The sequence below is a fragment of the Streptomyces sp. NBC_00459 genome (assembly GCF_036013955.1).
GTDB lineage: Bacteria > Actinomycetota > Actinomycetes > Streptomycetales > Streptomycetaceae > Streptomyces.
On sequence record NZ_CP107903.1, the window covers coordinates 9,226,969 to 9,283,507 of the forward strand.

Consider the following 56,539-nt stretch of genomic DNA (forward strand, 5'->3'; position numbering starts at 1 on the left):
CGGGATCGTCGTCCACGGTCATGATTACACCTACGGTAGACCTCTCAGGTGCCATGGAACGACCGTACGTGACGGGGAGGGGCCATGGCGACGGCAACCGTGATCCGGGCAGCACGTGAGTACCTGCGGGTGGGCGACCACGAGAGCCACCAGCGCCCCTGATCCAGCTACCACGCCGAAGGCGGGCTTGACCAGGTCGAACAGGGTCGACGCGCTGAGCTGCCGCTCGGGCTTGAGGGATCGGGCGCCCAGCAGGTCCCAGCCGATGAAGAAGGCCGCGGCGGCTACGGTTTTGGCGGCGGTGAAGGTCATCGTGAGGGCAGTGCCGACCGGCCACAGACGAGAGGGCGGACCTGGCAGCTGCTGCCGTGATCGGGAGTGCTCCTGCGGCAGTCGGCCATGCCGGCGGGAGAGTTGCCTCCTCCCAGATCGTGAGCGGCTACGTCTGCCACAGGAACCACCCCGCACCGGGCAGTACGAGCAGGGCAAGAAGGCCGACAACCCCGCAACGGCCCCTGTCCTCGCCGGTGTGACGTGCTTTGTGCAAGGGTCGCGGCCTCGATAGTGAGAGTTCGTTCGAACAGCCGTTAAGCAGGGCCCTAACCATTACCAATGGCTAGGGCTGGGGAACCGGCGGCCGCACCGCGGACTGCAATCGACCCAGTCAGGAGCGTCTCAGGTCGTAGGTGGCGGCGCATGCCGTGGCCGGGAACGGCCGGGTCTTTCTGCTAGTTCTGATACACCTTGTCGTTGCCGGGGCCGCCCGAGAGCCTGTCGTTGCCCGGACCGCCGTGCAGGACGTCGTTGCCGCTGTTGCCCCACAGGACGTCGTTGCCCCGGTCGCCGTACAGGCGGTCGTTGCCCCTGCCACCGTAGAGGTTGTCGGCGCCTGAATTTCCGTGCAGGACGTCGTTGCCGTCGCCGCCGTCCACGCGGCTGCTGTCGGCGTCGCCGGTGAGCGAGTCGTTGCCGGCGTCGCCGTAGCACGCGGAGCACCCGGTCAGGACGTCGTTCCCGGCTCCGCCGCGCGCTCCGTTGCCCCGCTGCTCGCCCCCGCCGACGGTGCGGTCGTTGCCGTCCTGGCCGTAGAGCTCGGTCTGGCTGTTGCCCACCAGCACGTCGTTGCCCTTGCCGCCGTAGATCGTGCTGTACGCGTAGTTGTCGGCGGCGATCGACACGGTGTCGTTGCCGTTGCCCAGGTCGATGTAGTAGTCGTCGGTGAAGTCGGTGCCCACCGGGACGTGGACCGCGCAGCGGGCGACCGTGCGGTCGGTCGCCGACGGGTACACGCACTCGTAGTTTTCGGCCGCACTGCTGTCGATGGTGATGGGCGCGCGGTCGCGGAAGGTGAGGATGTAGTAGGCGTCGTTCCCATCGTCGCGGCTCTCGAACTTCATCGACACCGTCAGCCGATTAGTCTGACCGGCCTCGTCCTTGAACCAGAGGTCGCGCTCGCCGTGGCGCGCGACGTCGCGCAGCGTACCCGCGTCCGGAGTGGCCGCCTGGACGGCGGGAGCCGTGAGCGCGGCTGCGCCCAGGACAAGGGTGAGAGTGAGGGCGGTGGTTGTCGCGGTGGCGATCCTTCTCCGTGTACGCATGCCGAGCAGCCCCTTCGCGGGAGTGGTGCCGTGGGTTTCTGATTACCCGTTAGACAGCGCACCCGGGGCTGAGGTTGTACGCCGGAGCGAACCGGCGCCGCCCTGGTCGAGCTGGATCGCGCTGATCACCCTGCACGGCAGGGTCTTGGCGTGCCCAAGGACCCTGCCTGCGGCCTGGCCCGCCCGGGCTTCGTCACCGTCGCGGTGCGCGCCCCGCGGCCGACCGCCCGCGGATGCATGGCCAGCAGCGTCTCGCCGCTCGCGTCCGGAGCGGTGGAGTGCAGCATGACCTGTGACTTCGGCGGCCGGATCTCCACCAGCTGGCGCGGGCGGACGCGGCGGGCGGGCACCGAGTAGAGATTGCCGCCGAAGGCGACCAGGCAGTCCTTGCCGACTGGCCGCAGGTGCCGCTCGGCCACCAGATACGGAGTCGGCGGCAGCGGTTTGAGGGCCGCGTGCTCACGGACCGCCCGCTCGCCGATGACCTCCCGGTGCGTCTTGTGGATCTGCGACCGCCGCCGGGGCACTCACGCCGTGAACGCGGCGTCCATCTCCTCGACGGAGGAGGCATACGCCTGCAAAATCTCCCCGAACACCCTCTAACAACGGCTAACACAATGAATGCCACACCTCTTGACGCCTGCCCTGGATGGCGGTGGGAACGTCCGGGGTCACCTTCGGAGGTGCACGGTAACCACCCTGGCAATCGCAAGGCCGTAACCGATGGTAGGGACAAGGCTGACAAGGAAAAGTAGTCCGCCGGGGAACATCAACTTCGCCCAGCCGAGTTGGCTGGGGAATAAGGCATGCCCGGGTCGTGCCGCATCGTAGAGCACGGTGACGCGATCGCCGGTCGAAAGACCGTCCGGGGCTTGGATGACGTCGTCGATCGACGCCTGGATGCCATGGGCGCCAGTCAGGTTGACGGTGATGAAGGAGGGGTGTTGTTTGGGCTGCAGTTTGGCGTAGTCGGCTTCGACCACTACGGCTGGAATCTTTTCGGCGTCATCGAAGTGCAGTCGTGCAGCCCCGTTGTCCAAGCCGAAGAAGAAACCCAAGGTGGCGAAGAGTAATCCGAGTACCAGGCCCAGCGTGTATCCCAGGGCTCTGCGGATTCTCTCGCCGTCTTGAGGTCTGTAGACCCGTCCGCGGCCTACGCCGATGATCGTGTCGTTCTGTCGACCGCCTCGCGCCATGGCTCCCCCCGCCACCGAGTCACTTCATTGTCCTGCCTGGCAGGCCCAACGACCCCAACTGCCTGACTCGCCGGCTGTCGTCGTCCGCACTGCCGCTACGAGCGCAAAGCTGAGCGCTTCCTCGCCTTCACGAGCATCGCTCGCACGCTCATCTGTTACCGGTGGCTCGCCAGTTGATGTGGGCCCGCAGCAGATTCACCGCCAGCTAGTGTCCGTACTGGGCGGCCATGTCCAGCGGTGTACAACCGTCTGGATCCGCGAGCTCCGGGTCAGCGCCGAAGGCCAGCAGTACAGCAGTGATGTGAACCGTCAGCGGCTCACCACCCTGCAGGGAGCTGTCGCCCTCGGCATCGATGGCGTGCGTCAGCAGCGTCATGTTGCCGAAGACCTCGTCGGGATCGGCACCGTCGGCCAGTAACCGGGCCAGAGCCTCCGCATTGTCGTGCTCGACCGCATCATGGGCAGGCGTCCAGTAGTCACTCACCAAGGCATTCAACCGTCACCGCACACCGTCTGCCAGCGACTATCTCCACTGTCAATCACCAATTGAGATGACGTCTTACTCGCTGCCCGCTCCGATCGAGGACCCGGACCGGATTCCCCGTCTGGACATAAGACGGCGAGCGCGACCGGGCGGCACCCTCCACGAGTATCAACATGCCGCCTGAGCAGCGTGGAGGAGGTATTCGGCAAGCGCAGCGCTGGACCTCATCTGGCGGCGGCCGGCTGGAGGATCGTCTGCACGAGCACTTTGCTGCAAGAGCCCTGGGTCGTGAGTGGTTCGATTTCCGGGATCCTGCAGATCCCGTCCAGATGATTGCCCAAGCAGCGCATGACGGTCCGCGCTGCGTCCGCGGGCCTGTGTCATTCGTCTCCCACCCCGAGCGGTCGGAATCACCGGGTGGTGTCAGCCCGGTGCCGCGCCGCCTTCGCTCCACCGTATGTTCGATCGCCCGGCTTCGTTCCGGTCAGCTCCTCCGCGCGCCGAGCACGCAGAACTCGTTGCCCTCCGGGTCCTGGAGAGTGGTCCAGGACTGCTCTCCCTGGCCGATGTCCACGTGGCGCGCCCCGAGGGCCAGCAGGCGGTCGACCTCCGCCCGGTGGTCGTCGGGCCGGAAGTCGAGGTGCAGCCTGTTCTTGACGGACTTCGCCTCCGGGACCCGTACGAAGAGCAGCCCCGGCACCTGATCCGGCGTCGGACGGATCTCGTACTCCTCGGGGGAGTCGTCGACGACCGCCCAGCCGAGAGCCTCCGCCCACCAGCGCCCCAGTGCGGCCGGATCAGCCGCGTCCACGATCACTTGTTCCCACTGCAAGGTCATGGGTACACGGTAGTGAACACTGGGCCCGGTATGCATGATCACGACCCGGAGGGAACCGTATGACTCGCCCGATCACGGCAGGGGTGGACGGAACGTCCGAGAGCCACGCGGCGCTGGCCTGGGCGGCCCGCGAGGCGGTACGGCGTGGCCTCGCGCTGCGTGTGGTGCATGCCTGGCAGCTGGTGCCGGACCAGGCGTTCGGGGCCGGGACCCGTGAGACCCACGACCAGTGGGTGCGGGACGGTGTGGACGAGGCCGCGCGGAGCGTCGCCGAACGCCATCCGGAGCTGGACCTGACCGTCGACGTGGTCGAGGGCAACGCGGCGCACGCGCTCGCCGGGGCCGCGGCGCAGGCCGAGATGCTGGTGCTCGGCTCACGTGGGCACGGGGCCGTCGTGGGGTTCCTGCTCGGCTCGGTCGGGCAGCACGTGATCGCCGAGTCCGAGCGGCCCGTCGTCCTCGTCCGCGCGGAGGACCGCGCCTCCGACGAGGCCGCCGGGCGTGAGGTCGTCGTGGGGCAGCAGGGCGACCCGGAGGAGAGCGGGCCGGCCCTGCGGTTCGCGTTCGAGGCCGCGGCGGCTCGTGGCGCGATCGTTCGCGTCGTACGGGCCTGGAGCCTGCCGCCGGTGTTCGCGTACAGCCCGGGTTCGCTGAAGCTCCTCGACGAGGCCGGGGGCATGGAACCGTACGAGAAGAACGCGCTCGCCGCCGCCCTGGAACCGTGGCGTGAGCGCTTCCCCGAGGTGGCGGTCACCCAGCACGTGGAGATGGGCAGCGCGGGGGAGGTGCTGCTCTCCGTGGCCTCCCGGGCGCAGCTCCTGGTCGTCGGGCGGCGCGCCCACCGCTCGGCCGTGGGCGCGCGGATCGGCTCGGTCGCCCACGGCGTACTGCACCACGCGCACTGCCCGGTGGCCGTCGTCCCGCACGAGTGACTCAGACGGGCGGCGCCGCTGTCTCCTCGTCCGTCGGCAGCGGCAGCGCCTGGCGGGCCTTGGGCAGGATGTTGACGATGTAGTCCTTGACCGCCGTGTCCAGGCCGATGTCGTGCTGCGCCCGCTCGGAGAGGAACCAGCGGTGCTCCAGGAGCTGGTGGTAGATCTCGGCGGGATCCACGTTCCCGCGCAGTTCGCGGGGCACCTCCCGCACGGTCGGCCGGAACACCTCCCGCACCCAGCGGTGCGCGAGCACCTCCGGGCTGGCGCCGAGGGGATCGCCCGGCTCGTAGTCGTCCTGGGTGGCCATCCAGCTCTCCAGGTCGCCGAGGAGGCGCCGCGCCTGGTTCTCCTCGGTGTCGAGCCCGGTCAGCCGCAGCAGCTGCCGCTGATGGTGGCCGGCGTCGACGACCTTCGGTACGAAGGTCACCGTGTCGCCGTTCGAGGAGTGCTCGATCTGCATCTCGGCCACGTCGAAACCGAGCTCGTTGAGACGCCGGATGCGGCGCTCGATGTAGTGGTACTTGCCCGCCGGATAGACGGAGGTGCGGGTCAGCTCCTGCCACAGCCGCTGGTAGCGGGCGCAGATCTCCATACCGAACTCGATCGGGTCCACGGAGGGGTGCAGCGCCCCGGACGCCTCCAGGTCCAGCAGCTCCCCGCTGATGTTGACGCGGGCGAGGTCCAGGTCGTACTCGCGCTGGCCGTCGCTGAGCTGCGGATGCAGATCGCCCGTCTCGGCGTCGACCAGGTAGGCGGCGTACGCGCCCGCGTCACGCCGGAAGAGGGTGTTGGACAGGGAGCAGTCGCCCCAGGCGAACCCGGCGAGGTGGAGCCGGACCAGCAGGACGGCCAGCGCGTCCATCAGCCGGTGCATGGTGGCCGGGCGCATCGTGGTCTCGAACATCGAGCGGTACGGCATGGAGCCGCCGAGGTGCCGGGTGATCAGCACCGGCTCCAGGTGGCCGCCCTCCTCGGTGGCGCGGCCGGTGACCACGGCCAGGGGGTCGACGGCCGGGATGCCGAGCCGGTCCAGGTCCCGCAGCAGCTCGTACTCGCGCAGGGCGGGGCGTTCCGCCAGCTCCTTGACGGCGATCACCTCGTCGCCGGCGCGCGCGTAGCGCACGACGTGCCGGGAGATACCGCGCGGCAGCGGCACGAGGTAGCGGTCGGGCCACTCCTCCAGGGGGAGGTGCCACGGCAGTTCGAGCAGGAGTGCCGGGTGCTCGGGATTGGTGGCGCTGATCTGCAATGCCATGGGTCGACCGTTCTCGTTCCGCTGGTGATCGTCACCTCACTGTAGAGCGCCGCCTCAAAGCGCCCGCTCCCGCGCCTGCCGGGCCGCCTCCCGCACGCTGCCGCGGTGCACGGGCCCATGGCCGGGCAGTACGACGTCGGCCGCGAGCTTTTCGAGCAGGTCCAGGGAGGCGACCGCACGCTCGCGCTCGCGGTGGAACATGTCGGGCAGCAGCTGGGGGCCCTTGAGCCGGGAGGTCGGGTGCCCGCTTACCAGGGCGTCGCCGGAGACCACGACTCCGGCGTCCGGGAGGTGGAAGGCGCAGTGCCCGTCGGTGTGCCCGGGGGTGTGGACGGGGACGGGGCCGCCCGGCAGGTCGAGTGCCTCCGGGAACGGCTGCGGCTCGGCGACCGGCACCTGCGCGGTGCCGCCGGAGCGGATCGCGTGCACCGCCCAGGGGAGTACCCCCGGCCGCCACCCGTTCTTCAGCACCTCGCCGACGCTCACCTGATGCAGGAAGTCCCGGCGCGCGTGCGGTACTTCGGCCTCGTGGGTGAACACCGGCGTGCCGTACGTGGAACGCAGGTGCTCGGCCGAGCCGATGTGGTCGTTGTGGGCGTGCGTGACGAGTATCGCCGCGACCGCCTCCGGTGAACTGCCCACCTGCGCGAGCGAGTCGAGGACCAGCTGCCGATCGCCCGGGTATCCGGTGTCGATCAGGGTGGCGGCGCCCCCCTCGGTGAGGATCACCCAGTTGGTGTTGCTTCCGTGTACGAGGTAAATGCCATCGGCGACTTGCTGGACGTCTGCCCGCATGATCTTCCCGTTCTGCAGTTCGCTGCCGGATGACGCACAGCAAATCAGACGGCGGGGGAGTGGATCACGACGGGGCACACAGCCCGGTGCCTCACTGCACGCCGCGCGGCCGGAACTGGACACTGATCCGTGGTCCGGCGGCCCGCGCGCTCTTGGGAACCGCGTGCTCCCAGGTCCGCTGGCAGGAACCGCCCATCACGATCAGGTCCCCGTGCCCCAGCGGACGCCGCACCGTCTCACCACCGCGCACCGGCCGCAGCAGTAGGTCGCGCGGCGCGCCCACGGAGAGGATCGCGACCATGGTGTCCTCGCGCGCGCCGCGCCCGATCCGGTCCCCGTGCCAGGCGACGCTGTCCCGTCCGTCCCGGTAGTAGCAGAGCCCGGCCGTGGTGAACGGCTCCCCGAGCTCGGCCGCGTAGTGGGCGCCGAGCGCGTCCCGCGCCCGGGTCAGCACCGGATGCGGCAGCGTCTCCGCCTCGCCGTAGAAGGCCAGCAGCCGAGGTACGTCCACGACGTGGTCGTACATCTTCCGGCGCTCGGCCCGCCACGGGACCTCGGCCGCCAGCTGTTCGAACAGGGCGTCGGCCCCGTGGAGCCAGCCGGGCAGCTCGTCGATCCAGGCGCCGTGACCCAGCTGTGTGCGGCGTGTTCCGGCCAGTGCGCCGAGCCGGAGTTCGTCGGTCTGGTCGAAGAGGGAACCCTGGAGATGCGCGGTCATAGGGGCAGCGTACTCCTGTATTCGAATAGGTGTTCCTATCTGTTGGGTGGCGAGATCTCATGCCCGCGAACCCTTTGGATACATCGATGCATCGGATACATTCCTGTATCGAACGGAGGGCGACATGGCGGTCGAGGGAACGACGGGGCGCGTGACGAAGCGGCGCGTGCGAACGCGGGCGAATCTGCTGCAGGCCGCGTTCGAGGTGTTCGCCGCGAAGGGGTTCGGGCGGGTCTCCATCGAGGAGGTCTGCGAGGCCGCCGGCTACAGCAGAGGTGCCTTCTACTCGAACTTCGACAGCCTCGACGAGCTGTTCTTCGCCCTCTACGGGGAACGCGCGGGCCTGATCGCCGACCAGGTCGCGGGCGCGCTCGCCCTGGACGGCCCGGATCTCGACGTCCCCGCGGCCGTCGACCGGGTCACCGAGGTCCTGCTGCTCGACCTGGACTGGCTGCTGGTCAAGACCGACTTCCTGGTCCACGCGGCCCGGGACCCCGCAGTCGCCCAGACCCTCCTGGAACACCGCGAGCGGCTGCGACGAGCCGTCGCGGACCGGCTCGCCCGCGCCACCGGACACACCGAACTGCCCGCCGTACTCGGCGACACCGAGGGCGCCGCCCACGCGGTGATCGCCGCGTACGACGGGGTCACGACCCAACTGCTGCTGGACAAGGACGTCGAGCACGCACGCGCGTGGCTCAAGCAGCTGCTCACCGCACTGCTCACCGACGGCAGCGACAACCCGGCCGCGCGCAGCGGCGGATGAGAAAGGGAACGGTCGCCATGGATGCGGACGTCATCGTCGTCGGAGCCGGCCTCGCCGGACTGGTCGCGGCACACGAGCTGACCAGCAAGGGCCGGCGGGTCGCGCTCGTCGACCAGGAGAACGCCGCCAACCTCGGCGGACAGGCCTTCTGGTCGTTCGGCGGGCTGTTCCTCGTCGACTCACCGGAGCAGAGACGCGTAGGCATCAAGGACTCCTTCGACCTCGCCTGGAGCGACTGGCAGGGCAGCGCACAGTTCGACCGGGTCGACGACGAGGACTCCTGGGCGGTGAAATGGGCGCGCGCCTACGTCGAGTTCGCCGCGGGGGAGAAGCGGTCCTGGCTCGCCGGTCACGGCATCTCGTTCCTGCCGACGGTCGGCTGGGCGGAACGCGGTGACCTGCGCGCCCACGGTCACGGCAACTCCGTACCCCGCTTCCACGTGTCGTGGGGCACGGGCACCGGAGTCGTCGAACCCTTCGTGCTCAGCGCCAAGGAGGCGTCCCGCGCCGGACTGCTGACCTTCTACCACCGTCACCAGGTCGACGAACTCGTCGTCACGGAGGGCGCCGTGCGCGGGGTACGCGGCACGGTCCTCGCCGAGGACACCTCGCCGCGCGGAGTGGCGTCCAACCGGGACCGCATCGGCGACTTCGAACTCACCGCCCAGGCCGTGATCGTCACCACCGGTGGCATCGGCGCCAACCACGACATCGTGCGCCGGTACTGGCCCGAGCGGCTCGGCACGGCACCCGCCAACATGGTCACCGGTGTGCCCGCCTACGTCGACGGACGGATGCTCGACATCAGCGCCGAGGCCGGTGTCCGGCTGGTCAACCGCGACCGCATGTGGCACTACACCGAGGGCATCCAGAACTGGAGCCCGATCTGGCCCGGCCACGGCATCCGCATCCTGCCCGGCCCGTCCTCCATGTGGTTCGACGCGCTCGGCCGCCGTCTGCCCGACCCCTGCCTGCCCGGGTACGACACCCTCGGCACCCTCAAGTACCTGCGCACCACCGAGGACATCGCCGAGCACGACCACTCCTGGTTCATCCTCACCCAGCGGATCATCGAGAAGGAGTTCGCCCTGTCGGGCTCCGAGCAGAACCCCGACATCACCGCCAAGAACCGCAAGGCGTTCCTCAAGGAGCGCATCCTCGGCAAGGGCGCCCCCGGCCCGGTGGCCGACTTCGTGAAGCACGGCGCGGACTTCGTGGTCGCCGACACCCTCGACCAACTCATCGGGAAAATGAACGGGTTGACCGACAAACCGCTCCTCGACGTGGCTCAGGTGCGCCGCCAGATCGAGGCCCGTGACCTCCAGATCGCCAACCCGTACAGCAAGGACGCGCAGATCCAGGGCATCCGCAACTCCCGCCGCTACATCGGTGACCGGCTCGGCCGCACCGCCTCCCCGCATCGCATCCTCGACCCCGAGGCCGGTCCGCTCGTCGGCGTCAAACTCCACACCCTCACCCGCAAGACCCTCGGCGGTATCCAGACGGACCTCGACTCACGGGCGCTGGGTGCGACGGGCGAGCCCGTCGAGGGGCTGTACGCGGCCGGAGAGGTCGCCGGCTTCGGCGGCGGTGGCGTGCACGGCTACAACGCGCTGGAGGGCACGTTCCTCGGCGGCTGTCTGTTCTCGGGCCGCGCGGCGGGGAGAGCGGCGGCACGGGCGACGGCCTAGGGTTCCCCGTCGCCGGAAGTCAGTAGTCCGGCGAGCACCGAGGCGTGGCTCCGCTCGGGGGCCTTGGCGGCGGTAACAAGCGTCGCCGGGCCCCTGGCCGCCAGTTCATGGAGTGCGTGCAGGGGTTCGGCCGCCTCTGGCGCGGCCAGCTCCGCCTCGTACCGGCGCCGGAACTCCTCGTAGGCGTCGGCCGCGTCCTCCTGGGAGTGGTACCAGCGGCGCAGTTCGGTCGACGGGGTCAGCGCCTTCGGCCACTCGTGGATCTGCGCCGCGTCCTTGGACAGGCCGCGCGGCCAGAGCCGGTCGACCAGTACGCGTACGCCGTCGTCCGGCGCGGGCGGTTCGTAGACACGGCGGACGCGGACGGTCACGAGGGGCCTCCGGCGGGGTGGAATGCGGGTGCGGTGACCGAAAGAATGATGCGTTCGTCCGCCGGGGCCCGCAACTTGACCGGAAGGAGGAAGAAATCGTGCGGTGGCGCCTTTAGGGTGAAAACCCTGAAGATGATCACACCTCGTATCGTAGGAGTTCGCGTGAGACCCCCCAGGAAGTACGCAGGCACACGCACCGCGGTCCTCCGTCGTGACGCCGTCGTCGCGACCGTGCCCGTCGCTCTCGCCGCCCTGCTGGCCGCCGCCGCACCCGCGGGCGCCGCGACGACAGGCACCTCCGGTGTCGGAGACCCGTACTTCCCGTTGTCCGGAAACGGTGGGTATCACGTCGCTCACTACGACCTGAACCTCCGCTACGACCCCGTCAGCCGCCGCCTCGACGGCAAGGCCGTGCTCACCGTCCGCGCCACCCAGAAGCTGACCCGCTTCAACCTCGACCTCAGCGGTCTGAAGGTCACCGCCCTCACCGTCGACCGTGTGAAGGCGGGTTTCCGGCGCTCCGGCCAGGAACTGATCGTCAGTCCCCGCCACGCACTGAACAAGAACCAGACGTTCCAGGTCGCCGTGACCTACAGCGGTGTCCCCAAGGCGGTCATAGACCCGGACGGCTCGAAGGACGGCTGGATCGCCACCGACGACGGCGTGTTCGTCGCCGGTGAGCCACAGGGCTCCATGAGCTGGTTCCCCGGCAACAACCACCCCAAGGACAAGGCCTCGTACGACTTCACGATCACCGTCCCGCAGGGGCGCACCGCGGTCGCCAACGGCGTCCTCCTGAGCCAGAAGACAGCGGGCGGCAAGTCCACCTTCCGCTGGCACCAGTCCGAGCCGATGGCCGCCTACCTGGCCACGGCCACGGTCGGGAGGTTCAAGGTCGAGCAGTACACCACCCGCGGCGGCATCAAGGTCTACAACGCCGTCGATCCCCGCGAGGCCTCCGCCGCGGCGCCCGTGCTGAAGAAGCTGCCGTCCGTCCTGGACTGGGAGGCCAAGCTCTTCGGCCCCTACCCGTACAAGGCCGCCGGAGCCATCGTCGACCGCGCCCCGCAGGTCGGCTTCGCGCTGGAGACACAGACCCGTCCCGTGTACGACCAGGCACCCAGCCTGAGCACCCTGGTCCACGAGAGCGCCCACCAGTGGTTCGGCGACTCCGTCGCCCTCACCACCTGGAAGGACATCTGGCTCAACGAGGGCTTCGCGACCTACACGGAGTGGTTGTACGCGGAACAGCACGGCGGCCCGAGCGCCCAGAAGACCTTCGACGACCTGTACGCCACCGCCGAGGACGACGACCTGTGGTCGTTCCCGCCCGCCGACCCGGGCAGCGGCGCGAACATCTTCGGCAGGCCCGTCTACGACCGCGGCGCCATGGCCCTGCACAAGCTCCGCAAGGCGGTCGGTGACCCCGCCTTCTTCAAGATCCTGCGCACCTGGGCCACCGACCACCGGGGCGGGCACGGTACGACCGCCCAGTTCACCGCCCTCGCCGAGCGGGTCTCCGGCAAGGACCTGGACCAGCTGTTCCTGACCTGGATCGGCACGAAGGGCAAGCCGTCCGCGCCGTAGAGCCGCAGAAACCCCCGTCTCCCCGGGCTGCGGCCCGGGGAGAGCGGCTCACTGCTCGCGCATGCCCCACGGCGAGCCGTACGCGGTCAGCAGGTCGAGGAAGGGACGGGCCGGGAAGGCCTCAGGGCCCAGGACGCCCGAGCCGGACCAGGCGCCGGTGGCGACTAGTTCCAGGGCGACGACCGGATTGACGGCCGTCTGCCACACCACCGCCTGGGAGCCGTACTCGGCCATGGACCACTGGTTGTCGACCACGTGGTACAGGTACACCTCGCGCGGCGCGCCGTCCTTCGTGCCCCTGACCCACGTACCCGCGCACGTCTTGCCGTGCATGCGCTCGCCCAGCGTCGCCGGGTCGGGCAGACACGCGGCGACGACGTCCCGGGGCGACACGGAGACCGGACCGGAGGCGCTCGGGACGGTCACGGGGTCGGTGCGGTCGAGGCCCAGCAGGTGCAGCGTCTTCAGGGTCTGGATGAACTCGTCGCCCAGGCCGTACTTGAAGGTGACCCGGCGCGCGTCGATCCAGCGCGGCACGAGCAGCACCTCCTCATGCTCGACGTTCACGCACTCCACCGGGCCGATGCCCTCGGGGAAGTCGAACACCTCCGGCTCGCTGAAGGGTTCCGTGGTGAACCAGCCCCGGCCCGACTCGTAGACGACCGGCGGGTTGAGGCACTCCTCGATCGTCGTCCAGATGCTGAAGGACGGCGCGAAGTCATAACCGTCGACGGTGAGGTTCGCGCCGTCGCGGATGCCGATCTCCTCGATCTCGTCGAAGAGTTCGTCGGCCGCGTGCCGGGCGAACACATCGGACATGCCCGGCTCCACACCCATGCCGACGAGGGCCAGCGCACCCGCCTTCGCCCACTCGTCCGCCGCCTCGAACTGGGCGTCGCCGAGCTTGACCCCGCACTCCTCGTACGGCCGCTCGGCATGCGGGCGGGACAGGGACATCGCCATGTCGACATAGGTGACCCCGGCGGCCCGGGCAGCGCGGAACAGTGGCATCACGAAGCGCGGGTCGGTCGCGTTGAGCAGCACGTCGCATCCGTGCCGGGCCAGCAGCTCCGCCACCGCCGCCTCGTCGGACGCGTCGACCCGCTCCGCCACGAACCGTTCCCCGGCATCGAGTGCCGCTACCGCGGCCTCGGCCCGCGCCGGGTCGTAGTCGGCCACGACCATCAGGTCGAAGAAGGAGCGCCGGGCGGCGATCCGGGTGATCGCGGTCCCCACACCGCCGGCTCCCACGAGCAGCACACGCATGGCAGAACTCCCTTTTTGTAAAGGTTCCGACGCTGTTGTCCGTCGATCCAACGCCTCGTCGCCATCTAAGGTCAATGGCGTTGGCATAAGAGCGAGAGGAGTGGCCGTGCCCAAGCAGGTCGTGCCGGAGGAGAAGCGGCGGCGCCGCCGTCCCACCAGGAGCGGCACCGTGCTGTCCGAACAACTGATCGTCGACACCGCCCTGCGCATGCTCCGCGAACACGGCAGCACCGGCCTCACCGCCCGCCGCCTCGGCCTGGCCCTGGACGCCGACCCCAGCACCCTCTACCGCTACTTCCGCGGCATGGACGACCTGACCCTCGCCATCGGCGACGCGCTCATCGGCCAGGCGCTGCAAGGCTGGCGGCCCACGGGGGAGTGGGCGGCGGACCTGCGCGCCGTCGGGCTGCGCATCCACGCCGTGTACGTCGCCCATCCGCAGGCCGCCGTCCTGACCGCCAGCCGGGTCACGGGCCGTGCCAACGAACTGGCCGCCGACGAGGCCATCCTCGACGTCCTGCGCACGGCCGGCTTCCCGCTGCCGGAGACGGTACGGATCTACCACGCCTTCATCGACCAGACGCTGGCCTTCGCCGCGCTCGACGCCGCCTCCCTGGCCCTGCCGCGCGCCAGCCTCACCGCCGACGAGGACATGTGGCGTTCGACCTACGCCCGCCTGCCGCGCAGCACCCACCCCCGGATCGCCGAGGCGGCCCCGCTGCTCGCCTCCCGCATGGTCGCCAGCGCCTATCCGACGGCCCTGGACATGCTGCTGGACAGCGCGGCCCGGACGCTCGCCGGAAATGGCCCCGGCAGTGCCGGCGGCTCCTGTGATATTGAAAGCTGAGCCGATTGGATGTAACCAGCAACCAGGACACCCGTGGACCCCAGCAACAGCAGCACCGGCAACGACTCGGATCCGCGGCCGACCGCGCCCCCGGACGAGCCCCGCCCGCCCGGACGCCGTTGGACCATGGACACCCGGCCCCTGCGCCGCCCCGCGTACCGCCGTCTGTGGTCCTCGACCGCCGTCACCGCCGTCGGCAGCCAGCTCACCGCCGTCGCCGTGCCCAAGCAGATCTACGACATCACCGGCTCCTCCGCCTGGGTCGGCTACGCGAGTCTTGCCGGACTCCTGCCCCTCGTCGTGTTCGCCCTGTGGGGCGGCGCGATCGCCGACAGCATGGACCGCCGCAAGCTCCTGCTGATCACCAACACCGGCATCGCCGTCACCTCGCTGCTGTTCTGGATCCAGGCCCTCGTCGGCCTCGACTCCGTGGTGACCCTGATGGTCCTGCTCGCCCTCCAGCAGGCGTTCTTCGGCCTGAACTCACCGGCCCGCAGCGCGGTCGTCGCCCAGCTGGTCCCCGAGGAGGAACTCGCCGCCGCCAACGCTCTGGGAATGACGGTCCTGTACACCGGCCTGGTCGCGGGACCGCTGCTCGCCGGCACCCTCATACCCGTCATCGGCCTCGCCGAGCTGTATCTGATCGACGCGCTCGCCCTGTGCGTCACCCTGTGGTCCGTCGTACGGCTGCCCCCGCTCCCGCCCGGGCCGGCGGCCTCCCGGAAGGCGGGCGCACGCGAGATCGTGGCCGGATTCCGCTACATCACCCTGCACAAGGTGCTTCTGCTCTCCTTCCTCGCGGACATCGTCGCCATGGTCTTCGGCATGCCCCGCGCCCTGTTCCCGCAACTGGCGGCCCAGACGTACGCCTCGTACGGGGAGGGGCGTGCCCTCGGTCTGCTGTTCGCGGCGATCCCCGTGGGCGCGGTGCTCGGCGGCCTGTTCTCCGGCACGTTCTCGCGGGCGCGCCGGCACGGCTGGATGGTGATCGGCGCGGTCGTCGCGTGGGGGCTGGCGATCACGGGCTTCGGGCTGAGCACCAGCCTGTGGGTGGCGGTGGCGTTCCTGGTCGTCGCCGGCCTCGCTGACATGGTCTCCGGTGTCTTCCGGGTGGCGATCCTGATGTCGGCGGCGACCGACGAGATGCGCGGCCGGATGCAGGGCGTCTTCACGGTGGTCGTCGTGGGCGGTCCCCGCCTGGCCGACCTGCTGCACGGCACCACGGCGTCCGCCCTGGGCCCCCGCACGGCCGTCGCCGGCGGCGGACTCCTGGTCGTCGCCGTCACCCTGGCCCTGACGGCCGCGATGCCTGCGCTGCGCCGCTACCGCGTCCGATGACCGGCGCCCCTTACCCGGGCCCCCGCTTGTACAGGGAGTAGTCCTCCATCAGCCTGCCCCGGGTCAGCTCCAGCCGATGGGCGAGGATCTCGGCGATGATCCGCACCAGCTGCAGCCCGAGGGCCGGTTCCTCCTCGCAGAGCTGGAGCACCGCTGCGGCGTCGAACTCGTAGGCGCGTACCGGGCTGAAGGCCTCCGCGCCGAAGTCCCACCGGTGGGGCGGGAAGAGCCAGGACCAGCCGAGCAGGTCACCCGCGCCGAGGCTGGCCACGGTCACCCGCTGTACCGGCGTCACCTGCTGGACCAGGGAGACCGCACCGGAACGGATCACCCAGAATCGGTCGGCGGTGTCGCCCGCCTCGAAGATTCTGAAGTCCTCGGGAAAGGACACCTCCGTCGCGAGCGCCAGCAGACGCTCACGGCGGGGCGGGGGAAGGGCGGTCAGCAGCTTCGTGGCTTTGGTCATGAGCGGGGCTCCTCGCCGGCTATCCGGAGGGAAGGCGTCGGCCGTGGCAGCGCACCACCCGGCTCAGCCGGCTTCCCCTCCATCCATTTCAGCCGTTGCGGACGCGCCGGGCACCTCGGAGGGAGGCATGAATCCGTTTTTTGACAAAAGAAGGCCCTGGCTGGACGGGGGAGACCAGCCAGGGCCGTAAGTGGTGGCACGCGGAGGGCGGTCGCCTCGCGGCGAAAGGCTCCATGGGGCTTCAGCCGAACGATCTTCCCCATGGGCTATGGGTGAGGCCCGGGGACACTGTCCCCTCCGCAGCCACGTACAGAAGAACGGCCGGCCCCTCCGGGTTGTTCCGCATCGACTCCCCCGTCGGGAGTGATCCACGTCACGTCAGGTTTCGGGTGGCTCAGCTCTCGGACACCTGGGCCATGAGCGTCTGCAGATGAAGTCCCCGACGTGCGTCGAGCTCGCCGGCGACGCCGGATCGTACGGCGGTCGCGAACTCGCGGCGCAGCACCGGCCAGCTCTCCTCGTAGTCGAGTTCGGAACTGTCGAACACCAACTCCGGGCCCGAACCGAAGAGTTCGACACGGGCGACACCTTGCGCCACGTTCACCGAACCGGACAACGAGGCCTGACTGACCGCGCCGTTCTCGTGCTCACAGGTGAGCTCGATCCAGCGGCACGGATCCCCGGTCCCGCGCACCCGTGCGATGCGCCCCACGGACGCGTCGAGCAGGTCGAGGACATGCGGCCCCAGATCCAGCAGCGCACCGTGTTCGAGCCGCCAGGGAGTCGTGAACGCGCCGCCCAGGAAGGCATCGCTCAGAAAGCACGCCCGCGCGCCGAACACGTCCGCCTCGCTCGCCGCCTCCAGGAACCGGCGGGTGGCGGGGTGGTAGCGGTTGGTCAGGCTGACCTGGGAGACGACCCCGGCCTCGTCGATCGCGTCCACCAGCCGCCGGGCCGCCCCGAGATCCTCGGCGATCGGCTTCTCCAGCAGCAGCGCCTTTCCCGCCTTCGCGGCGCGCAGGGCGAGCTCGGCCTGAACGGCGGGCGGTACGGCGAACGCCACCGCCTCGCAGGAGTCGAGGAGTTCCTCGAACCGGGCGGCGACCGGGGCCCCGTACGGTGCCGCCGTCTCCTGGGCCGCCTCGGGACGGCGCGCCCAGACCCCGGCGAGCTCGGTCTCCGGTCCGGCGGCCAGCACGCGCGCGTGCACCCCTCGTGCCCAGGGTCCGGCCCCGACGAGCCCGACCTTGACGGGCGTGTGCGACCACGGTGCGGCGGTACTGGTCACGGCAGGGTCCAATCCGTACGGGAGGCCGATACGGAGATCACTCTGCGGGCCCGTCCGCCGCACCGTCAACCAGGGTCGGCGCCGCGTACACAGCGTGTGCGCGACGTGTGCTCAGCGGAACACGTTGTCCGAGTCGTCCCAGTGCGCGAGTTCCTCCACAGCCGCGTTCGGCCGGGGGGAGCGCGTCCTCGCCTGGTACATCGCGTCGATCTCGAAGGCGTAGTGCCGCACGATCGCGTCCCGGCGCAGCTTCATCGAGGGGGTCAGCAGACCGTTGCTGAGAGCGAAGGGTTCCGCGAGAACCCTGAACACCCGGATCGACTCGGATCGCGACACCGCGCTGTTGGCCGCGGCGACCGCCCGTCCGATCTCCTCCCGCAGGGCGTTCTCCTCGCGCGCCTGACGGTGCGGAGTGTCCTCCTGAAGGGCCAGTGAGGCACGCCAGTGGGCCAGGAACTCCGGGTCGAGTGTGATCAGGGCGCCCACGCACGGCCGGTTGTCGCCCACGATCACCGCCTGGTGCACCAGCGGATGCATACGCAGCCGCTGCTCCAGGGCGGCCGGAGCGACACTCTTGCCGCTGCTGGTGATGATGATGTCCTTCTTGCGCCCGGTGATCGTGAGATACCCCTCTGTGTCCAGCCGCCCGATGTCCCCGGTGGCCAGCCAGCCGCCCCGGAGCGCTTCCCGGGTTCCGGCGTCGTCGTTGACGTATCCCTGGAAGACGGAGGTGCCGTACACCAGGATCTCGCCGTCCTCGGCGACCCGGATCTCCGTGCCGGGCAGCGGCTGCCCGACCGTCCCGAACTTCTCCCGGCCCACCGGCTGTGCGGTGACGCCGCCGCTGGTCTCGGTGAGGCCGTAGCCGTCGTGGACGAGGATGCCGATACCCGAGTAGAACAGGGCGAGTTCGCGGTTGAGGGGCGAGCCGCCCGACACCGCCCCGCACACCCGGCCGCCGAGTGCGGCACGGAGTTTGCGGTACACCGTCCGTTCGTAGAGGGCGTGTTGGAGCCGCAGGTCGAAACCGGGTCCGGAGCCCGTGCCGAGCCGCTGGCGTTCGACGGCCGTCGCGAAGTCCCGCGCGGTCTCGACGGCCCGCTCGAACAGGGCACCCCGGCCCGCTTTCTGGGCGGCGCGCAGGAAGTTCTTGTAGATCTTCTCGAACACCGACGGCACCGCGTACAGATACGTCGGCCGGAAGGAGAGCAGTGCCGCCGCCAACGCCTCCCCGCCCAGGTCGGGTTCGTGGCCCATCAGCAGGCCGCCGCGCAGGCACAGGTTCTGGATCATCAGGCCGTACACGTGCGAGAAGGGCAGGAAGGCGAGGACCCTGGGCTGTACGCCGGGCGGTGCCGCCGTGTGTCTCCAGCCCGCGAGCAGGGTGTCGGACGGGCTGGCCAGGCTGCGGTGGCTCAGGGCACAGCCACGGGGATGCCCGGTCGTGCCGGACGTGTAGGCGATCACCGCGGCCGAGTCCGGCAGCACGATCCGGCGCATCGAGTTGACCGTGGTCGTCGCCACCGGCTGCCCCAGCTCGACGAGTTGGGACAGGGCTCCGTCGTCCAGCTGCCACACGTTGCGCAGCAGGGGCAGCGAGGTGCACACCGAACCGACGGTCATGAGGCCCTGTTCGTCCTCGACGACGACGGCGCTGCACTGCGAGTCCGCGAGGATCCATGCGACCTGGTCGCGCGAGGAGGTCGGGTAGATCGGTACGACCTCGGCGCCGACCGCCCAGAGCGCGTAGCAGAGCACCGTCCACTCGTAGCGGGTGCGGGCCATGATGGCCACCCGCTGGCCCGGTGAGATGCCGGACGCGATGAACCCCTTGGCCAGATCGACGACCTCGTCCCGGAGTTCGGCGGCCGTCACCTGTGTCCAGACCTGTTTGGCCGGGTCGAGGCGGCGCGCGAGCTGGGGCAGGTTCGGTTCACGGAGCGCAGTGTCGAAGACACTGTCGGCGAGTCCGCCCGTCAGCGGTGGAGTGGTGGGGGGAGCGAGGGCGAAGTCGCGCATGCGCTGCTCCTGGATCGTACTGACTGTGACCGCGCCGACGAGTGGAGTTATCGACGGTGAACGAATCTAGCTCAGGTGAGGGGCTTTGTTGCCGGGAACTGCGAAGTCGTTTTCCCCTGGGAGGTTTCGGAAGTGGTTTTCCGTGAACAGAGCCTCGGACCGGCTCGCTTCACCTCACCCGCGCACCGGCGTCAGCCATACCGTGGCGAGCGGCGGCAGCGTCAGCCGGACGCTCGCCGACCGGGGCGTCACGGCCCCGGTGTTGCGGACGTCGCTGCCGCCGAAACGGGCGGCATCGGTGTTGAGGACCTCCTGCCAGGCTGGGGCGGAGCCGGGAACGTCGAGGCGGTAGTCGTGGCGGACGACCGGCGAGAAGTTGCTGACGGACAACAGGGGTTCTCCTTCCGCGTCATAGCGCAGAAAGGCGAAGACGTTGTCCTCGGCGGCGTCCCCGGCCACCCACCGGAAACCGGCTGGGTCCGTGTCGCGTTGCCAGAGGGCGGGGGTGCGGCGGTAGACGGTGTTGAGATCGCGGACGAGATCGCGGACACCCCGGTGGTCGGGCTCGGCCGCGTACGCCGCGTCCAGCAGCCACCAGTCCGGCCCGTCGGCCTCGGACCACTCCGCGCCCTGGGCGAACTCCTGCCCCATGAAAAGGAGTTGCTTGCCGGGATGGGCCCACATGAAACCGAGGTACGCGCGGTGGTTCGCCCGTTGCTGCCACCAGTCGCCCGGCATCTTCGACACCAACGACCGCTTGCCGTGGACGACTTCGTCGTGGGAGATCGGCAGGACGTAGTTCTCGCTGTACGCGTACACCATGGAGAACGTCATCTCGTGGTGGTGGTGCTTGCGGTGGACCGGGTCGTGCTGGACGTAGCCGAGCGAGTCGTGCATCCAGCCCATGTTCCACTTCAGGCCGAAGCCGAGCCCGCCGCTGTCGGTGGGCCGGGTCACCCCGTCCCACGCGGTGGACTCCTCGGCGATCGTCACGACCCCCGGGACCCGCCGGTAGACGGTGGCGTTCATCTCCTGGAGGAAGGCGACCGCGTCCAGGTCCTCCCGCCCGCCGTGCACGTTCGGCGTCCACTGCCCGGAATCACGTGAGTAGTCGAGGTAGAGCATCGAGGCGACCGCGTCCACCCGCAGCCCGTCCAGGTGGAACTCCTCGCACCAGTACACGGCGTTGGCGACCAGGAAGTTGCGCACCTCGGTCCGCCCGAGGTCGAACTCGTACGTCCCCCAGTCCGGATGCTCGGCCCGCCGCGTGTCACCGGGCTCGTAGAGAGGCCCCCCGTCGAACCGGGCCAACGCCCACTCGTCCTTGGGGAAATGCGCCGGAACCCAGTCCAGCAGGACACCGACACCGGCCCGGTGCAGCGCGTCGACCAGGTACCGGAAGTCGTCGGGGGAACCCAGCCGGGCGGTCGGGGCGTAGTAGGAGGTGACCTGATACCCCCAGGAGCCGCCGAAGGGATGCTCGGCGACCGGCATGAGCTGGACGTGCGTGAAGCCCAGGTCCTTTACGTACGCGGGGAGTTCGTCGGCAAGCTGACGGTATGTCAATCCACGTCGCCAGGAAGGAAGATGGACCTCGTACACGGAGAACGGCTCCTCGTGCACGGCCGTGCCGGTCCGGCGGGAGAGCCACTCCTCGTCGCCCCACTCGTAGTGGGAGGCGGTGACGACGGACGCCGTCGCGGGCGGCACCTCCGTGCGCCGGGCCATCGGGTCCGCCTTCATGACCCGGCCACCGTCCCGGCCCACGACCTCGAACTTGTACCGCTCGCCCTCACCCACGCCGGGCACGAACAGCTCCCACACACCGCCGGCGCCGAGGGAGCGCATCGGATGGGCTGTGCCGTCCCAGAAGGTGAAGTCCCCGGTCACCCGGACCCCTTGCGCGTTGGGAGCCCAGACGGTGAAGCGGGTACCGGTGACGCCCTGGTGGGTCATCGGCTCGGCGCCCAGCGCCTTCCACAGCTCCTCGTGCCGTCCCTCCCGGATGAGATGCAGATCCAGATCGCCCAGCGCGGGCAGGAACCGGTACGGATCCTCGACCTCGGACTCGCCGCCCTCGTACGACACCAGCAACGTGTAGTCGGGAAGCGCGGCGGAGGAGGGGGCGAAGGGGAGTACGGCGCTGAAGAACCCGTCACCGTCGTCGTCGAGCCTGCTCGACTGCCCGTCGACGAGCACGCTCACGCCCCGCGCGTGCGGGCGCAGCGCACGGAGGACGACCCCGCCTCCGGGCACGGGATGCGCGCCGAGCAGCGCGTGCGGGTCGTGATGGGTGCCGGAGAGCAGGCGCTGCTTCTCACCGGGATCCCACAAGGCGTCGGGTCTGCCCAGGGAGGCCGTGTCGGGGAGGGAGGGGTCGTGCAGGGCCACAGCGGTCAGCCTCCTCGGACGGAGAGTCGCTCGATCGCCGCCATGGGGACGGGGAGCCAGTCGGGGCGGTGCCGGGCCTCGTAGACGACCTCGTACACGGCCCGGTCGGTCTCGTACGCGCGCAGCAGCCCGGGGTCGTGGCGCGGATCCCGCCCGGCCCGGGCCGCGTACCCCGCGCAGTAGGCCTCCCGGCAGCGCAGCGCCCACTCGGGGCGCCACGGCAGACGCGTGCGGGCGGCGTAGTCGAAGGAGCGCAGCATGCCCGCGATGTCCCGTACCGGTGACTGGGCACTGCGGCGTTCGGCGAGCGGGCGGGACGGTTCGCCCTCGAAGTCGATCACGAACCAGTCGCCGCCGGTACCGCCGGTGCGCAACACCTGTCCGAGGTGCAGATCACCGTGGACGCGCTGTGCGGCCGGGCCGGCGTCGAACCCGGCCAGGGTGTCGAAGGCGGCCCGGAGTCCCTGGGCGTACGGCCGCAGCGCCGGTACGCAGTGCACGGCCGCATCGAGACGCTCGGTCATCGCCGCCGCCGTACGCCTGCTGTGCCGCACGCCGCGGGTGTCGCAGGGGAAGGCGGTCGCGAGGGCCAGATGTACGTCGGCGGTGGCGCGCCCCAACGCGTAGGCCTCGTCGGTGAACGGGTGTCCCGCGGCGAGGGCACGCAGGGCAAGCGTCCAGCCGTCGGAAGCTCCGGGCAGGTAGGGCTGGAGCACCCCGAGAGTCGCGTCCTGCGGCAGACCGGTCCGGAACCAGGCGGCCGGGGCAGGTACCCGGGCGCAGCCCTGCCGGGCGAGGGCGGCGGGTACCTCCAGGTCGGGGTGGATACCCGGCTGGACGCGTCTGAGCACCTTCAGGATGAACGAGTCGCCGTACACGAGCGAGGAGTTGGACTGCTCGACGTCGAGGAGTCGCGGGGCGAGTCCGGCGGGCACGCTGATGCCGGGATCGGCCTCGAAGCGCAGGGGGCCGGCCGTTCCCGGACGCCGGAGCCGCTCCAGCAGGAGCCCTGCCGCCCGGGGGTCCTGCAAGGCGTCGTAGACCAGCAGTCCGGCCAGGGGTCCCTCGTGCGCGCGGCCGATGAGGGCCCGGCCGAGGCGCGGTGACGGGCGGTCCCGTACTCCGAGGAGCAGTTGGTAGCAGTCACCGGGTGGGGGAGGGCCTCCCGGAGCGGGGACGGCCGTCTGGCCGGTGCGGACGAGCAGGTGCAGACAGCCCGGAAACAGCTCGGTCATCGACAGCAGGCCCAGGTCCGTGACGGGCCGGTCCTTGCCCGCGAACCAGCGCTGCTGGGGCAGCCACTCGCGCAGCAGCCCGCCGAGCGAGGTCAGCGGCTCGGCGAGGGCCGTCCTGCTCGGGCGAAGAGATGCGGTCTTCGGCATGGTGGCGCGTCCTTTCGCGAGCACACATTCACGGTCGTCGGGCAGTGCGTGGGGCGACTCGGGACAGCCGGAACCAGTAGAAGCCGTGGCCTGCGAGGGTGAGGAGGTAGGGCAGTTCACCGATGGCGGGGAAGCGGACTCCACCGATCAGCTCGACCGGGTGTGCGCCGCTGAACGCCCGCAGGTCGAGTTCGGTGGGCTGGGCGAAGCGGGAGAAGTTGTGGACGCACAGGACGAGGTCGTCCTTGTGTTCGCGGAGGAAGGCGATGACGGCGGGGTTGGTGGAGGGGAGTTCGGTGTAGGAGCCGAGGCCGAAGGCGGGGTTCTGTTTGCGGATCTCGATCATGCGCCTCGTCCAGTGCAGGAGCGAGGAGGGGGACGACATGGAGGCTTCGACGTTGGTGACCTGGTAGCCGTAGACGGGGTCCATGATCGTGGGCAGGACGAGGCGGCCGGGGTCGCAGGAGGAGAATCCGGCGTTGCGGTCGGGGGTCCATTGCATGGGGGTGCGGACGGCGTCGCGGTCACCGAGCCAGATGTTGTCGCCCATGCCGATCTCGTCGCCGTAGTAGAGGATCGGCGAACCGGGCAGCGACAGCAGCAGGGCCGTGAACAGCTCGATCTGGTTGCGGTCGTTGTCCAGGAGGGGCGCCAGCCGCCGCCTGATGCCGATGTTGGCGCGCATACGCGGGTCCTTGGCGTATTCGGCCCACATGTAGTCGCGTTCCTCGTCGGTGACCATTTCGAGGGTCAGTTCGTCGTGGTTGCGCAGGAAGATGCCCCACTGGCAGTGGGAGGGGATGGCGGGGGTCTTGGCGAGGATCTCGGAGACGGGGTAGCGCGATTCGCGGCGGACGGCCATGAAGATGCGGGGCATGACGGGGAAGTGGAATGCCATGTGGCATTCGTCGCCGCCGCTCTGGTAGTCGCCGAAGTAGTCGACGACGTCCTCGGGCCACTGGTTCGCTTCCGCCAGGAGCACCGTGTCGGGGTAGTGGGCGTCGATCTCCTTGCGCACGTGCTTGAGGAAGTCGTGGGTGGCCGGGAGGTTCTCGCAGTTGGTGCCTTCGGCCTGGTAGAGGTAAGGGACGGCGTCGAGGCGGAAGCCGTCGATGCCGAGGTCGAGCCAGAACCGCAGCGCGGAGATGATCTCCTCCTGTACGGCCGGGTTCTCGTAGTTGAGGTCGGGCTGGTGGGAGAAGAAGCGGTGCCAGTAGTACTCCTTGCGGACCGGGTCGAAGGTCCAGTTGGAGGCTTCGGTGTCGACGAAGATGATGCGGGCGTCCTGGTACTGGTCGTCGGTCTTCGCCCACACGTAGTAGTCGCCGTAGGGGCCTTCGGGGTCGTTGCGGGATTCCTGGAACCAGGGGTGCTGGTCGCTGGTGTGGTTCATGACGAAGTCGATGATGACGCGCATGCCGCGTTGGTGGGCGGCGTCGACGAACTCGACGAAGTCGGCCAGGTCGCCGAACTCGGGGAGGACGGCGGTGTAGTCGGAGACGTCGTAGCCGCCGTCACGCAGGGGTGACTTGAAGAAGGGGGGCAGCCACAGGCAGTCGATGCCGAGCCACTGGAGGTAGTCGAGTTTGGCGGTGAGGCCTTTGAGGTCGCCGATTCCGTCGCCGTTGCTGTCCTGGAAGGAACGGACGAGGACCTCGTAGAAGACGGCGCGTTTGAACCACTCGGGGTCCCGGTCCTTGGCGGGAGTGTCCTCGAAGGTGTCCGGGACAGGCTCGTTGACGGTCACGGGGTCACTGGCCTCCAGTCGAATACCGCAGCAGGTGAAAGACGTGCGCGGGCGCCCTTCCCGGCTCCAGACGTACGTAATTGGTGCGGCCCCAGCGGTATGTCTCACCGCTCAGTTCGTCACGCACCGAGAGGGAATGCTCTTCGTCTTCCCGCCTGCCCAGGCCGAGTTGCGGCATGTCCAACGAGACCGTCGCCTCCTGGGTGTGGTGAGGGTCGAGGTTCACCACCACCACAACCGTGTCCTCGCCGGTGCGCTTGCTGTACGCGATCACCGCGTCGTTGTCGGTCCGGTGGAAGTGCAGATTCCTGAGCCGGTGCAGGGCGGGGTGGTCTCGTCTGATCCGGTTCAGGGAGGCGATGAGCGGAGCGATCGACCGTCCGTCTCGCTCGGCCGATTCCCAGTCCCTGGGCCGGAGTTGGTATTTCTCGGAGTCCAGGTATTCTTCGCTGCCCTCGCGCAGGGGGGTGTTCTCGCACAGTTCGTAGCCGCTGTAGATGCCCCAGGTGGGCGAGAGCGTCGCGGCCAGCACGGCACGCGCCTCGAACGCCGGACGGCCGCCCCGCTGAAGATACGCGTGCAGGATGTCGGGGGTGTTGACGAAGAAATTCGGCCGCATGTACGCCGCCGCCTCACCCGACAGTTCGGTCAGGTACTCGGTCAGCTCCGCCTTGCCCGTGCGCCAGGTGAAGTACGTGTACGACTGCTGGAAACCGACCTGGGCCAGCGTGTGCATCATCGCCGGCCGGGTGAACGCCTCCGCCAGGAAGATCACGTCCGGGTCGGTGCCGTTGATGTCCGCGATCACCCGCTCCCAGAAGAACACCGGCTTCGTGTGCGGATTGTCGACCCGGAAGATCCGCACCCCGTGCGCCATCCAGTGCCGCAGCACCCGGGTGGTTTCCGCGACCAGACCCGGCAGATCGGCGTCGAACGCGATGGGATAGATGTCCTGGTACTTCTTCGGCGGGTTCTCCGCGTACGCGATCGTCCCGTCCGGCCGGTGATGGAAGAACTGCGGATACTTCTGCACCCACGGATGATCCGGCGAGCACTGCAGCGCGAAGTCCAGCGCCACCTCCAGCCCGTGCCGGCCGGCCTCCGCGACGAAGAAGACGAAGTCCTCCAGCGTCCCCAAGTCGGGGTGTACGGCGTCGTGCCCGCCCGCCTCGGAACCGATCGCCCACGGCACCCCCACATCCTCCGCCGACGCCGACAGCGTGTTGTTGGGACCCTTGCGGAAGGTGTGCCCGATCGGATGGATCGGCGGCAGGTAGAGGACGTCGAAACCCATCGCGGCGATCGCCGGCAACCGCCGCGCCGCCGTCCGGAACGTCCCGTGCGGCTGCTCCGGCGTGCCCTCGGAACGCGGGAAGAACTCGTACCAGGCCCCGTACAGGGCCCGCTCCCGCTCCACCGTCAGCGCCAACACCTCACTCGACGTGACCAGCTCACGCAACGGATACCGACGCAACACCTTGCCCACCGCCGGGGTGAGAGCCGGGGCGAGACGATCCGCGACAGGGAGCGAGTCGTCGCCCAGGGCATGTGCTGCGGCCAGCACGACAGCACGGGCCGCCCGATCCGACACCCCCGCGGCTGCGCGCTCGTACAGCAGCGCGCCTTCCTCCAGCACCAGCCCGACGTCGATCCCGGCCGGGATCTTGATGCCCGCCTGATGCCGCCAGGTACTGACCGGGTCGCTCCACGCCTCGACCCGGTAGGTCCAGTGGCCCGGTGCGTCCGGGGTGACGTCCGCGCCCCAGCGGTCGCTGCCCGGGGCGAGTTCGCGCATCGGCGTCCAGGGGCCCGGACGGCCTTCCGGGTCGCACAGCACGACGTTCGCGCCGACCGCGTCATGGCCCTCGCGGAAGACCGTCGCGGTGACCTGGAAGGTCTCATCCGCGACGGCCTTGGCCGGGCGCCTGCCGCTTTCGACGGCCGGGCGCACATCCCGTACCGGGATGCGGCCGATGGCCGGGGTCGGGCTCATGGGTCTCACCTCGCCGAGTTCTGGTCGGGGTCGCGGGTGCCGCGGGCGGGGCTATCCCCCCGCTGTGGAGCGCTGGACGGCCTGGGCGGCGTGCCCGGTGAAGCGGTCCGCGTGGGCCCAACCTGCCTGTTCCCGGAGATAGGCGACCAGGCTCGTGCGGAGATAGCGTTCGGCGGCGTGTACCGCCTCCCGTGCGCAGCGTTTCCCCATCAGCACGCACAGGGTGTAGCCCGAGTCCTCGAAACTGTCCCGCGCCGAACGGTCGGACGGGGCCGCGAGCATGACGCGCTCCCACGCCCGGTACCTGTCCAGCTGTCGGGCGACCTCGGCTTTGGCGGGCAACAGCATGGCGCTGGTCCCCTTCCTCGTGACTCACTGCTTCTACGCTTCCACGGCGAGACCTTCACTCATGGTGCACGTGCGGCGACCCAGCGTCTTGTTGGACCTTCAACCACTACTGGTGGTGCTCGTGTTGCACGAATGGACCAACGCTCCCACTCTGGAGCTGACTCAGAAGCGAACAGTGCTCACGCTTCGCGTTCGGGGCTCGTCCCCGCAGGGCGTGAAGGGGCGTGGGCCCGCCGTGAGGAGCCAACGAAGATGAAGAGCGCAGAGTCCTGTTACTACCACCTCGACGTGGAGGTCTGTCCCGAGCGGGTCGGGCAGGTGGGCCGCATTCTGGCCGCCCATCTCCGGCTCTGGGACCTGGAGCATCTTGTCGGGTCCGTCTGCCAGGGCACCGAAGCGCTGTTGCGTGCCATCGACGAGCACGCCACCGACAAGCAGACGGTGATCGAGATGTGGTGGAACGGTCAGCACCTCATCACGGCCATCGCCGAGCACGACCGTGACCTGCGCCTCGACCGGGAACTCGGCAACTGCCTGGCGTGGATCGCCGCGGTGAGCGACGGCTGGGGCTGCTGCGCCACCGGCACGGGTGCCAAGGTCATCTGGTTCTCGCGTCGGGCCCGCGCCTGCGAAGGCGCCCCGCTGATCCCGGGCCCGCCCGGACCGACCCTGCGGGAGGTGCGTCAACTGCCCTGCGGGGGACCGGCCTTCGCCGGTCCGGAGAACAGGGCGTCGGGTGTTCTCGTGAACACGTAGGGGCACGGTACTTCCGGACTCTGTCCGGGCATAGTGGAGTTGGCATCCTGCTACGGGGGCGGGGTGGGTACAGGGGGAACACCGTGTTCAGGTATGTCCACTACGAAGTGATGTGCGGGATCCTCGCGGTCTGTGCGGCAGCCGTGAGTGCGGGGGTGGTTTTCGGGGTGAAGGGCGCTCCCGAGACGCCGCGAGGTGTCGCGCATGCGGTCGCCTTCGGTCTGCTGCTCCTGGCGGGCGGCGCGGGGTTCGGAATTGTGAGCGTCTCCCGGCTGAAATGGTTCGGAGAGGGCCGGGACTTCGACAAGGCGGTACCTCTGGACGAGACCGGTGCGGTCCTGCCGACGCAGGGCGAGCAGTACCGCAACTGCGTCAACGTGTACCTCTTCGTCTTCCTGGTGGCATACGCGCTGGGTGGCGGGCTGCTGTGGGAGCGCGGCCTGGCCCTCTCGCCGCTGTTCCTCGCGGCGGTGTGGCTGGCCCGCGGGTGGTGGGTGGCCCGCTGGGAGCGATGCCACGGCCTGCTGCTCTGGAACGGCCGGGCCCGCGCCCGGCTTCCGGAAGGCGACCAGGACCTGTACTCGTCGATCCGATAGCCGGCGGGCTCAGCGAGGGAGGCGCGACGTCACCGTGAACTGCGCCCCGTCCGGATCGCGCAGCACCGCCTCGTGCGGCACGGAACCGGAGTCGTACCGCAGGATGCTGCCGCCGTTGTCCTGCGCGGACTTGACGCAGGCCGCCACGTCCTCGACCGCGAAGTGGACCTGCCAGTGCGGCCGGATGGTGGGGTCGGGAGCCGCCTCCAGGGCACCCGAGACGATGCGGGCCACGACGTCGCCCCGGCTGCGCAGTACGACCTCGTCGCCCTCGTAGTGGACCTGACAGCTACCGGGCCGGCCCGAGGCCCACTCCAGGATCTCGCCGTAGAAGATGGCCGCGTCGAAGGCGTCGCGGGTGTGCAGCCGCACGAAGGTCGGCGCCGCCCGGCGCCAGGCCTCCCAGCCGGCGAGCAGCTCACCCTCCCAGATCCCGAAGATCGCCCCGTCGCGGTCGGCCAGCAGGGCCGCCCGGCCGGGCGGGAAGGAGAGCGGCCCGACCGCCGCCGTACCCCCGCGCTCGCGAACCCGCGCCACCGCATCGTCGGCGCTCGGCACGGCGAAGTACGGGGTCCAGGCGACCACCATCTGCCACACGGAGGCCACCGCGGCGATCCCCGCGACCGGCGTGCCGTCCACCAGCGCGACCCGGAAGCGGTCGCCCAGGCGGGCCGAACGCCATCTCCAGCCCAGGACGGCGCTGTAGAACGCCTCGGTGGCCCGTGTGTCGCGGCTGGTGAGGCTCACCCAGCAGGGGGCGCCGAACACCGAATGGGTCGAGGAGACGACGTCCGTCGCGCCGCCGGGATGTCTCGGGTGGTTCATGGCACTCGTGTCCTGACTTCGTCGACCGGCAGGCACCGGTCGGGCACCAGTCTCCGACCGAACCCCGTTCCGGTGCCTGTCGAGTACCCCGATCGGGTCTGCCGGCACATGGTGGGCGCAATGCCGTATCGCGGGGATGAATCCGAGCCGGGGAGGTGACGGAGGAATGCCGGCCCGAAATCGGTGCCGAGCTGAAAAACACTCCACACCGTCACGGCCCACTCGGATTCAGGTGGCGGACCGAATTCACCGCCCTTGTCGTGAGCGGGAGTGGGTTTCAACTCCGTCCTTCTGGTGAAACCGGGAGGGAGGGCATGCTGACGAGCCTTTCCCGGGAGGGTTCGGCAGTGAGCCCGTCCCCCCCCAGTCGCCCGGCCGAGAAAGACCACCCCGGGCGACTGCGGCATGGACGGGTTCGGCCGGCTCTCAGCAGGCGCCGGCGAGCTCCCCCCGCCGTGTCCGGCTCCTCCCGGAGCGGTCGGCGGACGGCTCGGTGGACGATTCCTCGTCGAGCTCCTCACGTATGCGCGCGCAGCAGGTGCTGAGCAGCCGGGAGACGTGCATCTGTGAGATGCCGAGTTGCGACGCGATCCGGCTCTGCGTCATCCCGCGGAAGAACCGCAGGTAGAGGATGGTCCGCTCACGTTCGGGCAGAGCACGCAGGCAGGGACCGACGGCCGTACGGTCGACGATCAGGTCGAAGCCGGGGTCGGTTCCGCCGACGGAGTCCGTGAGCGCGTATCCGTCGGTACGCGGCAGCTCCGCCTCCAGCGACAGCACGGAGAAGCACTCCAGGGCCTCCATGCCGGTCCGCACCTCGCTCTCGCTCAGTTGCGTGCGGGCGGCGATCTCGGCGACGGTCGGTGGACGTCCCGAGACGGTGGCGGACAGTTCCTTGGAGGCGGTGCGAACCCGGTTGCGCAGGTCCTGCACCCGGCGCGGCACATGCAGCGCCCACAGATGGTCGCGGAAGTGGCGTTTGATCTCGCCGGTGATGGTGGGCACGGCGTACGCCTCGAAGGCGGCGCCGCGCTCCGGGTCGTAGTGGTCGACAGCCTTGACGAGTCCGACGGCCGCGACCTGGTAGAGGTCCTCCAGGGCCTCCCCGCGTCCCCTGAAGCGGACCGCGATCCGCTCCGACATGGGCAACCAGGCCCGTACCAGGTCGTCCCGGAGGGCTTCGCGATCCGGTCCCTCGGGCAGTCGGGCGAGCCGTTCGAAGTCGGCGGCCGTGTCGGGGGCGTCGTCGTGCGGATGTTGCTTCGTTCTGGTGGCGACAAGCATCGCGCGCACCTTCCTCGCACTGGTGCTGGATGGACAGACACCGGGGGAGAGTGCGCTCACGGACCGGACGGAGACCGACCGAGACCCGGCGAACCGGCTCCCACGGGCGTGCCTCCAGTCCGAAGCACTACCAGTCGAATTCCCGCTCCAGATGACAGGGAAACAAATCGGCACAAAAAGTGACTCACTGTTTCCGATCGGTCGCCACGCGAATTCATGATGCGAAATTTGCTGCATACATGTTCTTGACTTCTCCATTCCTTTCTCGTGGTTCATCACCTCTGACACAGAGCTAATCTCGATATGTGGAACCAGTGACCTTCGCGGACGAACTGGCCGACGCGCTCCTCGGGGTGCAGCGGCTGATCCGGCGCCGACTGCGCGGCGGGACGAGCGCGCCCCGGCTGCGGGGCGCCGAGGTAGAGCTGCTGCGCCTGGTCGTCAGCCGCCCCGGTATCGGTATCTCCGACGCGGCCAAGGAGCTGTACCTGGCGGGCAACTCCGTGTCGACGCTCGTGAACCAGCTGGTCGTAGCCGGTTACCTGATTCGCGGCACGGACCCGGCCGACCGGCGGGCCGCCCGGCTGCTGCCCACCCCGGCGGCCGAGGCCCGCCTCAGGGAGTGGCGGGAACGGCGCACCGCTCTCGTACGCCGGCAGATGTCCCGCCTCGACGACGCCGACCGGGACGCCCTGCGGGCCGCGCTTCCGGCCCTGCGGAAACTGGCCCGGAACCTGCGCGAGGAACGCGAGGAACGCGAGGAACGCGAGGAATCGGAGGAGACGTGACGTCCGAAAAGATCACCGACAGCCTCGAAGCCGTCAGCTGTACCGGTCTCGTGTACGCCTTCGGCGGGACCAGAGCCGTCGACGGACTCGATCTCATCGTCCGGGAAGGGGAGGTGTTCGGGCTCCTCGGGCCGAACGGCGCGGGCAAGACCACGGCGATCCGCTGCGTCACCACACTTCTGCCGGTGCCCGCCGGGATGGTCCGCGTCTTCGGTCACGACGCCGCCGGGGACCGGATGGCGGTGCGCCGACTCCTCGGATACGTGCCGCAGCAACTGTCCGCCGACTCCGGGCTCACCGGACGCGAGAACGTCGTTCTGTTCGCCAGGGTCTTCGACGTCCCGCGCCGCGAGCGTGCCGAACGCGTCGGCCAGGCCCTGGCGGCGGTCGGCCTCACCGACGCGGCCGACCGGCTCGCGAAGACGTACTCCGGTGGCATGGTGCGTCGGCTCGAACTCGCTCAGGCGCTGGTCAGCGCGCCCCGGCTGCTCATCCTCGACGAACCCACCATCGGGCTGGACCCCATTGCCAGGACCGGCGTGTGGGAGCACATCGACGCCGTGCGCGCCGCCACCGGTATGACGGTCCTGGTCACCACGCACTACATGGACGAGGCCGACCAGTACTGCGACCGGATCGCCCTCATGCACCACGGCCGTATCCGCGCCCTCGGTACCCCCGACGAACTCCGGGCGGGTCTCGGCGAACGCCGCCGGGCCGAGGGCGTGTCCGCCGCCCCGCCGCCCACGCTGGAGGACGTCTTCCGGGATGTCGCCGGCAGCGGCCTCGACGACCGGTCAGGAGACTTCCGCGATGTCCGAAGCACCCGCCGCACCGCTTCCCGCGTCGGCTGACCCCGCCGCCCCGAACCTCCTGCTCGTGCCGCCCAAGCCCAGAACGGGCTGGCGGCTGCTGCCCGCCAGGGTCGGCGCGATGTGCGCCGTCGAGCTGCAGAAACTCCGCCACGACCGCACCGAGCTGTACACCAGGGCCGTCCAGCCGGCCCTCTGGCTGCTCATCTTCGGCGAGACCTTCACCCGGATCAGAGCGATACCCACCGGCGGCATCCCGTACCTCGACTATCTGGCGCCCGGGATCATCGCCCAGTCCGCGATGTTCATCGCCATCTTCTACGGCATCATGATCATCTGGGAGCGGGACGCCGGAATCCTCACCAAGCTCCTCGTCACCCCGACCCCGCGCGCGGCCCTCGTCACCGGCAAGGCCTTCGCGGCCGGTGTGAAGGCGCTGATCCAGGCCGTCGTCGTGATCGTCATCGCCGCTCTGCTCGGTGTGGCCCTGACCTGGAACCCGCTCAGGCTGCTCGGAGTCGCGGCGGCCGTCGTCCTCGGCTCCGCCTTCTTCTCCTGTCTGTCGATGACGATCGCCGGGATCGTGCTCACCCGCGACCGGCTGATGGGCATCGGTCAGGCCATCACCATGCCCCTCTTCTTCGGCTCCAACGCCCTCTACCCGGTCAGTGTGATGCCGGGCTGGCTCCAGACCGTCAGCAGGATCAACCCCCTGAGCTACCAGGTGAACGCCCTGCGCGGTCTCCTCCTCGGCACCCCCGCCAACCTCGCCGTGGACTTCGGGGTCCTGCTGCTCGCCGCCGTCCTCGGCGTCGTGGCGGCCTCCTCGCTCCTCGGCCGACTGGCCCGCTGAACGCCGGTCACGACCATGCACCTGAACGTGATGTGCGGCACGCGCCCACCTGGTGTGGGACGGCCCGTCGGTGGATTTCCGCTGCACACCGCTTGATCAGTGATCAAGGGGACGAATTCGCTGGCCACAGCGCATTCCGCTCATTTGACTGTGTGCCGGGCGCAAGGATAGGAAGCAGCCATCCGAGGTCGAGAGGTGGACTGTGCACGAGCCGAACGTGGTCGGGGACTGGCACGAGTACGACGAACATGCCGGCCTGCGTGTCCGCGCCCACCGTCTGGTCGCGGCCGAACCGCCGCGCGGACGCGACGACGCAGCCGAGGGACTGACCTATTTCAGCCTCCGGGTGACGGTCGAGAACCGCGGCAGCCGGCATTTCGGCGTCCACCTGGAGGACGGCCAGATCGACATCAGGCTCGGCGCCGACGGCGAGGGCGCCTTCATCGACTGGCGGAACTCGCAGTTCATCGAGGGCTTCGACGTCCACCCGCTGCGCCGCGCCACGGCCGTCCTCTACGCGGCCGGACCGGAAGCCTCCCTCGCGCAGGTGGACGTACAGATCCAGCTGCGCGTCGAGGAGGAGTGGACCGCCCGGCACCTCTGGGTGGGCGGGATCGGTCTGCCCGAGGACTTCACCGGCGTCGGCGTACACCACGGCACCGCCCGTGACGGGGTGGCTCACCAGGCGAGCGACTTCCTCAAGGAACAGCGGGACCTGAGGGAGCAGCGGGACCAGAAGGGCCAAACGGAACCCACCTGAGTGACGGACCGACCCGAACCGGCATGCTGCCTTCGCCGCCGCCGGACGGGCTCGGCTTCCGCACCCCGGTCCTCAGTGCGCGATGTTGTCGATCAGCTCGCGCGCGCCCTGCCGCAGCAGCGCCACCGCCACGGACGTGCCGAGCGTGGCCGGGTCGAGGCGGCCCGCCCACTCGTGGGCGTTGAGCTGCACCTTGCCGTCCGGGGTGAACACGCAGGCGCGCAACGAGAGTTCACCGCTGCGGTCCACCTTCGCGTACCCGGCGATCGGGCTGTTGCAGTGCCCCTGGAGAACGTGCAGGAACATGCGTTCGGCCGTCGCCTCCCGATGCGTGTCCGGGTCGCCGAGGCCGCTGACCGCGTCGATCAGCTCGGTGTCGCCCTCACGGCACTGGAGGGCGAGGATGCCCGCGCCGATCGGCGGCATCATCGTCTCGGGGGAGAGGATCTCGCTGACCACGTCCATCCGGCCGATGCGCTCCAGGCCGGAGACGGCGAGGAGCAGCGCGTCCGCCTCCCCGGCCGCGAGCTTCTCCAGTCGCCGGTTGGCGTTGCCGCGGAACGGCACGCACTCAAGGTGCGGGTGGGACGCGGCCAGCTGGGCGATCCGGCGCACCGAGGACGTACCGATCCGGGTGCCGTCCGGCAATTCGTCGAGGGTGCGGCCACCTGGGTGGATCAGGGCGTCGCGGATGTCGTCCCGCTTGAGGAACGCGGCGAACATCGTGCCTGCGGGGAGCGGCCGGTCGGCGGGCACGTCCTTGACGCAGTGCACCGCCAGATCGGCCTCACCGGCCAGCAGCGCGGCGTCGACCTCCTTGGTGAACGCCCCCTTGCCCTCGACCTTGGACAGATCGCCCATCCACTTGTCGCCGGTCGTCTTCACGGGGACGACCTCGGTGCGGACCTGCGGATGTACGACGGCCAGTTCGGCACGCACCCGTTCCACCTGGGCCAGTGCCATGGGCGAGTCGCGGGAGACGATACGGATCAGTTCAGGGACGGACATGCCGACACGATAGACCCTTCGGGCCACCCTCCTGCTCCGAACCGGTGGCTTCGCCCGGGGAGTTCGCACCCGCCGCGGAGACCACCGGGCGCCCTGCCGTCGACTGCCCGGCAGGTACGGCTGCCCGCCCGCCAGGGCAGGAAGGGCGCGAAGCCGAAGGCCGGACGCGTGGCCCCGGCACCGAGCAGTGTGCTCGCCGGTGCGGCGGCACCGGCGAGCCCCTCGGTCGGCGGTTCGTCGCGCATGGTGCCGATCCCCAGAGCGAGCCCTCCCCGGATGGCATGCCCCTGCGGGTCCGCCCGACAAGCATCGGCGCCAGGCCCTCGCCGAGGGCACGGGCAACCGGGTCGGCCGCCGACAGAGCCAGGCCCTGCCGACGCGATCGCCCTCGGCGTCGCCGCCCTGTGAGCTGCCTGTCCAGCGGAGACCGTGGGGCGGGGGAGCGGGGCCCGGGGCTTTGGAGTCTCCCCGGGTCCAGCCCGCCCGCCGTCGTGACTGGCTTGCCCCCCGGCTGTCAGTCCTGCCCGTTGTCCTGTTCGTCGAACGTGACGACGACCTTCTCGGCGGCTCCGGGGGTGAGGGCGAGATCGAAGGCGCTGCCGACGTCGGCGAAGGGGATGCGGTGGCTGATGAGCTTGGCGAAGGTTTCGTGGTGTTCGACGAGTTCGGGGGTGACCTCGAAGATCTCGGTGGGGTAGCCCTGGGAGGCGATCAGGGTGAGCTCGCTGCGCAGCATGCCGCCGAGGTCGATCTGGTCGGACTTCTTCTGTACGGCGACCATGACGAGCTTGGCGCCCCACTTGGCGGAGTCGACGGTGGTGTTGAAGACGGCGGGGACGCCGGCGGCGTCGATGTAGATGTCCGTGCCGGGGCGGGGCTGGCCGAGGGAGTTGGCGGCTTGGCCGTGGAGTTCCGTCAACCGCTCCGTCACGTTCTCCGTGCGGGAATTGATGACGGCGTCGGCGCCGATGGCGAGGGCGGTCTCGAGGCGCTCGGGGATGACGTCGGCGACGACGACGTGCTTGACGCCGCGGAGTTTGAGCCAGATGGTGGCGCCGAGGCCGATGGGGCCGGCACCGAAGACGACGACGGTGTCCTCGGGTGTGGCTTCGGAGCGGTTGACGCAGTGCCGGGCCACCGCCATCGGTTCGTTCAGTGAGGCGACGTCGAAGGGGACGGTGTCGGGGAAGACGGCGACCGTCTTTCCGACCTCGCAGTCGTCCAGGAGCAGGTACTGGCTCATCGCTCCGTGTGCGCCGCCGCAGCCGATGATGCCGGACGACACGCCCTGCGGGTTGACGACGACACGGTCGCCGACCTTCAAGTCCCTTACTTCAGCGCCGAGTTCGATGATCTCACCGGCGGGCTCGTGTCCCAGCGGGATGGCCCGCATGGTGCCGTCGGCGCTGGGCATGCCGCCGAGGTGGAGGAAGAAGGTGTCGGTGCCGCAGATGCCGCAGGCACGCACACGCATGAGGGCGTCCTTGGGGCCGGGGACGGGGCGCTCGACGTCGACGACCTCGACCTTGTCCTTCGCGGTGTGCACGGACCTCATTGTGGTTGACATGAGTAACTCGCCTTCTGCGTAACGGTGTTGGTGTTCATGCGTGGGGGCTCTGGGGGGTGGTCGGCGGTCAGGCCGCGGTTCGTGTCCGGGACGGTGTCGATCTGGATGTCGCGGGCGTCGACGGGCCCGGGCCGATCGCATCGGCCCGGATGCGCTGCTTCCCTCACATCGCGGAAGGGTTCTCGGCGTATGGGTGTCGCACGGGTACTCGTCCGCTCAATGGGACATGGGCGCTCATCCCGAAGCCTTCACGGCGCGCAGCACGGCGTCGGCCATACCGCGCTCACCTCGCTCGTTGGGGTGAACCGGGGCCGCGTCCGCCGCCGGTATCAAGGGCTCGATCCAGCGGCTGTCCCGAGCCGCGCAGGCGTCACGGCCGACGGACGGCCCGTAGGTGTCGACGTACACCGCCCCGGCGGCCTCGGCCCGCTTCCGCAGCGTGCTGTTGAGCTGCCGCTCCTTGGCGTCGAGGAACCGCATGTCCCCGGGAGCGAGGGTCATGTCGTCGTCGCAGCGCTTGCCCGTGGACGGCAGGATCGCCGGATAGCCGACGACGTACACCTCGGCCCGCGGCGCCCGGCGCTTCACCTCGGCGAGCGCGGCGGTCAGCCGATCGCCCGCCGTGTCGATCCGCCGCGACACCTTGTCGGCGCCGTCGGAGACGTACTCCCCGTGACAGGGGGCGTCGTTCCCGGTGAACCTGTCGCTGCCGGTCAGCCGGTAGACGACGCCCTTCTTGACGCACTCCTGGATCGTGGCGGCGAAACCGATGTCGTTGCCGCCCACCCCGATCGTGACCAGCCCGGTCCTCGCGGTGAGCGCGGACAGCTGGGCCGGGTTGACGCCGTTGTCCGTGGTCTGGGCCGAGGAGAGGTCGGCGATCTTCGCTCCACTGCAACTCATGTCGCGGAAGTCGGCAGTGTCCAGGGCCAGTTGCCGCGCGACCAGGGAGGGATAGTTCCGGTCGGAACGGTCACAGCCCGCGGGCGTGGTGGCCTGGGTGGGAATCCCCGGGCCCGAGGTGTAGGAGTCGCCCAGCGCCACGTACGGGCCCTGTGGCGCCGCCGAACCGTCGTCGTCGCGTCCGACGGCGATCGCCGTGACCAGCACGCCGCACGCGACCGCCCCGGCCAGTCCGACTCGTACGAAGGTCCTCATAGGGTGTCCTGCCTTCCGTCTCCTGAGGCCGGCCCGGCCGGCACTGCTCGCTTCGGGGGCGTGTGGGCCCGGGGGACGGTGGTGGGCGGTGAGCGGGACGGTCTCGGTGGCACTGTCGGCCTCGTACGCCGGGGAGGGTGGGCCGGGGTGCTGCCCAGTGGCCACGAGGAGTGCCGTCGAACCGGGGGGGGTGTCCTCGGACCCGGCGCCGGACGGGGGGAGTTGTCCGACGCCGAGTCCGAGGGGCGCGCCGGGCCCCGTCCCCACGGGTTCGGCGCGGCGGGGCCTCCTCCGCTCAAGGCGGCCCCGGTCCGGGTGCCCGCTGCTCTTCGCTGCGCGGGCTTCGGTGACCTGGGCGGTCACCGGGGACGGTGGTCAGGTGGTGCGGGTCATGAGAACTCCTGCGGCTGTGGTGTGCGGGGTCCGTCGGGTCGCAGGGGTGCTGCCGACGGCGAAGGACTCCGTTTTGCTTGAGTCAGGCAAGCACATCTGAATTACTTGAGTCAAGCAAGCTAATGTCGAACGGTGTCGAATCCGGGAAGGGGTGTGGTTATTTTGCTTGAGTCACGCAAGCAGAATGTTAGGGTGGCGGACATGCTCACACCACCGTCAGCGGAAGTCCTCGCTTCGGCGGCGACAGACGTGGCCGAGATCGACCGGAATCTCAATCGCATCGCTCACCTGGCCTACCACGCCAGGCAGCACGGGCTGCTGAGAAAGCTGGCAGGCGTCCCGCTGGAGCGCTCCGCCGTGGTGCTCCTGCGGCAGATCGCCGACTCCGAACCCCTGCGCCCGGGAGAGCTGGCGAACCTGCTGGCGGTGGAGGCCTCGCACATCACCCGCCAGGTTCAGCAGCTCCAGAAGGCCGGTTACGTCACGCGCGTACCCGACCCCGACGACCGCCGCGCGCAGCGCATCCAGCTAACCGCGGCGGGTGAGGACGCGGTCGTCCGCATCCGGGAGGTCAGTTGCCGCAGCATGCGGAGGGCCCTGGAGGGCTGGTCGCCCGATGAACTCCGGCGCCTGACCGCCTTCGTGGACCGGATGGTCGACGACGTGCTGTCGGCCATCGACGCGAGCGACGGCCGTGAGGCCGCCGTGCCCCAGCACACCCCCTGACCGCACAGGGCGGCGCGGCGTGCACCCCACTGGTCCTGCCGTCCCGTGTCGCCGGACGGCCGACCGGGGTGGTTCGCGCGGCCGTTGAGACGTGAAGCGTGGACCCCATATGAACGGTCTTCCCCAAGCGGACATCTGCGAGAAACCGGCGCTGGTCCAGGATCGCGGGCAGCATGTCCTGATCATCGCCGGCGATCCCGTGACCGTCGAACTGCTGGCGACGGCGCTGGAGTTGGCGGGCTATCTGGTCGGCACCGCAGGCTCCGGGGCCGAGGCGCTGACCCGGCTCGGGGGCTTCCGGTTCGACCTGGTGGTGCTCGACCTGGCCCTGCCGGACCTGGACGTGCTGGCGCGGCGGCATCGCGTCACCGGTGAACGCCCGGCGGTTCTCTTCCTGGCCGCCCCCGACTCCCTCGGCGCACTGCTGTCGGCGATGGGCCCGGTCGGCCGGGACTACGTGACCACGCCCTTCCGTGTCGCCGAAGTCCTGGTCCGCGTACAGGTGTTGCTGCGCGGCTGGAGCCCCGCAGGGCAGCCGAGGGCGCTGTCGTACGGAGATCTGGCCCTGGACGACGCCACCTGCGAGGCGTACCGCGGGCCGCGTCCGCTCGATCTGACTCCGGCGGAGTACCGGCTGCTGCGCCACCTCCTGGTCAACTCCGGGAAGGTGCTGTCGAAGGAACAGATCGCCCGGCACGTGTGGGGTGAGTACCGGGGCGGCAACGCGATCGAGCAGCTCGTCTCGCGGCTGCGCCGCAAGGTGAACCAGGAGGCGCCGGTGCTGATCCACACCCGTCGGGGGTTCGGCTACTGGCTCGGTGCCGCCACTTCGTGAACGAGGGTGGGGGCGGGGCGGGTTGCACCCAGGGTCTTCCCGCTTCCCTTGCGCACCGCATCTCGATGCGTTCGATGCGTTCGATCGGCCGGGAGAGCCCCGACTGCCGAATTTACTTGAGTTACGCAACGAGATGGTAAACTTGAGGGTATGTCCACACCGCCACCCAAGACCGCTCCCGCCCCGAAGGATGTGGCAGAGATCGAGCGAGCTCTCACCCGCATCTCGTATCTGCTCAGCCGTGCCCGGCAGCACGACCGTCTGATGGCCATCGCCGGAGTCCCGCTCGACCGGGCCGCCACCGCGCTCCTTCGGCAGATCGCCGACTCCGAACCGATGCGCCCCGGCGAACTCGCCAACCGGCTCGCGGTCGAGGCCTCCCATGTCACCCGTCAGGTGCAGCAGCTCCAGAAGGCCGGATACGTCACCCGGGTTCCCGACCCCGACGACCGCCGCGCGCAGCGCATTGAGCTGACGGCGACGGGTAAGGAGGCCGTCGAGCGCGTCAGAGAGGCGAGCCGCCGCGGTATGCAGATGGCCCTCGGAGGCTGGTCCGCCGAGGAACTTCAGCAGCTCGCCGGCCTGTTCCACCGGATGGTCGACGATTTCCTCGCCTACTCCCTCGACGATGACGGCGAGGCGGGCGTCGTCGAACCCCTCCCCAGCGTCTGACGCAGCACCTCGCGCCGTGTCGCACCGCGTCCGCGGTGCGATCGGTCACTCCCCGTCGAGCACCAGCTCGACCGTGTGCCGACCGGTTCCGGCCGCGGCGAGAACCGGGGCGGCCGGTCGTCCGTCCACCGTGCAGGAGCGCACCCGGTTCCCCGCGCCGGTCAGTGCGATGTCGAGGGTCATGCCCCGCCAGCGCAGCCCGCGCAGCCGGACCGACCCCCACCGCCGAGGCAGACAGGGTCTCAGCCGCACCGCGTCCGTCGAGTGCTCCAGGCCGACCAGCCCTTCGTGGACGAGGCGCAGATACGCGGTCGCCGACCAGGTCTGATGCGGCTGCGAGACGAAGTGCTCGGCTCTGCCGCTCGCGCCGCTCTGCCAGCCGCCGTCGACCGTCCCGCTCACCGAGTCGTACACCTCGTAGAAGTCGCCCCCGCTGCCTGTGACGAGGTCCGCCAAGGTCTCTACGGCACGCGCGAACGGTTCGGCCCGGCCGGCGCCGGCCGCGGCCAGTCCGTACAGGCCGTGCACCATCGGCCAGACCATCACGTTGTGCCGACCGGGTCGGCCGGCGCCGAACCGGGCGAAGTGCGGCCAGACATTGACGATGCCGTGCGGCTGCCAGTGGGTGCTGTCCAGGATCTGCCGCGCCCGCTGCCCGTCGGCCACGCCGAGCAACAGCGCGAGAGCGAGTCCGGCGCCCTCCTGCGAGGTGTCGACACGGCCGGCGGACGGACCGGCACCGTGCACGAGATACGCGTACGTGCCCGCGTCCGGCCGCCACAGATGCCGGTCGATCGCGGTACGCAGCCGCTCGGCCGCCGCACGCCACGCCGATGCCTCCGCTGGCTTGCCCAGGGCATCGGCCATGGCCGCCAGAGCCGATCGCGCGCCGTAGTACAGGCAGTTCGTCGACAGGCACAGCAGGTCGGCGGCGTGCGGATGGTCGAGGACGAAGGACGAACGGACACCCGAGGTCCAGGGCGGATCGGGATAGCCGGAGATCCCGTCGTTCATGAACCCCGGCCCCCGGAAGAGCCCGTACGTACTGTTGAAGCTGTGCGCCTCGCGCGCCTCCATCGTGTGGACGGCCGTCTCGTGCGCCTTGGCCAGGAAGTCCCGATCGCCGGTGACCAGGTAGTGGTGCCAGGCGGCCACGATCCACACGACCTGGTCCCACCACTGGTTGTCCTGCTGTACGACCAGTCCGCCCGGCCCTCGGTCCACCACCGACCAGAGGGTGTTGCGGCCGAGTCCCGGAGCCAGCAGGGAGGCCGCGCTCCACGCGTTGACGGCCGCGTCCCGGGTCCATCGCTGCGGCGTCGGATAGCCGGCCCCGGCCCGTACGACGGTGCCGGGCGGGTCGGTGAGCAGCCCCGCCCTGTCGTAGACCGCCGGATCCGCCCTGATGGTGTTGCGGTCGGACATGTCCGTCAGCGCGGACGCGTAGAGCCTGCCCAGTCGGCGCTGGGTGGCCGGGTCGTCGAAGGTGAGTGTGGGCATGGTGAACCCGATCGTGGGGGCCACGGCACGGGCGGTGGCCGGGGCTGGGGCGGCACCGACGCCGGCCGCCGTGAGCGCCGTACCGCTCGCGGCCTTGAGAAACCCCCGTCGGCGAACCGGGGCTCCCTTGCCGTCCCGGTCACCGGTGTCCTGCTCCGCAGCCGCCATGCTCATTCCTCGCCGCTCCTTGTTCACGTCCCGCGAGCCGTGTGCCTCCCGAAGCCTGGAGAACGACGGCACCGCCCGGTCGGTGACGCGGCGAGGGCACTCCTGTCGGTGGGGTGCTCGCGGGCGGCGGTTGCCGGCGGCTCAGGCGATGCCCCCGTTGGCACGCAACACCTGGCCGTTGACCCAGTGGCCGGCCGGGCCGACCAGGAAGGACACGACCGAGGCGATGTCCTGAGGCGTGCCCAGGCGTTCCAGCGGCGGCTGGGCGGCCAGGCGGGCGACGGTCTCCTCGTCCTTCCCGTCGAGGAACAGGTCGGTGGCCGTCGGTCCGGGCGCGACGGCGTTGACGGTGATGTCCCGGCCGCGCATCTCCCGGGCGAGGATCAGCGTGAGGGCCTCGACGGCGCCCTTGCTCGCCGCGTAGGCGCCGTAGCCGGGGAAGGACAGGCCGAGAACCGACGTGGAGAAGTTGACGAGCGCTCCGCCCGGCCGCAGCCGCCGTGCCGCCTCCCGGTCGACGACGAACGTGCCCCGGATGTTGGTGCGGTGGACGGCGTCGAGCTCGTCCAGGTCGAGTTCGGCTATCGGGGACAGAGCCATCCGGCCGGCCGCGTGGACGACGGCGTCGACGCCTCCGTACGTGCTCTCCGCGAGGTCGAACAGGGCGCTCACGTCGGCCTCGTCGGCGACATCGGCGCGGGCGGAGCGCGCGGCGCCGCCGGCGGCCTCGATGGTGTGCACGGCGTCCTCGGCGGCCTCCTTGTTGCCTGCGTAGCCGACCACCACGGCGAAACCGTCGGCGGCGAGCTGCTGGGCCACCTGCCGCCCTATCCCGCGCGAGCCGCCGGTGACGATCGCGACGCGGGGGCCGGTGCGGGGAGTGCCGGACGGGGTGGTGCTGGTCCGAGAGGTCATGACGGATCCCTTCGTCATCGCTTCGTATCGACGTTACGGTTGATTCGTATCGACGGTATCACGGAATCGTAGCGACGATAAAGGGTGCTCGTAACGTCGCTACGAATGTCGTACCGTGAAGGCATGGACGCGAGAGAGAAGATCCTGGACGCCGCCACGGAGTTGCTGGGCCGGGCGTCGGCAGCCGATGTGTCGACGCGGGCCGTGTGCGAGGCGGCGGGCGTGGGGGCGCCGATGCTCTACCGGCTCTTCGGCGACAAGGCGGGGCTGCTCGCCGCAGTGGTCGACCGGGGATTCGAGCAGTACCTCGCGTCCAAGCGCGCCGCCCGGCCCAGCGACGACCCGGTCGCCGACCTCAAGCGCGGCTGGGACAACCACATGCGCTTCGCGCTGGACCACCCGAACCACTACCGCCTCATGTACTCGCCCGAGCTCACCACGCCCCCAGCCGCCGCGAATGAGGCCCACGCCCTGCTGCACGGCGTGCTGGAGCGGTGCGCGGCGGCCGGGCTGCTGACCGTCCCTCCGGAGGCCGCCACCCGGGTCGTCATGGCGGCGAACGTCGGCGCGGCCCTGTCCATGCTCACCAGGCCGGAGCAGTACCCCGACATCCGGTTCGCCGCCCGCCTGCGGGACTCGGTGATCGACTCCGTCACCCGCCCCGCCGACACCGGCGAACCGCGCGACACCGGCCGGGAGAGCGCGGTACCGGCGGCGGCGGCCACCCTCGCCGCCCGGCTGCGCGCCGAACCCCCGCAGCGGCTCACCGTGGTCGAGGCGGCCCTCCTGCAGCAGTGGCTGGGAACGCTCGCCGATTCCGGCGAGCCCACGGCCTGACCACGGGAGACAGTCGAACACCCCCCTCTCGAACTGGATTTACCGTCCAGTAGGATCGCCCGGCACACCATCCGAGGAGGAAGCGTGCCCCGGTCCCAACGTTCACCCCTGCTGCTCGCCGGTCTGCTGGCCGCCGCAGGTGTCACCCACTTCGTCGCGCCCCGCACGTTCGACGCGATCGTGCCGCGCTCGCTGCCGGGCACACCCAGGACCTGGACGTACGCCAGTGGCGCCGCCGAACTCGCACTCGCGGCCGGGATCGCGCTGCCGCGTACCCGGCGGGTCGCCGCGCTGGCCACGGCGGGCTTCTTCGTCGGGGTCTTCCCGGCCAACGTGAAGATGGCCGTCGACTGGCGGAACAGGCCCGCCGCCCTGCGGGCCGGAGCCATCGGGCGGCTGCCGCTCCAGGTTCCGCTCGTCCTGTGGGCACGCAGTGTCGCGAAGAACGGAGAGGTCCGGTCATGACAAAGGTGAACGTCGGGGACAAGATCGAGGACTTCGAGCTGCCCGACGAGAGCGGAGCGCCGCGTCGGCTGTCCGAACTGCTCGTCGACGGGCCGATCGTTCTCTTCTTCTATCCCGCTGCCCTGACTCCCGGCTGCACCGCCGAGGCCTGTCACTTCCGGGACCTGGCCGCCGAGTTCGCCGCCGTAGGCGCGCGGCCGGTGGGCATCAGCGGTGACTCCGTCGACCGCCAGCAGGAGTTCGCGCAGAGCCACACGCTCGGCATGCCGCTGCTGTCGGACGCCGACGGGACGGTCCGTGAGCTGTTCGGCGTCAAGCGCGGGTTCTCGGTGCTGCCCACCAAGCGGGTCACCTTCGTCATAGCCCAGGACCGGACGGTCCTGGAGGTCGTGACGAGCGAGCTGAGGATGAACACCCACGCGGACCGTGCTCTCGCCGCACTCCGCGCCCACAAGGGCTGACGCGCTCCTGAGCTGGTCCTGGCCGCCCGCAGCGGGGCGGTCAGGAGGGGTTGCCGGGCCGGGGTGGGTCGTCGGGGTTGATGCCCCGGGGCCCAGGGACCATCCTGGGGCGTATGAAACAAGTCGCCGCCGCGGTGATCATCGATGCCCGAGGCATGGTGACGGGATGGAGCGAGGGTGCCCGGCGGCTGACGGGGCACGCGGCGGAGGCCGTCGTCGGACGCCCGGCCGCGGACCTCCTCGCCGAGGACCCGCCGCCGACGGCGATGACCGAGCTGGCCGGTGTGGTCGCGCTCCGCCACCGGGACGGCCACCGCGTCGAACTCACCGTCAGCGCGTGCGCCGTACTGGGCGCGGACGGCGAGGCGCGGGGATTCGTCGTCACGGCCCTCCCCGAACCTGCGGCGCCCGAGCCGCAGCCGGTCGTACAGGGGCCCGCCTCGCTGGAGCGGGCCATCCGGCAGGCCTCCGTGTCGATGTCCGCCTTCGACACGAACCAGCGCTACACGTGGCTCAACGACGCCGCCTGCGATCTGATGGGGGTCGAGGAACAGACCCTGATCGGGCAGTTCTACGCGGACGGGAACATCGTGCCCGACGACCGGATCAGCGAGGGATTCCTGCTCAACCTGCGCGAGGTCACCCGCACAGGCGTCCCCGTCCGCTACGAGACCTTCGGCAAGGACGCGGACGACGGCCGGGAACACGCGTGGAGCATGGAGATGTGGCCGGTCCGCGACGACCTGGGTGCCGTCGTCTCCGTGGGCATCGCCGCGTTCGACAGCAGCGAACAGCACTGGTCGCGGCGGCGGCTCGCCCTGCTCAACGAGGCGGCCGCGGCCATCGGGACCACCCTCGACGTCGTGCGCACCGCCGAGGAACTCGTCGAACTCGTCGTGCCCCGGTTCGCCGACTTCGTCAGCGTCGACCTGCTCGACTGGGTGCTCGGCGCGGAGGAGCCCACGCCCGCACAGGCCGACGAGGTCGTACTGCACCGGGTCGCCCACGGATCCGTCACCGAGGGCACACCCGAGGCCGTCATCGCGCTGGGTGCGAAGGACACCTATCCGCCGTCCACCCCGCCCGTGCGGGCGATCGCGGAAGGCCGGGCGGTACTCGGACGGGTCGGCGAGCGGGCGTTCGACGAGTGGGTGGCGGAGCGCAACGCCCGCGAGCCCGTCGGTCGCCCGTACCGCAAGGGCGTCCACTCCATGGTCACCGTGCCGCTGCGGGCCCGCGGCACCACCCTGGGCGTCGCGGTCTTCCTGCGCATCGGCCGACCCGACCCCTACACCGAGGACGACGTCGTCCTAGCCGAGGAACTGACCAGTCGCGCCGCCGTCTGTGTCGACAACGCCCGCCGCTTCGCCCGCGAGCGCACGACCGCGCTGGCCCTGCAACACAGCCTGCTGCCCCGGGGGCTGCCAGGCCAGGCCGCGGTCGAGGTCGCCCACCGCTACCTGCCCTGCGGATCGGTGGCCGGCATCGGCGGCGACTGGTTCGACGTCATCCCGCTGTCGGGCAGCCGGGTCGCCCTCTGCGTCGGCGACGTCGTCGGACACGGCATCCAGTCCTCCGCGACCATGGGACGGCTCCGCACGGCCGTACGGACCCTCGCGGACGTCGATCTGCCGCCGGACGAGCTCCTCACCCACCTCGACGACCTGGTCACGCATCTGGCCGACGAGGAGGACGGTGCGGACGTCGCCGAACTGGGCGCCACCTGCCTCTACGCCGTCTACGACCCGGTCTCGCGCCGGCTGACCCTCGCCTCCGCCGGGCACCCGCCGCCCGCCTTCGTTCCGCCCGGCGGTGTCGCCGAGCTGATCGAGGTGACGGCGGGACCGCCGCTCGGCGTGGGCGGCCTGCCCTTCGAGGCGACCGAGCTGAAACTGCCCGAGGGCTCACTCCTCGCCCTCTACACGGACGGACTGATCGAGGACCGCGACCGGGACATCGACCACGCCACCGCCGAGCTGTGCCGCGCGCTGAACCTGCCCGGAGCCTCGCTCGACGCCGTGTGCGACGCCGTGCTCAAGGCCGTGCTGCCCGAGCAGCCCGGCGACGACGTGGCCCTGCTGCTCGCCCGCACGCACGCACTGGGCGCCGGCCGGGTGGCCACCTGGGACGTCCCGCCGGACCCCGCGCACGTGGCCGTCACCCGTCAGTCCGCCATGGAGCAACTGGCCGCCTGGGGGCTGGAGGAGGAGGCCTTCGTCACCGAACTCGTCGTCAGTGAACTGGTCACCAACGCCATCCGGTACGGCGAACCGCCCATCCAGCTGCGGCTGATCCGCGACCGCGCCCTCATCGTCGAGGTCTCCGACGGCAGCTCCACCTCACCGCACCTGCGCCGCGCGCACGTCTACGACGAGGGCGGCCGTGGTCTGCTGCTCGTCGCCCAGCTCACCCAGCGCTGGGGCAGCCGCCAGACGGGCACCGGCAAGACGATCTGGGCGGAGCAGCCGCTGCCGACGGAGTAGATCCGCAAGGGATCCGAACCCGGCCGAGCGGTCCTGTCGTGTGATCCGGCCGGGTGGTCCGTTCAGCGACCGGTCACTGGAAGTCGCACCCGGGGTTCGGCGCGTCCTCAGAGAAGGGCGAGCCGTGCGGCAGCACGTACAGGACGTCGAGCACGACGGGCGTGCTGCCGAGATTCCGGCCTATGTGGACGTTCCCGGGACCGGCCGGCTCGCTGATGGCGCTGCCCTGCGGATACTCGCCGTCGGATGCGCAGGTGGAGTCGAAGTGGCTGAGGGTGCCCTGTTTGACGAGACCGTAGAGCGGCCCGTCGTGGTAGTGCCAGCCGGTGGCCTGGCCCGCGGGGATGGTGATCTCCCGCAGGGTGTAGTCGGTGTCGCCGATGGTGGTCTGGGCCAGTATTCGGCCCGACACTCCCGGCCCGGGCGGGGTGGCGTGGGCGGTGCCGCAGGCGAGGACCGCGGTGACCGTGACAGCCCCGGCCGTGGCGGTGCGAAGCAGATTGCGCATGTTGGAGTCCCCCGATGGCGAGAGCGTGAGCGCGTCATGACAGGTCAACGTGATCGTAGAGGGGTGGGGTGGCGGCGGAAAGAGGGAGAGGCTCCCGCCGAACAGAACGCGCCGGTGACTGCCCGTCCGTCACGTACGGGCAGTCACCGGCTCCGGGGTGGAGCGGGATTTCAGGCTCGCTCGGCCACTGCCTCGGCCGGGATCTCCGTCTCTGCCGCCCTGCCCGTTTCCGGCCGGGGCCGACGCGGAATCCCCAGCGCGCACAGCGCGCCCGCGAACACCACGACGACACCGACCCACACCGCCGGGTGCAGCCCGTCCACGAACTGCTGCGGCGAACCCGTGCTGCCGTGTGCCACGAACACCGTGCTCAGTACGGCGATCCCGAGCGCCCCGCCGATCTCCCGGACGGTGGTGTTGGCGCCGGACGCCTTGCCCGCGTGCTCGCGGCTGACCGAGCCCAGCACCACCGCCGCTGTCGGCGCGAACACGAAGCCCATGCCGATCCCGGCCACGATCATCGGCCCGACCAGGGAGGAGTACGTGGTGTCGATGTCCGCGACCAGGTTGATCCAGCCGAGCCCGACGCCCTGGAGGAAGAGGCCCAGGGCCATCAGCCGGCCGCCGCCCACCTTGTCGGTGAGCAGGCCCGCGACGGGGGCGACGAACATCGGCATCAGTGTCCAGGCGAGCGTGCGGACCCCGGCCTCCAGCGGCGAGCGCGGCGGCACGATCTGGAGGTACTGGGCCAGCAGGAAGAGGGACCCGAAGACACCGAAGTACATGGTCGCCGAGACGACGTTGGTGAGGGTGAACGCCCGCACCCTGTAGAAGGACAGCGGCAGCATCGGCTGCGGGACCCGGGCCTCCCAGGCGACGAACACGGCCAGCAGAACCGCGCCCGCTGCGAACGCGCCGAGCACCTCGGCCGAGGTCCAGCCGTCCGTCTCGCCGTTCACGATGCCCCACACCAGTGCGAACAGGCCGGCGGCGGCCAGCACCATGCCGACCAGGTCGAGTGCGGCTCCGGGCAGCCTGCTCTCGCGGAGCGTTGCAAGGACCAGCGGCACGGCGACGATGCCCACCGGTACGTTGATCCAGAAGATCCACCGCCAGTCCAGTCCCTCGACCACCGCGCCGCCCACCACCGGGCCCATCGCGACGGCCAGACCGCTCACACCCGACCACAGGCCGAGCGCCAGCCCGCGCAGCCGGTCCGGGACGGCCTGCGAGAGGAGGGTGAGCGACAGCGGCATCACGGCCGCGGCACCGAAGCCCTGCACGGTACGGAACGTGATCAGCTGCGCGCTGGTGTCGGAGAGGCCGCAGCCGACCGAGGCCAGAGTGAAGACGACGATGCCGATCACGAAGACCGCGCGTCGGCCGAACCGGTCACCGAGCGCGGCCCCCGTCATCAGCAGACAGGCGAAACTGAGGACGTACGCGTTGACGAACCACTGGAGCTGCTGGGTGTTCGCCTCCAGGTCGACGGCCAGTGTGTGCAGGGCCGTCGAGACGACCAGGTTGTCGAGCGCGACCATGAACATGGGCACGCTGCACGCGACGATCGCGACCCACAGCGGCACCCGCCGGCCGGTGGCCGGCGGCGCGTCGGCCGCGTCCTCCACGACCGGGTTCTCTTCGGACAGCGTCATGGCGGGGGAGTCTCCTAGGGGGAGTGGCTGATCCAGTAATCGAGTGGTCCAGCGATCCGGTGGTGCGGTGGTGCGGCGGTAGTCGGCAGGAGGGGTCAGACGGTCGGTGAGCTGCCGTCGGCGTCAGCGCGCTCCTGGGCGGCCAGCCGGTCGCGCGCGTCCGACCAGTCGATGGGCAGGTCCGCCGCCGGGGTCTCCCAGAAGGTGAAGACCGAGCGGTTCATCGTGGAGCGCAGGCCGGTCATGACCGACTTGTGGGGCTCGGTCCGCGCGTAGGTGTAGAGGGCCTGCTTGTCCTCCCAGGCCGACAGTGTCCAGAACGTGCGCTTCAGCGGCTCGGCGATCAGCGAGGCGCCGTACGCGCCGGGCGCGCTCTTCACCTGCTTCCACGCGGCGAGGGACCGCAGGAAGAAGCGGGGGACGTCCTTGAGGGAGCGGACCTCCAGGCGGGACGCCATGACGAACGCCGTCGCGTCCGGAGCGGGCTTGTTGACAGTGGTCCAGGGCAGGGTGGGCATGGCTGCGGCCTTCTTCTGAGAGGCAGGGCGGAGCAGAGGCTCTCTTGGATACCTTCGCTATCCATGTTAGACAGTAGAGGTATCCAATGACCAGAGCGGAGCCCGACCGATGCGCATGTCCGAGCTGAGCCGCCGCAGTGGCGTCTCCGTCACGACGATCAAGTACTACCTCCGCGAAGGTCTCCTCCCGGTCGGCCGCCAGCTGTCGGCCACGCAGGCCGAGTACGACGAGAACCACCTGCGCAGACTCCGGTTGATCCGCGCGCTGATCGGCGTACGCGGCCTGTCCGTCAGTACCACCCGGGAGGTGCTGGGCGCCCTCGCCGAGCACACCGCGGACACCCACCGCCTCCTGGGGCTCACGCTCGGGGCGATCCGGCTGGCCGACGAGACCGAGGCGGACTCTCCGGAACCGGCCGAAGTCGACGCGCTGATCGAGGAGTTGGGCTGGGACGTGCACAAGTCCGCCCCCGCCCGCGTCACACTGGCCGACACCCTCGCCTCGCTGCGCACCCTCGGCTCACCACTGGACATGCGGGTCCTCCTGCCGTACGCCCGGCTGGCCGAGGAGACCGCGGTCCTCGATCTCGACCAACTGGACGGGATCGAGGACCCGTTGGAGGTCGCCGAACGCGCGCTCCTGCTCACCGTCCTCCTGGAACCCGCGCTCATGGCGCTGCGCCGCATGGCCCAGCAGAACGAGTCGGCCCGGCGGCACGCCGACGGGGCGGACGGGCTGGACCGGGCGGACAACTGACCCGGCCTACCGGCCCAGTTCGCGCAGCAACTGGGCCGCCGCCTCCTTCCCGGCGGAGAACGCGGCCTCGTGCGAGCCGATCTGGTCGTGGTACTGCTGCTTGGAGTGGAAGTACGAGCCGCACAGCTTGACCCGGGGTCCTTCGTTGACCTCGTAGACGGTCTGCTGGGCGCGGCGCATCGCCATGTCGAGGACCGGGTGTTCGTAGTGGAAGGTGCGGATGACGGTGTCCTCGGCGACCGGCAGCGGGCAGTCGAGGGTGACGAAGTAGTCGGTCTCCGACTCGAAGTCGTGCAGCTTGTTCATGTAGTAGGCCACGTACGTGCGCGGCTGCCCGTCGACCGTCACCTTGCCGTAGTTCCAGGCCTCCCAGCGGGACCGGTCGGCCGGCATCACGGACGGATCGGTGTGCAGGATCACCGTGGAGGCGTTGTAGCGCAGCGGCGCGAGCAGCTCGCGCTGTCGGTCGGTGGGGTTCTCCAGGAGGGCACGGGTCACATCGGCGTGCGTGGCGAGCACCACGTGGTCGAAGCGCTCGGAGCCGCCCGCGGTCCGCACGGTGACCCCGTCCTCGTCCTGGTGGATCCCGGTCACCGGCTCGGACAGCCGCACCTTCGGGTCGATCGCCGCGAGCACCTTGCGGACGTACGAGATCGAACCGCCGCCCACGGTCCGCCAGTCCACGCGGCGGCCGCCGAGGCCGGTCTCGTCGTGGGCCATGAAGAACGCGATCACGGTCGTGGCCGGCATCTCCCAGACCAGTTCGGCGGGCACCGACCACACCGCGCTGCACAGCAGGATGAAGTAGCCGTACCGGAACTCCTGGCTGTAGCCGCCCCGGTCGAGGTACTCGCCCATCGGCATGTCAGTGCGCTTGCGGAAGAAGTCCCGGCGGCCCTCCTCGTGGAACCGGCGGGCCTCGCGCCAGATGGTCTGGAACGCCTCCGGGTAGCGGGCGCGCACCTCCTCCTCCGGCAGGTCCATCTCGTCGCTGCCGTACTGCACGCCCTCGGTGAGGTCGAAGAAGTTGAAGCCGCTCAGCAACTGCTTGGATTCCACGCCCAGTTCGTCGAAGAACCCGCTGAGGTTGGGGTAGGCGGGGCGGTTGAAGACGACGAACGCGGTGTCGATGCCCAGGACCCGGCCGGCGTCCTCGACCTCGACGGTGTTGGCGTGTCCGCCGTAGTGGTCCTCGCGTTCGAACAGGGTGATCTCGGCGTGCTCGCGCAGGGCGTAGGCGGCGGAGAGGCCGGCGACGCCACCGCCGACGACGGCGATGCTGGGCTTGGCGGACATCGAGTGCTCCTTGGAGTCAGCTGGTGAGCGTGGTGGTGACCAGTCCGCCCGGTGTGCCTTCTGCGGCGGCGACTGCCACCACATGACCGGGGCTCGGATGGATGAGGTCGAAGTGCCAGCGCCGGCGCGCCGGCTCGGGTTCACCGGTGTCGTACAGGCGGATGGTGCCGCCGGTCAGGCCGGTGAAGGCGATCGTGGACAGGTCCCGGCGCAGGCCCGTGCCGAGCGCCTTGAGGTACGCCTCCTTGAGCACCCAGTAGGCGGCGACATGGTCGGGGAGTGCGGCGTCCGGGACGGCCGCCAGTTCTGCGCGCTCCCGGTCGGCGAAGAATCGGGGGAGGTGCGCGACCGCGTCGGCGCCCGCCGGTGAACGTTCGGCGTCCACCCCGCAGGCCCGGCCGCCGTCGGTGACCACGCAGGCGGTCAGGCCGTCGGTGTGGGAGAGGTTGAAGCGCAGCCGGTGCTCCGCGGACGGCTCGGGTTCCGGTCTGCCGTCCGAAGTGGTGTGAAAACGCCAGGAGTCGAGCGGTCGGCCGGTGCGGGAGCTGAGGGCGTGCCGGGCCAGCAGCCGGGCGGCCAGCCGGCGGCGCCGTTCGGGCGGCGCGAGGACGCGCTCGCACCGCTCGCGCTCGGCGGCGTCGAGCAGGGCCGGACCGCCCGAGCGATCGATGAACGCCTCGGCGGCCGAGTCCGGCAGCAGCCACAGATGGCGGTCGGGGTTCGGCATCCGGCACTCCGGTCAGAGCCCGGCGGCGGGCAGGTCGCCGCGCTCGGCGAGCGGGAACTGCCAGTACGAGAACAGCCGGTTCTCCCGGTGCAGATGCCGCAGCACCCGCATCACGTCGTCGACCACACCGGCGTCGGTGACGGCTTCGTGAGGACGCAGGTGCCGTCGCACGCGCTCCAGTTGGAGCAGGAGCAGCGCGCCGCTGGGCAGCGGGTCCTCGAACGCGGCGGCGGAGTGGACGTAGGTGTGCACGCAGGCGGCGGCAGCGTGCAGGAGGCAGTACTCTTTGGCCAGGTCGAAGAGTTCGGCGGACTGGCCGTACTCCCGGCCCAGCGACGCCTTGAGCGAGATCACGCGCTCGCGCAACGACTCGGCCCCGGCGAGGAGTTGCTCCGCCGTGTCAGCCGCCCGGGTCAGCCGGTCGCGCTCGTCCCGCTTGGCCTCCCCGGCCAGCCGGCGCAACCGTACGAGCGCGGCGGGCGCGGCGAGGAGGGCGTCGTCCCGGCCCCGGCTGTACAACTCCTGGTCCCAGGGCCGGTACAGCGGCAGCTCGCGGTCGATGCCGTAGAGCACGGCCGCGCGTTCGCCTGCCTCCTCGCGCAGTGTCCCGTCGGCGGTCGCGGCCGTGGTGAGGAGGCCGTCGAGCTGGAGCGCGATGTTCTTGAGGTTCACGACGGTGTTGCCGTCGGCGAAGTTGGCGACCGGCAGATCACGCAGCATCTTCTGGTGGATCGCGTAGTGCGGATGGTCGCGCAGATAGAAGCGTGCTCCGAGTACGACGTTGAGCTGGGCGAAGGTGCGCTCCAGGACCGTCGGCACGAAGTACTTGACGACGGACGACCACACGCTGGTCTGCTCCGGCACCACCTGCAGGGCCCGCACCGCGCCCAGACTGACCGCGTCGGCGACCATCAGATCCGCGAAGCACTCCACCAACTGGCGCCGGGAGTAAGGGACATCACTGACCGTACGGCCGAAGACCGTCCGCCCCTCGGTGAAGTCGAGCGTGATCCGCAGCCCCGTGTCCACCGCCGACAACGCGATGCCGCTGATGAGGGCCCGGGCCGTATGCGAGGTCTTGAGCGCGATCTCCAGACCCTGTCCCTCTCTGCCGATCAGCGCGGAGTCCGGCACGAAGACCCGGTCGAGACGGAAACCGCTCATGTCCAGCCCGCGCAGTCCGTGCATGCGCTCGCGCGGCAGCTCGTCCACGGTCCCGGCGGGGGTCTGCCGTTTGTCGAGGACGAAGACGGAGTAGCCGCCGGGTCCGCCCCGGGGGTCGGTACGGGCGTGGACGCTGAGCCCGTCGGCGACCCGGCCGTTGCCGATCAGCCACTTCTCCCCGGTGAGGAGATAGCCGCCGTCCGTCTTCTCGGCGGTCATCTCGTTGGCGAGCAGATCACTGCCGTGCCGCCGCTCGGACAGGCCCCAGGCGTAGCGGGTTCCGTGCTGGATGGCGTCCACCATGGCCCGCTTCTGGGCGTCGGTGCCCGCCACCCAGGCCGGCATGAAACTGAGGCTGGTGATGATGAACGCGGTCGCGGTGGTCGGGTCCCGGCGGGCGATCAGCCGCATCAGGTTGAAACCGATCTCCACATCGCCCGCCTTGCCGCCCTGGGCGCGGGGGAGCGAGTGGTCCAGCGCGCCCCAGCGCTGGAGAAGGTTGACGAACTCGTAGGGATAGTCCTCCCGTTCGTCGTACTCGAGGACACGGGTGTACGGCATGCGGCTCGCGGGGTCGTGCGGATCGCCCAGGTGGCGTTCCAATCGCCCGGCCAGCTCCGTGAGGTCCGACTTCGGCACGGGGTCTCCCAACGGTCAGTGGTCGGCGGCGGGTTCGGGGTGCGGCGCGAGTTGCTCCGGGTGCGCGCAGAAGAGTTGGTTACGGGTGTGCAGCTCCGTGGTGATGTCCAGGGCGGGGAGGAGTGCGTGGGCCTCCCGGCGTGGGTCGGTGCCGTCCGCTCGGGCGAGGAGATAGGCGAGACACGCGGCGAGCCAGCGGGTGTCGCCGGGCTCCGCGCCGAACAGGGGGCGGGTGGGGTTGGCCCACCAGAGGAGGAGACAGCAGGCGGCGGCGTGGAGGTGGGCGAAGCGGTCCGCGGCGTCCACCAGGCCGGTGTCTCGGTCGGCCGTGGCCATGTCTTCGGTCAGTTGGGTGAGGCTGGTGGTGAGGCGGGTTGTCAGAGATGCGGTTGTTCGGTCGCCCTGGGTGGTGAGGGCGGTTGTTGCATGGGGCGCGATGTCGAACAGGGCTGTGGTTATGGGGGAGTTGCCTCGGGCGGTCAGGTCCAGGCGTTCTGGGACGTATGGGGGGAGGGGTTCGGTGAGGTCGAAGACCTCGCGTATGTGGCGGGTGAGTTCTCGGCGTTGGGAGTTCTCTTCGACGGCGCGTGCTGCGCCGTCGTGGTTTGTCGCGCCGTTCCCCCCGCCCCCGGGTCCGTTGCCCTGTGCCAGTGTCGGTAGTTGAGCCGCGTATGCGCGCAGGTTGGCCAGGGTGCTGGTGTCCACGACTCGAACGATCGCCGCGTCCCGCTGGAGCTTCTGGAACAGGCCGTCGCCCGGGCCCTCCGTGCGGAGTACCGAGCGGGTCGCCAGGACCGTGGCGCAGCGGCGGATCAGGTCCTCGGTGTTCTCCGCGACCACGTGCTTCGCCGCGCAGCCCCAGACGCTGAACACCTCCGGGAACACATGGATACCCCGGGCGGCGGTCAGAGCTGTGACGTCCGCCGCCAGGAGAGCGGCCGACGCGACCGCCAACTCGCGCCTGGGATAAGGCGATTCTCGTACCGTTGCGCGGCCGACCCGGCGTGCCGACGCGAAGTCCAGGGTCAGCCGCAGGGCAGTGTCCGCGCAGCCGAGGCTGCCGGCCATGCTCATCACCCGGACCACCTGCTGGGCCTTCATCACCGACTCCAGCGCCTGCCCCTCGTGGCCCACCAACGCCTCGGCGGGGACCGGGAGTCGGTCGAAACGGAGGTGGGCGAAGTCGACGCCCCGCATACCCGAGGTGGGAACGGCCGGGCCGCGCTCGACGTCTCCTGACAGGTCGAGCAGCACCGCCGTGAAGGCGCCCGGCCCCCGCCCGCCCGTCCGGGCCACGAGATACAGCGCCTCGCAGCGGCGGCCGAGGCCCACCATCCACTTCTCGCCCGACAACTCCCAACCGTCCAGGGCCGGTTCGAGTCGCACGGTGTTGGCCAGCAGGTCGCTGCCGTGGTCGGCCTCCGACAGGGCGAAGCCCACCGCGCCGCCCCTGCCGAGGATCTCCGCCACATGCTTCTGCTGCTCCGGCGAGCCGTGCAGTGCCAGGCAGGTCGCCGCGGTGATGCCGAACATGGTGCCCGGCATGATGTTCAGGTCCCGGCGGGCGGCGGTGCGGACCGTCACCATGCTGTGCTCGAAGGACTCGAACCGGCCGCCCCACTCCGTCGGCAGGTAGTTGAGATGGAAGCCCGCCTCGCGCAGCGCGGCGCACAACTCCTCCGGGAACGCGTCCTGTTCGTCACGGCGGACGGCCGCCGCGAATCCGTACGGGTTGTCCCCGTCGTACGGATCGCCCAGCAGACGCTCGATCTCCCCGGCGGTCGGCGCGCTCATCGCGTGCCCTCCGACTCAGCCTGGGGTTCCAGGGGAACGGGGCGATAGTCGGCCGCCGACGCCGGGATCCGGACGCCGGAGACGCGGAGCTGGGCCAGGCGGGTGTGGAACGCGGCTCCGCGCATCAGATGGTGGGCCACGTCCGCGACCCGGCGGTTGCCCGGGGCCTTGAGATAACTGGCGGTGACCCAGTCGTTGAACGCGCCCATCGCCGGACCGCACCACACCTGGTAGTCGAGCACGCGGTCCGGGTCGCCGACCGTCGACCAGCGGGACGCCATGCCGAGGTACCAGCGGAAC

General features: G+C 70.2%; 54 protein-coding genes (2 of these 54 running past the window's edge). 20 read left to right on the top strand and 34 right to left on the bottom strand.

The features are described from left to right. From OHN74_RS40485 to OHN74_RS40515, 6 genes are all read right to left on the bottom strand, one after another. On the bottom strand, positions 1–55 hold the 5' portion of the coding sequence (locus OHN74_RS40485) for an FAD-dependent oxidoreductase (protein ID WP_327699548.1). The gene continues 1,619 nt to the left of window position 1, outside the view; only the first 55 of its 1,674 coding nucleotides appear in the window; its start codon is at positions 53–55; its stop codon lies beyond the left edge, outside the window. Positions 56–728: 673 nt separating this feature from the next. Beyond that, complete coding sequence (locus OHN74_RS40490) at positions 729–1,598, bottom strand: calcium-binding protein (RefSeq protein ID WP_327699549.1); 870 nt, start codon at positions 1,596–1,598, stop codon at positions 729–731. Between the two features lie 125 nt (positions 1,599–1,723). Further along, positions 1,724–2,125 (bottom strand): Mu transposase domain-containing protein, encoded by a 402-nt coding sequence (locus tag OHN74_RS40495; protein ID WP_443060517.1) that lies wholly within the window; start codon positions 2,123–2,125, stop codon positions 1,724–1,726. A gap of 144 nt (positions 2,126–2,269) precedes the next feature. Then, entirely contained in the window at positions 2,270–2,794 is a 525-nt protein-coding gene (locus OHN74_RS40500; protein ID WP_327699550.1) for a DUF3592 domain-containing protein, read from the bottom strand. A 205-nt stretch (positions 2,795–2,999) separates the two neighbouring features. Then, a complete protein-coding gene (locus OHN74_RS40510; protein ID WP_327699551.1) occupies positions 3,000–3,278 on the bottom strand; it encodes an ankyrin repeat domain-containing protein in 279 nt (92 codons plus the stop codon). 484 nt (positions 3,279–3,762) lie between these two features. Then, a complete protein-coding gene (locus OHN74_RS40515) occupies positions 3,763–4,116 on the bottom strand; it encodes a VOC family protein (protein ID WP_327699552.1) in 354 nt (117 codons plus the stop codon). A gap of 59 nt (positions 4,117–4,175) precedes the next feature. Here OHN74_RS40515 and OHN74_RS40520 point away from each other — a divergent pair, with 59 nt between their 5' ends. Beyond that, on the top strand, positions 4,176–5,048 hold the full coding sequence (locus OHN74_RS40520) for a universal stress protein (RefSeq protein ID WP_327699553.1): 873 nt from the start codon (positions 4,176–4,178) through the stop codon (positions 5,046–5,048). Position 5,049: 1 nt separating this feature from the next. On the opposite strand, the gene OHN74_RS40525 is transcribed toward OHN74_RS40520, so the two are convergent. The 3 genes from OHN74_RS40525 to OHN74_RS40535 all read right to left on the bottom strand — a co-directional run bounded on the left by OHN74_RS40525 (position 5,050) and on the right by OHN74_RS40535 (position 7,819). Next, a complete protein-coding gene (locus OHN74_RS40525; RefSeq protein ID WP_327699554.1) occupies positions 5,050–6,306 on the bottom strand; it encodes a DUF4032 domain-containing protein in 1,257 nt (418 codons plus the stop codon). A gap of 54 nt (positions 6,307–6,360) precedes the next feature. Continuing rightward, entirely contained in the window at positions 6,361–7,101 is a 741-nt protein-coding gene (locus tag OHN74_RS40530; RefSeq protein ID WP_327699555.1) for an MBL fold metallo-hydrolase, read from the bottom strand. A 91-nt stretch (positions 7,102–7,192) separates the two neighbouring features. Beyond that, positions 7,193–7,819, bottom strand: coding sequence for an alpha-ketoglutarate-dependent dioxygenase AlkB (locus tag OHN74_RS40535; protein ID WP_327699556.1), 627 nt, complete (start codon positions 7,817–7,819; stop codon positions 7,193–7,195). Positions 7,820–7,943: 124 nt separating this feature from the next. On the opposite strand from OHN74_RS40535, the gene OHN74_RS40540 reads away from it, so the two are divergent. Continuing rightward, positions 7,944–8,585, top strand: a complete 642-nt coding sequence (locus OHN74_RS40540; RefSeq protein WP_327699557.1) for a TetR/AcrR family transcriptional regulator — start codon at positions 7,944–7,946, stop codon at positions 8,583–8,585. 17 nt (positions 8,586–8,602) lie between these two features. After that, a complete protein-coding gene (locus OHN74_RS40545) occupies positions 8,603–10,276 on the top strand; it encodes an FAD-binding dehydrogenase (RefSeq protein ID WP_327699558.1) in 1,674 nt (557 codons plus the stop codon). Here the strand turns inward: OHN74_RS40545 and OHN74_RS40550 are convergent. After that, a complete protein-coding gene (locus OHN74_RS40550) occupies positions 10,273–10,647 on the bottom strand; it encodes a DUF488 domain-containing protein (protein WP_327699559.1) in 375 nt (124 codons plus the stop codon). The two genes, OHN74_RS40545 and OHN74_RS40550, sit on opposite strands and share 4 nt — an antisense overlap. A 132-nt stretch (positions 10,648–10,779) precedes the next feature. Here OHN74_RS40550 and OHN74_RS40555 point away from each other — a divergent pair, with 132 nt between their 5' ends. Next, on the top strand, positions 10,780–12,234 hold the full coding sequence (locus tag OHN74_RS40555) for a M1 family metallopeptidase (protein WP_443060518.1): 1,455 nt from the start codon (positions 10,780–10,782) through the stop codon (positions 12,232–12,234). A gap of 48 nt (positions 12,235–12,282) precedes the next feature. On the opposite strand, the gene OHN74_RS40560 is transcribed toward OHN74_RS40555, so the two are convergent. Continuing rightward, positions 12,283–13,500 (bottom strand): saccharopine dehydrogenase family protein, encoded by a 1,218-nt coding sequence (locus OHN74_RS40560; RefSeq protein ID WP_327699561.1) that lies wholly within the window; start codon positions 13,498–13,500, stop codon positions 12,283–12,285. Between the two features lie 106 nt (positions 13,501–13,606). Here OHN74_RS40560 and OHN74_RS40565 point away from each other — a divergent pair, with 106 nt between their 5' ends. Together OHN74_RS40565 and OHN74_RS40570 are read left to right on the top strand one after the other, a co-directional pair. After that, positions 13,607–14,347: a TetR/AcrR family transcriptional regulator gene (locus tag OHN74_RS40565; RefSeq protein ID WP_327699562.1), complete on the top strand. Its 741-nt coding sequence runs from the start codon at positions 13,607–13,609 to the stop codon at positions 14,345–14,347. Positions 14,348–14,380: 33 nt separating this feature from the next. Continuing rightward, complete coding sequence (locus OHN74_RS40570; protein WP_327699563.1) at positions 14,381–15,685, top strand: MFS transporter; 1,305 nt, start codon at positions 14,381–14,383, stop codon at positions 15,683–15,685. A gap of 10 nt (positions 15,686–15,695) precedes the next feature. Here OHN74_RS40570 and OHN74_RS40575 read toward each other — a convergent pair whose 3' ends face one another. From OHN74_RS40575 to OHN74_RS40610, 8 genes are all read right to left on the bottom strand, one after another. Next, entirely contained in the window at positions 15,696–16,151 is a 456-nt protein-coding gene (locus OHN74_RS40575; protein ID WP_327699564.1) for a Crp/Fnr family transcriptional regulator, read from the bottom strand. A gap of 394 nt (positions 16,152–16,545) precedes the next feature. Beyond that, positions 16,546–17,439: a Gfo/Idh/MocA family protein gene (locus OHN74_RS40580; protein ID WP_327699565.1), complete on the bottom strand. Its 894-nt coding sequence runs from the start codon at positions 17,437–17,439 to the stop codon at positions 16,546–16,548. A 111-nt stretch (positions 17,440–17,550) separates the two neighbouring features. Then, positions 17,551–19,458, bottom strand: coding sequence for an AMP-dependent synthetase/ligase (locus OHN74_RS40585; protein WP_327699566.1), 1,908 nt, complete (start codon positions 19,456–19,458; stop codon positions 17,551–17,553). A 174-nt stretch (positions 19,459–19,632) separates the two neighbouring features. Continuing rightward, on the bottom strand, positions 19,633–21,849 hold the full coding sequence (gene glgB, locus OHN74_RS40590; RefSeq protein WP_443060519.1) for a 1,4-alpha-glucan branching enzyme: 2,217 nt from the start codon (positions 21,847–21,849) through the stop codon (positions 19,633–19,635). 5 nt (positions 21,850–21,854) lie between these two features. After that, positions 21,855–23,231, bottom strand: coding sequence for a maltokinase N-terminal cap-like domain-containing protein (locus OHN74_RS40595; RefSeq protein ID WP_327699567.1), 1,377 nt, complete (start codon positions 23,229–23,231; stop codon positions 21,855–21,857). A 28-nt stretch (positions 23,232–23,259) separates the two neighbouring features. After that, positions 23,260–24,978: a maltose alpha-D-glucosyltransferase gene (gene treS / locus OHN74_RS40600; protein WP_327699568.1), complete on the bottom strand. Its 1,719-nt coding sequence runs from the start codon at positions 24,976–24,978 to the stop codon at positions 23,260–23,262. Positions 24,979–24,982: 4 nt separating this feature from the next. Continuing rightward, entirely contained in the window at positions 24,983–26,971 is a 1,989-nt protein-coding gene (locus OHN74_RS40605) for an alpha-1,4-glucan--maltose-1-phosphate maltosyltransferase (protein ID WP_327699569.1), read from the bottom strand. 51 nt (positions 26,972–27,022) lie between these two features. Next, on the bottom strand, positions 27,023–27,319 hold the full coding sequence (locus tag OHN74_RS40610) for a DUF5133 domain-containing protein (protein WP_327699570.1): 297 nt from the start codon (positions 27,317–27,319) through the stop codon (positions 27,023–27,025). Positions 27,320–27,571: 252 nt separating this feature from the next. On the opposite strand from OHN74_RS40610, the gene OHN74_RS40615 reads away from it, so the two are divergent. Together OHN74_RS40615 and OHN74_RS40620 are read left to right on the top strand one after the other, a co-directional pair. Further along, a complete protein-coding gene (locus OHN74_RS40615; protein ID WP_327699571.1) occupies positions 27,572–28,075 on the top strand; it encodes a pep a2 in 504 nt (167 codons plus the stop codon). Between the two features lie 83 nt (positions 28,076–28,158). Then, the gene (locus OHN74_RS40620) at positions 28,159–28,671 is read left to right on the top strand and encodes a hypothetical protein (RefSeq protein WP_327699572.1); all 513 of its coding nucleotides are present in this window, start codon (positions 28,159–28,161) and stop codon (positions 28,669–28,671) included. Between the two features lie 9 nt (positions 28,672–28,680). On the opposite strand, the gene OHN74_RS40625 is transcribed toward OHN74_RS40620, so the two are convergent. Beyond that, positions 28,681–29,496, bottom strand: a complete 816-nt coding sequence (locus tag OHN74_RS40625; protein ID WP_327699573.1) for a VOC family protein — start codon at positions 29,494–29,496, stop codon at positions 28,681–28,683. Positions 29,497–29,922: 426 nt separating this feature from the next. Beyond that, positions 29,923–30,780: a SigB/SigF/SigG family RNA polymerase sigma factor gene (locus tag OHN74_RS40630; protein WP_327699574.1), complete on the bottom strand. Its 858-nt coding sequence runs from the start codon at positions 30,778–30,780 to the stop codon at positions 29,923–29,925. Positions 30,781–31,085: 305 nt separating this feature from the next. On the opposite strand from OHN74_RS40630, the gene OHN74_RS40635 reads away from it, so the two are divergent. The 4 genes from OHN74_RS40635 (at position 31,086) to OHN74_RS40650 (ending at position 33,993) form a co-directional block, all read left to right on the top strand. Continuing rightward, complete coding sequence (locus OHN74_RS40635) at positions 31,086–31,568, top strand: MarR family winged helix-turn-helix transcriptional regulator (RefSeq protein WP_327699575.1); 483 nt, start codon at positions 31,086–31,088, stop codon at positions 31,566–31,568. Further along, positions 31,565–32,422, top strand: coding sequence for an ATP-binding cassette domain-containing protein (locus OHN74_RS40640; protein ID WP_327699576.1), 858 nt, complete (start codon positions 31,565–31,567; stop codon positions 32,420–32,422). The genes OHN74_RS40635 and OHN74_RS40640 overlap by 4 nt, the downstream gene beginning before the upstream one ends. Beyond that, positions 32,382–33,233, top strand: a complete 852-nt coding sequence (locus OHN74_RS40645) for an ABC transporter permease (protein WP_327699577.1) — start codon at positions 32,382–32,384, stop codon at positions 33,231–33,233. Before OHN74_RS40640 ends, OHN74_RS40645 begins: the two co-directional genes overlap by 41 nt. 202 nt (positions 33,234–33,435) lie before the next feature. Beyond that, the gene (locus OHN74_RS40650) at positions 33,436–33,993 is read left to right on the top strand and encodes a hypothetical protein (protein WP_327699578.1); all 558 of its coding nucleotides are present in this window, start codon (positions 33,436–33,438) and stop codon (positions 33,991–33,993) included. Between the two features lie 72 nt (positions 33,994–34,065). Here OHN74_RS40650 and hemC read toward each other — a convergent pair whose 3' ends face one another. The 3 genes from hemC to OHN74_RS40665 form a co-directional block, all read right to left on the bottom strand. Further along, positions 34,066–35,001: a hydroxymethylbilane synthase gene (gene hemC, locus OHN74_RS40655; RefSeq protein ID WP_327699579.1), complete on the bottom strand. Its 936-nt coding sequence runs from the start codon at positions 34,999–35,001 to the stop codon at positions 34,066–34,068. A 514-nt stretch (positions 35,002–35,515) separates the two neighbouring features. Beyond that, a complete protein-coding gene (locus OHN74_RS40660; protein WP_327700439.1) occupies positions 35,516–36,556 on the bottom strand; it encodes a zinc-dependent alcohol dehydrogenase in 1,041 nt (346 codons plus the stop codon). A 246-nt stretch (positions 36,557–36,802) separates the two neighbouring features. Next, positions 36,803–37,726, bottom strand: coding sequence for an SGNH/GDSL hydrolase family protein (locus OHN74_RS40665; protein WP_327699580.1), 924 nt, complete (start codon positions 37,724–37,726; stop codon positions 36,803–36,805). A 594-nt stretch (positions 37,727–38,320) separates the two neighbouring features. On the opposite strand from OHN74_RS40665, the gene OHN74_RS40670 reads away from it, so the two are divergent. From OHN74_RS40670 to OHN74_RS40680, 3 genes are all read left to right on the top strand, one after another. Beyond that, positions 38,321–38,845 (top strand): MarR family winged helix-turn-helix transcriptional regulator, encoded by a 525-nt coding sequence (locus tag OHN74_RS40670; RefSeq protein ID WP_327699581.1) that lies wholly within the window; start codon positions 38,321–38,323, stop codon positions 38,843–38,845. Positions 38,846–38,954: 109 nt separating this feature from the next. After that, complete coding sequence (locus tag OHN74_RS40675; RefSeq protein ID WP_327699582.1) at positions 38,955–39,680, top strand: response regulator transcription factor; 726 nt, start codon at positions 38,955–38,957, stop codon at positions 39,678–39,680. Between the two features lie 150 nt (positions 39,681–39,830). After that, positions 39,831–40,352, top strand: coding sequence for a MarR family winged helix-turn-helix transcriptional regulator (locus tag OHN74_RS40680; RefSeq protein WP_327699583.1), 522 nt, complete (start codon positions 39,831–39,833; stop codon positions 40,350–40,352). Between the two features lie 45 nt (positions 40,353–40,397). Here OHN74_RS40680 and OHN74_RS40685 read toward each other — a convergent pair whose 3' ends face one another. Then, positions 40,398–42,026 (bottom strand): MGH1-like glycoside hydrolase domain-containing protein, encoded by a 1,629-nt coding sequence (locus tag OHN74_RS40685; RefSeq protein WP_327699584.1) that lies wholly within the window; start codon positions 42,024–42,026, stop codon positions 40,398–40,400. Between the two features lie 135 nt (positions 42,027–42,161). Beyond that, the gene (locus OHN74_RS40690) at positions 42,162–42,935 is read right to left on the bottom strand and encodes an SDR family oxidoreductase (RefSeq protein ID WP_327699585.1); all 774 of its coding nucleotides are present in this window, start codon (positions 42,933–42,935) and stop codon (positions 42,162–42,164) included. A 123-nt stretch (positions 42,936–43,058) separates the two neighbouring features. On the opposite strand from OHN74_RS40690, the gene OHN74_RS40695 reads away from it, so the two are divergent. From OHN74_RS40695 to OHN74_RS40710, 4 genes are all read left to right on the top strand, one after another. Next, positions 43,059–43,772, top strand: coding sequence for a TetR/AcrR family transcriptional regulator (locus OHN74_RS40695; RefSeq protein WP_327699586.1), 714 nt, complete (start codon positions 43,059–43,061; stop codon positions 43,770–43,772). 84 nt (positions 43,773–43,856) lie between these two features. Continuing rightward, entirely contained in the window at positions 43,857–44,237 is a 381-nt protein-coding gene (locus OHN74_RS40700; protein ID WP_327699587.1) for a DoxX family protein, read from the top strand. Further along, positions 44,234–44,698: a peroxiredoxin gene (locus OHN74_RS40705; RefSeq protein WP_327699588.1), complete on the top strand. Its 465-nt coding sequence runs from the start codon at positions 44,234–44,236 to the stop codon at positions 44,696–44,698. Before OHN74_RS40700 ends, OHN74_RS40705 begins: the two co-directional genes overlap by 4 nt. A gap of 113 nt (positions 44,699–44,811) precedes the next feature. Beyond that, positions 44,812–47,181 carry an ATP-binding SpoIIE family protein phosphatase gene (locus tag OHN74_RS40710; RefSeq protein WP_327699589.1) on the top strand — a complete coding sequence of 790 codons (2,370 nt, stop codon included), beginning with the start codon at positions 44,812–44,814 and terminating at the stop codon, positions 47,179–47,181. A gap of 73 nt (positions 47,182–47,254) precedes the next feature. On the opposite strand, the gene OHN74_RS40715 is transcribed toward OHN74_RS40710, so the two are convergent. From OHN74_RS40715 to OHN74_RS40725, 3 genes are all read right to left on the bottom strand, one after another. Then, on the bottom strand, positions 47,255–47,689 hold the full coding sequence (locus OHN74_RS40715; protein ID WP_327699590.1) for a cupin domain-containing protein: 435 nt from the start codon (positions 47,687–47,689) through the stop codon (positions 47,255–47,257). Positions 47,690–47,859: 170 nt separating this feature from the next. Next, positions 47,860–49,344, bottom strand: a complete 1,485-nt coding sequence (locus OHN74_RS40720) for an MFS transporter (RefSeq protein WP_327699591.1) — start codon at positions 49,342–49,344, stop codon at positions 47,860–47,862. A gap of 95 nt (positions 49,345–49,439) precedes the next feature. Beyond that, positions 49,440–49,862, bottom strand: coding sequence for a DUF3291 domain-containing protein (locus OHN74_RS40725; RefSeq protein WP_327699592.1), 423 nt, complete (start codon positions 49,860–49,862; stop codon positions 49,440–49,442). Positions 49,863–49,971: 109 nt separating this feature from the next. On the opposite strand from OHN74_RS40725, the gene OHN74_RS40730 reads away from it, so the two are divergent. Further along, the gene (locus tag OHN74_RS40730) at positions 49,972–50,619 is read left to right on the top strand and encodes a MerR family transcriptional regulator (RefSeq protein ID WP_327699593.1); all 648 of its coding nucleotides are present in this window, start codon (positions 49,972–49,974) and stop codon (positions 50,617–50,619) included. Between the two features lie 6 nt (positions 50,620–50,625). Here OHN74_RS40730 and OHN74_RS40735 read toward each other — a convergent pair whose 3' ends face one another. The 5 genes in view from OHN74_RS40735 to OHN74_RS40755 are tightly spaced (at most 16 nt apart) and all read right to left on the bottom strand, a layout consistent with a single transcriptional unit that may run on beyond the window. Then, a complete protein-coding gene (locus OHN74_RS40735) occupies positions 50,626–51,915 on the bottom strand; it encodes an NAD(P)/FAD-dependent oxidoreductase (RefSeq protein WP_327699594.1) in 1,290 nt (429 codons plus the stop codon). A gap of 16 nt (positions 51,916–51,931) precedes the next feature. Further along, positions 51,932–52,642, bottom strand: a complete 711-nt coding sequence (locus OHN74_RS40740; protein WP_327699595.1) for a 4'-phosphopantetheinyl transferase family protein — start codon at positions 52,640–52,642, stop codon at positions 51,932–51,934. A gap of 12 nt (positions 52,643–52,654) precedes the next feature. After that, positions 52,655–54,445, bottom strand: a complete 1,791-nt coding sequence (locus OHN74_RS40745; RefSeq protein ID WP_327699596.1) for an acyl-CoA dehydrogenase family protein — start codon at positions 54,443–54,445, stop codon at positions 52,655–52,657. 15 nt (positions 54,446–54,460) lie between these two features. Further along, positions 54,461–56,239: an acyl-CoA dehydrogenase family protein gene (locus OHN74_RS40750; protein WP_327699597.1), complete on the bottom strand. Its 1,779-nt coding sequence runs from the start codon at positions 56,237–56,239 to the stop codon at positions 54,461–54,463. Beyond that, a protein-coding gene (locus OHN74_RS40755) for a PfaD family polyunsaturated fatty acid/polyketide biosynthesis protein (protein WP_327699598.1) crosses the window boundary here: on the bottom strand, positions 56,236–56,539 show its final stretch. It continues 1,313 nt past the right edge of the window; 304 of the gene's 1,617 nt are visible here — the last part of the coding sequence; the start codon falls outside the window, past its right edge; its stop codon occupies positions 56,236–56,238. The genes OHN74_RS40750 and OHN74_RS40755 overlap by 4 nt, the downstream gene beginning before the upstream one ends.

Coding starts and splice junctions, on each gene's coding strand:
- OHN74_RS40490 (WP_327699549.1), bottom strand. CDS start 1,598: ATGCGTACACGGAGAAGGATCGCCACCGCGACAACCACCGCCCTCACT.
- OHN74_RS40500 (WP_327699550.1), bottom strand. CDS start 2,794: ATGGCGCGAGGCGGTCGACAGAACGACACGATCATCGGCGTAGGCCGC.
- OHN74_RS40515 (WP_327699552.1), bottom strand. CDS start 4,116: ATGACCTTGCAGTGGGAACAAGTGATCGTGGACGCGGCTGATCCGGCC.
- OHN74_RS40520 (WP_327699553.1), top strand. CDS start 4,176: ATGACTCGCCCGATCACGGCAGGGGTGGACGGAACGTCCGAGAGCCAC.
- OHN74_RS40525 (WP_327699554.1), bottom strand. CDS start 6,306: ATGGCATTGCAGATCAGCGCCACCAATCCCGAGCACCCGGCACTCCTG.
- OHN74_RS40530 (WP_327699555.1), bottom strand. CDS start 7,101: ATGCGGGCAGACGTCCAGCAAGTCGCCGATGGCATTTACCTCGTACAC.
- OHN74_RS40535 (WP_327699556.1), bottom strand. CDS start 7,819: ATGACCGCGCATCTCCAGGGTTCCCTCTTCGACCAGACCGACGAACTC.
- OHN74_RS40540 (WP_327699557.1), top strand. CDS start 7,944: ATGGCGGTCGAGGGAACGACGGGGCGCGTGACGAAGCGGCGCGTGCGA.
- OHN74_RS40545 (WP_327699558.1), top strand. CDS start 8,603: ATGGATGCGGACGTCATCGTCGTCGGAGCCGGCCTCGCCGGACTGGTC.
- OHN74_RS40555 (WP_443060518.1), top strand. CDS start 10,780: ATGATCACACCTCGTATCGTAGGAGTTCGCGTGAGACCCCCCAGGAAG.
- OHN74_RS40560 (WP_327699561.1), bottom strand. CDS start 13,500: ATGCGTGTGCTGCTCGTGGGAGCCGGCGGTGTGGGGACCGCGATCACC.
- OHN74_RS40575 (WP_327699564.1), bottom strand. CDS start 16,151: ATGACCAAAGCCACGAAGCTGCTGACCGCCCTTCCCCCGCCCCGCCGT.
- OHN74_RS40585 (WP_327699566.1), bottom strand. CDS start 19,458: ATGCGCGACTTCGCCCTCGCTCCCCCCACCACTCCACCGCTGACGGGC.
- OHN74_RS40595 (WP_327699567.1), bottom strand. CDS start 23,231: ATGCCGAAGACCGCATCTCTTCGCCCGAGCAGGACGGCCCTCGCCGAG.
- OHN74_RS40605 (WP_327699569.1), bottom strand. CDS start 26,971: ATGAGCCCGACCCCGGCCATCGGCCGCATCCCGGTACGGGATGTGCGC.
- OHN74_RS40610 (WP_327699570.1), bottom strand. CDS start 27,319: ATGCTGTTGCCCGCCAAAGCCGAGGTCGCCCGACAGCTGGACAGGTAC.
- OHN74_RS40615 (WP_327699571.1), top strand. CDS start 27,572: ATGAAGAGCGCAGAGTCCTGTTACTACCACCTCGACGTGGAGGTCTGT.
- OHN74_RS40625 (WP_327699573.1), bottom strand. CDS start 29,496: ATGAACCACCCGAGACATCCCGGCGGCGCGACGGACGTCGTCTCCTCG.
- OHN74_RS40630 (WP_327699574.1), bottom strand. CDS start 30,780: ATGCTTGTCGCCACCAGAACGAAGCAACATCCGCACGACGACGCCCCC.
- OHN74_RS40645 (WP_327699577.1), top strand. CDS start 32,382: ATGTCCGAAGCACCCGCCGCACCGCTTCCCGCGTCGGCTGACCCCGCC.
- hemC (WP_327699579.1), bottom strand. CDS start 35,001: ATGTCCGTCCCTGAACTGATCCGTATCGTCTCCCGCGACTCGCCCATG.
- OHN74_RS40660 (WP_327700439.1), bottom strand. CDS start 36,556: ATGAGGTCCGTGCACACCGCGAAGGACAAGGTCGAGGTCGTCGACGTC.
- OHN74_RS40665 (WP_327699580.1), bottom strand. CDS start 37,726: ATGAGGACCTTCGTACGAGTCGGACTGGCCGGGGCGGTCGCGTGCGGC.
- OHN74_RS40670 (WP_327699581.1), top strand. CDS start 38,321: ATGCTCACACCACCGTCAGCGGAAGTCCTCGCTTCGGCGGCGACAGAC.
- OHN74_RS40675 (WP_327699582.1), top strand. CDS start 38,955: ATGAACGGTCTTCCCCAAGCGGACATCTGCGAGAAACCGGCGCTGGTC.
- OHN74_RS40680 (WP_327699583.1), top strand. CDS start 39,831: ATGTCCACACCGCCACCCAAGACCGCTCCCGCCCCGAAGGATGTGGCA.
- OHN74_RS40685 (WP_327699584.1), bottom strand. CDS start 42,026: ATGAGCATGGCGGCTGCGGAGCAGGACACCGGTGACCGGGACGGCAAG.
- OHN74_RS40690 (WP_327699585.1), bottom strand. CDS start 42,935: ATGACCTCTCGGACCAGCACCACCCCGTCCGGCACTCCCCGCACCGGC.
- OHN74_RS40695 (WP_327699586.1), top strand. CDS start 43,059: ATGGACGCGAGAGAGAAGATCCTGGACGCCGCCACGGAGTTGCTGGGC.
- OHN74_RS40705 (WP_327699588.1), top strand. CDS start 44,234: ATGACAAAGGTGAACGTCGGGGACAAGATCGAGGACTTCGAGCTGCCC.
- OHN74_RS40710 (WP_327699589.1), top strand. CDS start 44,812: ATGAAACAAGTCGCCGCCGCGGTGATCATCGATGCCCGAGGCATGGTG.
- OHN74_RS40715 (WP_327699590.1), bottom strand. CDS start 47,689: ATGCGCAATCTGCTTCGCACCGCCACGGCCGGGGCTGTCACGGTCACC.
- OHN74_RS40720 (WP_327699591.1), bottom strand. CDS start 49,344: ATGACGCTGTCCGAAGAGAACCCGGTCGTGGAGGACGCGGCCGACGCG.
- OHN74_RS40725 (WP_327699592.1), bottom strand. CDS start 49,862: ATGCCCACCCTGCCCTGGACCACTGTCAACAAGCCCGCTCCGGACGCG.
- OHN74_RS40730 (WP_327699593.1), top strand. CDS start 49,972: ATGCGCATGTCCGAGCTGAGCCGCCGCAGTGGCGTCTCCGTCACGACG.
- OHN74_RS40735 (WP_327699594.1), bottom strand. CDS start 51,915: ATGTCCGCCAAGCCCAGCATCGCCGTCGTCGGCGGTGGCGTCGCCGGC.
- OHN74_RS40740 (WP_327699595.1), bottom strand. CDS start 52,642: ATGCCGAACCCCGACCGCCATCTGTGGCTGCTGCCGGACTCGGCCGCC.
- OHN74_RS40750 (WP_327699597.1), bottom strand. CDS start 56,239: ATGAGCGCGCCGACCGCCGGGGAGATCGAGCGTCTGCTGGGCGATCCG.